We start from the raw sequence: 57,671 nt of genomic DNA, 5'->3' as shown, positions 1-57,671 counted from the left end.
GACGACGAGGCGACTGGGAGGCATGTTGTAGGCCAGGGAGAACAGCCTCGCCGTCTCGAAGGCGATCAGGGCCCCCATGCTGTGGCCGTAGAACACGTATTCGCCGCCCAGGTGCGGGCGCAGCACTGGGGCGAGCGCCCGCACCAGGGGACGGATGTCCGTGAACCGGGTCTCATGGGCTCTGCTCTCGCGGCCGGGCAGGCGCACGATGAGGGGGCGGGCGACGTCACGCAGTGACTGCGCCAGCCGCCAGTAGGCCGCCGCGCCGGCCCCCGCATGAGGGAAGACGACCAGCGTAGGCAGGGAAGCGGAGGCATCGACGGCGAGGAACCACCTGTCGTCGACCGTGCGTGCGGGATCTCGGCCCTGGGATGCGGCGGAGGCGGGGAACACGGGCTGCATGTCGGGCTACTCCGTCGCGAGCGTGCTGGCGCGGACGGTGAGCTGGTTGGTCTCGTACTGGGTACGGCACTGGCCGCGCTGCCGCTTCCCGGAGGTTGTCTTCGGCAGCGTCTTCGGGGACACCAGCACCACGTCGTGCGGGGCATAGGAGAGCTCCTGGGAAAGGGTCTCGCGTACTGTGTGGGCGAGTTTCACGGCGGGTTCTCCGACGAGGCTGGTCTCGGCCACGACGACCATGCTCTCGCTGGCCGGGAGCGAGAAGGCCATGACGTTGCCCAGCCTGATGCCCTTGATGCGCTCGGTGGTGAATTCGAAGTCTTCGGGGTAGAGGTTGCGGCCGGCCACGATGATCATGTCCTTCTGGCGTCCGCAGACGTAGAGGCGTCCGTCCGACTTGAAGCCGAGGTCTCCAGTGACGAGCCTCTGGGATCCGTCCAGCAGCGGGATGGGATGAGGGCTGCCGTCGGGTGTCCAGTACTGGTCGACCACACCCGGTCCGTGGACCCGGATCGAGCCGATGCGGCCGTCGGGCAAAGGCACACCGTTGTCGTCGGTGATGGTGACGTCGGTCTGGTCGATCGCGGTGCCGCAGTCGACGAAGGTCCGGCCAGGGTCGCCGTCGGGAACTGCGTCGGCCCTCCCCTCTTCGAGTGCGTTCCGGTCGACGGTGACGCTGCGGAACGTCTCGTCGTGGCGCCCCAGGGTGACCCCGAGGGTGGCCTCGGCAAGCCCGTAGGACGGGGACATGGCAGTGGAGGGCATCCCGTAGTCGACGGCGGAGGTGGTGAAGCGCTGCAGGGCCTCGGCGTCGATGGGTTCGGCGCCGTTCACGGCGAACCGGAGGGAGGACAGGTCGTAGCGGTTGCGGCGGAAGCTGAGGTAGCGGTGGGCCAGTCCATAGGCGAAGTTGGGTGCGACGGTGACCGCCGCCCGGTAGGTGGTCAGCGCTTCGAGCCAGGCTCCCGGGCGGGCGCTGAACGTCTGCGTGGCCATGATGCAGGCGTGGTAGCCGTGCACGATCGCGCCGGTGAGGAAGATGATGCCCATGTCGTGGAAAAGCGGGAGCCAGGACACGAACGCGTCACCCGGTCTGATCCCTCCCGCGGCGAAGCACTCGGCGGAGTTGGCGACGATCTGGCCCTGGGTGACGGCGACGGCGCGCGGCACGGCGGTCGTGCCGGAGGTGAACTGAAGCAGGGCCGTGTCACGGTCGCTGGGCAGCGGCAGCGGCTTTCCGGGGACGCTCACAGCCAAGGACGGGAAGTCGACGACGGGTACGGAGATCTTGTCGTGCAGCGCGGCGGCCGTGCGTGGGTCGGTCACCACCACCGAGCCGTGCGCTGCCGTCACCCTGCGCTGGGCCAGGTGGTGCAGGTCGATGGCATCTGCCGTTCGAGGCGTGGGCAGGATGGTGACCGCGGCGCCGGCCCGCCATATCCCGAACAGCGTGGTGATCAAGTCCAGGGAGGTGCGGCCGAGCACGCAGACGCGATGTCCCGGTCCGACGCCGTACGTGTGGTGGAGTGCGCCGGCGATGACCTCGGCGCGGGCGCGCAGCTCTCCCATCGAGATCGAGACGGGGCGCAGCTCGTCGTCCAGGAAGGTCAACGGACGGTCGTGAGGCTGGGCGGCCAGGCGCGCGACGATCGACTGCTCTGTCATGGGGTGGTCTCCTGTGTCAGTGGGCGAGCCAGTGCCGCAGTACGTCGAGGTCGTCCGGGACGGTCAGGGGCGCCGGGTGGCCCAGGAGCCCGGTGGTGAGGTCGTTGCCGATGTCGTGGAGAAGGTCGGACGCCCCGGACAGGCAGCCGAGGACGAGCCGGCCGGAGAAGAAGCCGGCGATGAACTCCAGACAGCGGCTTTGCGGGTCGGGGTTGGGCAGTACGCCGGGGTGATCGGGACTGAGCGAGAGTCCCAGTCGGTCCCACAATGCGTCTGAGTGACCGAGGTAGTTGAAGAGCACGGGGGCCGGGGTGACCTGGAGCGTGAGGTCACCCCCGTATACGGCAAGCAGCTCGTAGTGGTTGCCCGCGGCCGGAGCCTGCAGACGGGTCCGGCTCACTGTGGCCGCGGCCTCACTCAGCGGCACCGCGGGCATGGCCGGGACGTCGAAGGGCCAGCGGGTGGCGAGCCGACCGACGATACGCGCCGGGTTCAGGGCGTCGGATGGCACGTCGCGGCCGTGTGAGTCGACGTCGACGCGGACCGTTTTCCCGCCGCTGCGCCGGGCGATGGCACGAGTGATAGCGGCGAGCAGGGTGTCAGGGACGGTCTCGGTGGCGACGAGGGCGGCGCTGGCCTGTGCGTCGAGGGCGATGAGAGCGGGCTCGGCCGGCAGGAGGCCGTCCACCGCTGGAGGAGCGGGGGCGGGTTCCAGGCTCAGCCAGTGGGTGAGTTCGCCCCGGACCTGGGGACTGTCGGCTTGGGAGCGTACGAACTCGGCCCAGGCTGCGAGTGAGTCCGCGGGAGCGAGCAGGGCCTCGCCGGTCGCTTGCACTTGGCGGTAGGCGGAGACGAGATCCTCGCACAGGATCCGGCAGGAGTAGTTGTCGCAGATCAGCTGGTTGATCACGATGAGCAGCTGCTGGCGTCCCTGCTGCTGCAGTGCGGCGACGCGCAGGAGCGGAGCGGCTGAGATGTCGATGGACGACTGCAGGCGCCGGCTGACGTCCTTGATGCTTTGTGGGACCACCTCGGGGGCGACTCCGGTGAGGTCCACCCAGGTCAGCGGCGTCTCAAGCTGGTCCATCGGGGTGATGTGCCCGGTGTGGCCGCACTCCCCCGCGGCGAACGACAGACGCAGTGCTTCGTGGTGTCGCAGCAGGGTGCGCAGCGCCACTCTGAGGGCGGTGCGGTCCAGCGGTTCGGCCATGTCGAAGAGCAGGACGTAATTGTGCTCCTGCGGGTGCTTCCACTGCTCGAGCAGTACGTGCTGCCGGGGCAGCAGGACCGTTTCGCCCTCGTGGGGCGCACGGGTGTCGGGGGTGGCCGGGCGGGCGAGGGAGGCGAGTGCGGCCACGGTCTGGTTGGCGAAGAAGTCCCGTGGGGAGATCTCGAGTCCGGCAGCGGCGGCTTTGGCGATCACCTGCATGGCGAGGAGGGAGTCGCCTCCCAGGCGGGTGAACTCTGTCGTGAGGGGCACGGTTTCGATGCCCAGCACCTCGGTCCAGATCCGGCTGAGTGTGGATTGCGCGGCGTCGGTCCTGGCTGTGGTCGAGGAGACGGCGGGGGCGTCAGCCGGCGCCGCCAGGGGGCGGCGGGTGGTCGCTGCGGATGCGCGGGGCTCGGCACGGCGCAGGGCGGTCTCCTGCCAGGCGGAGTCCTCTTCGGCCAGGCGTGCCACGTGGTGCACGTAGAGCCGGAACATCTGGTCGATGTCGTCCGCGGCGAAGAGTTCGTCGATCGAGTCCCAGTTGAGGACGAGCTCTCCGTCGTATTCGAACACCTGGTGGTCGATGTGGACCTGAGGGGTGTGGACGATGCTCTCGACCATGGTTCCCAGGCCACCGACCGCTCGTCCGAAGTCAGCGCCCGCGGTGTCGAGGGCGCTGGTGAAGACCACCGGGATCGCCGCCCTCTCGGGGCCGTGCAGTCGCGCGAGCTCTCGGAGGACCCTGATGCCCGTGAACTCGTTGTGATCGAGGTCCCTGGCCAGCTGGGTCTGCAGCGCCCTGGCGCGTTCGGCGAAGGGCACCACCGGGTCGGTGGACACAGTCAGGAGGCTGGTTGCGGTGAAGTCACCGATGACGTCGGCTATCTGGGGGTGAAGCGGAAGGCGATTGTTCACCGTGACGTTCAGGGTGAACGGGTCCCCGTCGGACCAGGCGTTCAGCGTGTCGGTGTAGGCGGTGGCGAGGGCCGCGGAGGGGGTAATGCCGTGCTGGGCCGCCCGTTGCCGCAGGGCCTGCCAGGAGGCGGCGGGCAGCCGGTGGGTGTGTCGTACGAAGTGGGGCTCGTCGACGTCTGCGGGGTCGGCGGCCAGGGGGAGGCGCGGGGCCGGCGGCAGGTCGGCGGCTCGTGCCGTCCAGTAGTCGCGGGCGCGCTGGTAGCGGGGGCTGTGCTCCGCCTCGTCCATGGCCAGCTGGTAGTCGCGGAACGTCAGCTCGAGTTCCGGCCAGAGCCGGTCGGGATCGGCGTAGCGGGCGGCGAGTTCGGTGAGGAACACGGCGACCGTCCCGCCGTCCGCGATCAGCAGGTCGAGGCTGATGTGGAGCCGGCTGGCTCCGTTGAGCCTGCTGACCCGGATGTCGAACAGCTGGGGCTGCCCCGGGTCGAAGATCTTGGTGCTGCACTCGCGTCGGACGCGGGCGAGTTCGGCTTCCGCCTCGGCCTGGTCGAGGGAGCACAGGTCGGTCACCGCGACCTGGTAGGGCGCGGCCTGCTGCTGTACATGCCACTGGCCGTCGGCCCCGATGGCGGCACGCAGCATGTCGTGGCGTTGCACCATCGCCTCGACGGCTGCCGACAGACGTTCGGGATCGAGGTCGAGTGCGCTCAGCTCCACGTAGAAGGACGCTGCGACGTTGCCCAGTTCGAAGAAGCCGTTGCGTCCCAGAAGGTAGGCCTGCTGGAGGTCGGTGAGGCGGAAGGGGGTGAAGCGGTCTTCGGGGGCGGGTGTGATGAGGGCCGGCTCGGCCGGTGCGAGGCTGGTGCCGTGCTCCGACTGCCGCCCTCGTACGAGGGCGGCCAGGTCCGCGATCGTGGGGTGGGCGAACACCTCGGCGACGGTGACTTCGATGCCCGCTCTGCCTGCTGTCCTGACCAGATGCACGGCGAGCAGCGAGTCGCCCCCGATCCGGAAGAAGTCGTCGTGCACGGACACTCCCGTCAGGCCCAGGACCTGCTGCCAGGCGGTGGCCAGTGCCTGCTCGACGCCGTCCGCGGGCTGCGCGTCCTTCGGCGTTTGGGGGCGTGCGCGGAATCGGCCTGCGGTCTCGCGGAGGCGGGCCATGTCGACCTTGCCGTTCGCGGTGAGTGGGAGTGCGGACAGGACGAATACGTCGCTGGGCACCATGTAGGAGGGAAGCACGCCCCGGCTGTGCTGGATGAGCAAGGCCGGAAGGGCAGAGATCTGCCGTGCCCGCAACGGTGCGTTGGACACCATCCGGGCGCCGGCGGGCTCACCCAGGTCGAACGCGTAGGCGCGGATCGCCGCTTCGGCGTCATGCGGGCTCAGGGTGAAGACTGCGTCGAAGGTGCCGGGCGCCGCCTGCGGGCGGTAGAAGATCTCGCAGATGTATCCACGCCGGTCGGCCAGTTCAAGGAGGGACGCGGGGGTGGGACATCGGTCGCTCTCGGTCCGCGGCCACACGGTCTCACCGAACTCCGCGAGCGGCAGGGTGGCCGACACCGGGTCACCAAGGCGTGCGGCCCAAGCGCCGTCGCGCTGGAGGCGCTCATTGGGTACGCCGGTGAGGCATACCGTCGGGTGCCGGCGACCGAGGGTCTGTTCGAGTCGGGAAAGCGTACGCGTACTGTCGGTCCATTGCAGCGCCAGAGGAAGCTCCGGAGCGGCGCTCGCCTCGTTGTACACGATGACGTCGTAGCGGTAGTCGGCCATTTCGGTGTGCGCATTGCCAGGCCGTGGCAGGACCGTGGCCGGGGTGCCGAGTCGTGACCAGAACAGGTCGGGGTCCACGACCAGTTCGCTCTCGGTCAGCTCTCGCTGTTCCACCCGCCACAGCAGGTCACGGACCGCGTCCTGAGGTCCGGCCTGTGCGCGTTCGACCGCCACGTGGAAGGGGCGCAGATGACGCAGGTCCCGGACGTCGCCCACGTACACCACGCCTCCGGGACGGAGCGTGGAGAGTGCCGTGCGCACGGTGTTCAGCAGGTATTCGGCGGACGGGAAGTACTGGGCGACCGAGTTGATGACGACGCAGTCGAAGTGCTTGCGCGGTACGCCGGCGAGATCCGTTGCCTCGCGGTGCAACAGGGTCGCCTTGTGGGCGGTGCCGTCCTGTTCGAGGCGCAGGGCCAGGTCCTGGAGCGTGCGTGCGGACAGGTCGGTCCCGACGTATTCCACGCACTCGCCCAGCAGACGGGTGGCGATCAGACCGGCTCCGCATCCGATCTCCAGAACCCGGCGCGGGCGGTGGGCGAGGACACGGCGTGCCGTGATGTCGGCCCACTCGGCCATGTCCTGGTCGGAGATCATCCGGCCGGTGAAGCTGTCGGCCCATCCGGCGGTCTGCGCCGAAGTCCCGCTCCGGAGGGAGTCGAAGACCTGCTGCCAGTCGGCGACCTGCGCACGTTCCGCCTCGTCGGGTTCCGGAGAGGCTTCACCACCTGGGGTCACGAATGCCAGCAGCCGATTGGCGTCCGCGATGGCCACCGCCTGCTGTACCTCGGTGTGCCCGGTGAGGGTGTGCTCTATCTCTCCGAGCTCGATGCGGTACCCGTTCACCTTGACCTGGCCGTCGTCGCGACCGAGGAACTCGATGGTCCCGTCGGGGTGGTAACGGCCGCGGTCGCCGGTGTCGTAAAGACGCTCGCCCGTGTGCGGGTTCAGGACGAAGCGCTCGCTGGTGCGTTCGGCGTCTCGCCAGTAGCCCTGGGCGAGCCCGACACCGCCGATGAAGAGCCGGCCCGTCACCCAGTCCGGGCACGGCCGCATGTGGTCGTCCAGGACGTGGAAGGACTGATTGGCCAGTGGCTTGCCGTACGGGACGGACTTCCAGCCAGGGGCCGGTGTTCCGATGGGGTGCCAGATGGACCAGATGGAGGCCTCCGTCGCGCCGCCGAGGCTGATGATCTCGATGGGGTCCGCCTTCTGCGCTCGGATCCGGTCCGCCAGAGTCACCTCGATCCAGTCACCGGACATGAGGACCAGACGCAGGGGCCCCAGCGCGTCGTACGCGGGCTGGGCCTCGGCGTACGTGGTGTACATCTGCATGAGGGCGGGGACCGTGTTCCACATGGTCACCTGGTGCTGTGTGACCAGTTCCGCCCAGCGCTGCGGGTCCCGGCCGGCGTCCTGTTCGGGCAGGACCAGTGCCCCTCCGGCCGCGAAGACTCCGAAGAGGTCCCAGACGGACAGGTCGAAGCTGAGCGATGACAGGCCGAGGACCCGGTCGTCGGGTCCGGCACCGAATCGGGAGTTGATGTCCCAGCAGGTGTTGGCCGCTCCGCGGTGGTCGATCATCACGCCCTTGGGTTCCCCGGTGGATCCCGAGGTGAAGATGACGTAGGCGAGGTCCGTGGCGCTCTGCGCATCGTCCAGCGGGCCGTCCATCTCGTGCGACCAGCGGCTGGGGTCCGAGACGTCGAAGACAGTGAGGCCGGGGGGCCATTCCAGACGGTCGCGCACCGGCGTCTGGGTCAGCGCGATGTCGACCTCGCCGAGGGCGAGAAGCCGGTGGATCCGGTCGGGCGGGAGTGTCGCGTCGATGGGGAGGTAGGCGGCGCCCGAGTAGAGGATGGCCAGGGCGGCGACGGCCTGTTCCCAGCCCTTCTCCATCACGATGGCGACCAGTTGATTCGGACGGGCTCCGGCGCGGCGCAGGCCGCGGCCGATGCGGCAGGCCATCCGGTCGAGGGAACCGTAGCTGAGGGTCCGATCCGCGGTGATCACCGCCGGCTCGCTGCCACGGCGTTCAAGGGCCGTGCCCAGGCGGTGCAGCAGCGCATCCGGAGCGGCCGTCGCCGTCTGGTTGACGCGTCGGCGCTCCGCCAGTTGGCGGTCGGGCAGGTGTACGGTCGTCCGCTCGTCCCAGGCGGTGTCGCTGGTGGCCAGCCGCTGTACGAGGTCTTGGTAGGCCGTGAACATGTCGTCGAGGAGTCCGGGGGCGAACGCGTCGTCGACGGAGTCCCAGGTGATGTTCAACTCGCCACGGTACTCAAGCGTGAGACATTCCAGGGTCAGCTGGGGTGCCTGCGCCAGCGTGTAGTTGATACCGCGAAGCCACTCGGGATCGAAGTCGTCGCTGAATCCGGAGCCGACGAACGTCGAGAAGACCACGGGCGCGATCGCGGTCGCCGGACCCGTGCGCCGCGCGAGTTCGCGCATGACGCGGATTCCGCTGTGGTCGCTGTGGTCCAGGTCCTGCCACAGCTGTGTCTGCAGGGCGGCGACACGTTCGGCGAAGGACCTGTCGGCGTCGGAACGGACCTCCAGGAGCGTGAGCGTCGTGAAGTCTCCGATGACCTGTCTGACCTGCTCGTGTACGGGCTTGCGGTTGTTCACGGTCAGGTTGAGGGTGAAGTCGGGAGACTGCGACCAACGGGCCAGCACGTCGGAGTAGGCGCCGGCCAGGGCGGCCGATGGAGTCAGCCCGCGCGCAGCAGCGCGGTCCCTGAAGCTTTGCCACTGCGAGGCGGGCAGGGCGTGGTGCCGGCGGTGGAAGCGCGGCGAGTCCAGAGCGGCCAGCGGACCGGCCAGCGGCAGGAGGGGTGCCGCCGGCAGGCTGTCCAGTCGGTCGGCCCAGTAGGCACGCGCGTTCTGCTGCTTGTCCGCCTGTTCCGGCCCGGTGACGGCGCGTTGGTAGTCCCGGAAGGTGAGACCGGTGACCGGCCAGGGGCGCTCCGGGTCCTCGTAACGGCCGGCGAGCTCCTCGACGAGCACCGCGAACGAGGCTCCGTCACAGATGAGCAGGTCCATGCCAAAGCGCAGCAAGGTGCGCTGGGCATCGAGTCGCGTGGCATGCACGTCGAACAGGGGCCACGTGTGGACGTCGCGCCGCCGCGCGGTCGACACGGTCCGCAGTTCTTCAAGACGTTCTTGCTGGTCTCCCGCGGACAACGAGGAGAGGTCTTCTCGGACGATGGTGAAGGCCGGCACCTCGGGCAACACCTGCTGGCGTCCGTCGTCGAGGATGACCACGCGGAGCATGTCGTGGCTCACGATCGCGGCGCGGAGCACGCGCTCGAACCGATCGACGTCCAGGTCAGTGGTGTCCAGTTCTACGTAGAAGGAGGCATCCACGTTGCCGAGTTCGTGGCCGGAATCACGGCCGTGCAGGTATGCCTGCTGAACATCGGTGAGATCGAACGGCTCGCAGCTGCCCGCGGGGTCGGCCAGCGCCTCCAGTGTGGGACGACTGTCCGTGGTCGGCGTGGCGGCCTGAACGAGGAGCTCGGTGATCTCCGGAACACTGACGCCGGCGGTCAGGGTGGCCAGGGGTACCTGTACGTCGAAGGCGGCGTCGAGGACGGTGCTGATGAGGGTCGCCTGGAGCGACTCGACCTGCAGGGGTGTCTCCTCGGGCACATCATCCGTCGGCAGTCCGGTGACCGCCGAAAGCAGATCGATGAGACCGACGCTGATGTACGCCCGCCGGTCTTCCACCGGACCGCTCGACTCGATGCCCAGGGCCATCGTCTCGACGGCACGCTCGATCGAAGACTCCGAAGAATCGCCCATTTTCCATTCCCCCTTCGAGGCCGGGCCGACGGGCCGAACCTGCTGAATGAACGTCACCGGTGAGGTGTGAGACGACGCATGTGATCGGCGCTGCCGCATACGGCTGGTACCAGGGGCTGCTGCCAGGGCGCGAGTCTTTCCGTTGAACCCGGCTTTAAGTCAACCCTGTTCTGTGCCGGCCCGGCGGGCGGAGCGCATGCCGACCCCGGTGCGTGAAGAAAGAAGCGCCAAAGGGCTTGACTTTGGAGTCGACTCCAAACTTTACGCTCCTCCCATTAGCGCAACCTTCCCCATTGACTGGCAGGTGACCAAGGATGAACGAGTTCGCCGCCTCGACCGGCGGCAACATAACTGTCCCGCCCGAAGCCGATGTCGAGTCCCGCCGATACCGCGTGATATCCGGCTGTGTCGAGTGCGCCAGTGACCTGACCGCTCTGCGCCGTGTTCCCGGCGTACGCGACGTGCGCGTCCTGTCTGCGACGGGCACTCTCGTGGTCGAGGCGCCGGCCACGCTGGACGACAACGTGTTGCTGAGGACGGCGAACGCGTCAGGCCTGCTCCTCGAGCCCGCTCACGCCGGCGCCGGCTCCGGCGCCGACCAGGCGGCCGAGCAGACGACGAAGCGGACCCGCTGGTGGCTGCGCCCCGAGATGATCACGTTGGAGATCGCCGCCGCGCTCCTGGTGGTCCTCGAGATCCTCGGATGCTACGACCAGACGCAGTCGCTTTCGACGATCCTCGCGTACCTGTGTGTGGCGGTTGGCATCGTCTATCCCGCGCGCACGGCCCTGATGATGCTCAAGGCCAAGCGGGTGTCCATCAACGTCCTGCTCGTCGTGGCCGTAGCGGGGGCGCTGGCGCTGGGCAAGGTGGCCGAGGCCGCGTGTGTGGTGGTGATCTTCTCCCTCGGCGTCGTGCTGGAAAGCTACGTCGCCGACCGGGCGCGCAAGTCCATCCAGAAGCTGATGGACCTCAGCCCCGCCATGGCGGAACGGTTCGCCGTCGACGGCACCGTCGAGCAGGTCGAAGTCGCCCAGCTCCAGGTCGACGACATCGTGCTGGTCCGCCCCAGCTCCCGGCTGCCGACCGACGGCACCGTCGTCCAGGGTTCCTCCTGGATCGACGCGTCCGCGATCACGGGTGAGTCCATGCCGGTGGAGGTCGAACCCGGCGCGGAGGTGTACGGCGGGACCCTGAACGGGCACGCGGCGCTGCGGATCCAGGTCACCAAGCCCTTCGAGGACACGGTCCTGGCCCGGGTCATCAAGGAGGTGGAGGAGGCTCAGCAGAACCGGGGCCAGGCGCAGCGGTTCGCCGACAAGTTCGGCACGATCTACACGCCGATCATGATCGCCCTGGCGGTCCTCATGGCGGCGTTCGGCCCGCAGGTGTTCGACATCTCCTACACCGACGCTCTCTACCGTGCGCTGGTCGTGCTGATCGTGTCCTGCTCGTGCTCCCTGGTGCTGTCCGTCCCGGTCAGTGTGGTCTCGGCCGTGGCGCGGGCGGCCCGCGACGGAGTCCTGATCAAGGGCGGTGCTTATCTGGAGCAGCTGGCGAAGCTGCGCTCCGTGGCCTTCGACAAGACCGGCACCCTGACGCTGGGACGGCCCACGCTCCTCCAGGTCCACCCGCTGGGCGGCTACGGAGAGAGCGAGCTGCTGACGCTGACGGCTGCCGTGGAGGCCGGCGCCACCCATCCGATCGCCGAGGCGATCGTGCGTGCGGCGCGGGAGCGAGGGATCGTCGTCACCCCGGCCGACGATGTCGAGATCATCCCCGGTGTGGGGGCCCAGTCGGTTATCGACGGGGCGATGGTTGTGGTCGGCAGGGTCGGCGACCTGCGCGGCGACCTGGCCGCGCAGGCCGCTCTCGACGCTGTCGAGAACGCCGGTGGGACGCCCGTCGCCGTCAGCGTGGACGGCCGCCTCATCGGCCTGCTGGGTCTCGCGGACGAGCTTCGCCCGGAGGCGACCACCGCGTTGAAGTCGCTCCGCCGGGTCGGTGTCACGCACACGACGATGCTCACCGGTGACCGGGAGCGGGTCGCCACCGCGATCGCCAAGCGGGTGGGCATCGAGAGCGTCCGCGCTCAGCTCATGCCGGAGGAGAAGAGCACGGCCGTCGCCTCGATCAAGGCGTCCGGGGTCACCGCGATGGTCGGTGACGGCGTCAACGACGCCCCGGCACTGGCCACCGCCGACGTCGCGATCGTCATGGGCGCTGCCGGCACCGATGTGGCCCTCGAAATGGCCGACGTGGCGCTGATGGCCGATGACCTCAACAAGCTCCCCTACGCGGTCGCGCTGGCCCGACGGGCGAACCGGGTCATCGCGCAGAACATCGCCCTGTCTCTGGCCGTCATTCTGTTCCTCTTGGTCTTCGCGGTCGGTGGCAGGTTCACCCTCACCCAGGGCGTGCTGATCAACGAGGCCTGGGCCCTGGTGATCATCGCGAACGGACTGCGACTCCTGCGGCTCCACTCGGCCTTGAAGGCGGCGGGTTCCATCTCCACGTCGGTCCAGCCGACGCCGGCGGCCCAGTCGGGCCAGGCGGCCCGTACGGCCGATTCCGCAGCCGGATCCGCGTCCGGCGACGCCGACGCCTGCGGGTGTGGCCCCAGCTGTGGCACGCCCAGCTCGGCGGCCCCGCTCCCCCTGGTGAATGTGCTCAGTGTGACGAGCTCCTCCGGCTCGGATGACGGGTGCGGGTGCGGGCCCAGCTGCGAGACCCCGAAGGCGGAGACCGTCGTGCTGCCCGAGCCGGCCGGCCCCGCCGAGGGTTGCTCCGACGGTGGGTGCGGCTGCTCCCCGACGCCGGCGAACGGCACGATCACGTCGCAGCGCCGTACGTGATCGCCTCCTGACCAGGAGCCCGACTGCATTCCCCCGCCAGTCGGGCTCCTGCCCTTTCGTACGGAACGTTGACTTGAAGCCGGGTTCAACGAGAACACTCCCGTGGACGGCTGCCCCGACGAGGAGACAACCAGATGTCAGCTGATGCGATCCGCCAACGGGATGTAGTGCGTGAGGAGCATGACGACCCCTCACATGTCCGCGGATGGACCTTGGCTGTGGTGTGTGTCACCACTTTCATGCTGCTGCTCGACGTGACAGTCGTGAACGTCGGACTGCCCAGCCTGCGGGATTCCCTGCACGCGAGCTTCGCCGAACAGCAATGGGTGATCGCCGCCTACACGCTGACGATGGCGGCGTTCCTCCTTTCCAGCGGATCGCTGGCGGACCGGATCGGGCGCAAGCGCGTCTTCACGCTCGGGCTGGTGGTCTTCACCCTCTCCTCGCTGACTGCCGGTCTGTCCGTGAACCCGTTGATGCTCAGCGTTGCCCGCGGCATCCAGGGTGTCGGTGCCGCGATGCTCTTCTCGGTCGGCCTCGCGCTGATCGGGCAGGAGTTCCGCGGCGCGCGGGCACGGGGCACCGCTTTCGGGGTGTGGGGTGCTGTCGGCGGCCTGGCCTTCGCCTTCGGCCCGCTGATCGGCGGCTCGCTGACCACGTCGCTGGGCTGGCAGTGGATCTTTCTCGTCAACGTGCCGATCGGCGTCCTCGCCTTCCTTCCCACCGTGCGCCGGCTGCGCGAGTCCCGGGACCCCGATGCCCATGGAGTCGACCGGGCCGGGATGATCACCTTCGGGCTGGGCCTGGCTCTGCTGCTGTTCGGATTCATGGCCGGGAACTCGTTGGGCTGGGACTGCCCACCGGTCCTGTTCGGCTTCGGGTTCGGCGTGGCCCTGCTGGCGCTCTTCGCTGTCATCCAGCACAACAAGGGCCAAGCGGCCATGCTGGATCTTTCGTTGTTCCGGATCCGCTCGTTCAACGGCGTCGCCTGGGGGACCTTCCTCAACAATGCGGCGAGCCTGGCCGCGGTCTTCCTCCTCATCTCCTACATGCAGAACGTCCTGGGCTATACGGCGTGGGAAACGGGGCTCCGGTTCATGCCGCTGACCCTCACCCTGTTCGTGGTGGCCCTCCTGACCGGGCGATTGGGCAGCGCCGTCGCGCCGGGGCTGCTGCTCGGCACGGCCATCGCGCTGATCGCCGTCGGTCTGGGACTGGTCACCCTGGTGAAGCCCACCAGCGACTGGACCGCCCTGCTGCCGAGCCTGCTTGTGATGGGGATGGGCATGGGCATGTTCAATCCGCCGCGCGCGGCGGTCACCGTCGGCGTCGTGGGTCCGGCTCGGGCCGGCATGGCCTCCGGGGTGGGTCAGACCTTCCAGCAGGCCGGTGTGGCGCTCGGCGTGTCAGGCTTCGGCGCCCTGTTCCAGAGTTGTGTCGAGTCGGCGTTCACCCAGTCCGCCGCCGGCCGTCAGCTGGGTGATCAGGCCGACTCCGTCGCCCACGAGGTGGCCACCGGCGCGCTGAGCGACCTGGGCAAGCTGGTACCGCCGTCCATGGTCGACGCGGCGACCACCGCGGCCCGCGTCGCGTACGTGGACAGCCTGACCGAGGTGGTCCGCCTCTGCGCTCTGGTCGCGGCGATCGGCGCCGTGCTCGTCTTCACCCTCATCCGGCGCAGCGATCTGCACGAGAGCGCGCTGGGGGGCAGGTCCTAGCCGGACGGCGGGACAGCCACGCTCGTACAGCGGTGGCAGCCGGAGAGCGTCCGCTCCGGCTGCCACCGTTTTTCAGGCCGACTCCGCCGACTGCGGCTTCCATACGCCGGGGGCTGGGTCCGGGCACTCCTGACTGGGCAGTTGCCCCACCATCGCCGCCAACTCGTCGAAGAGAGCCGTGAGCCGGTCGACCTCGGTGCGGACTTCGTCCATGCGCCTGCGCAGGATCACGGCCGCGTCGCCACACGGGCAGGTGCCCGTGTCCCGGATGCTGAGCAGGTCACCAATGTCGCTCAGGCTCAGGCCGAGCCGCTGCGTACCCTGGATGAACTTCATGCGGTCTATCGCGTCGTCCCCGTAGCGGCGATAGCCCGCGCCGTTCCGCGGAGCCTTGGGCAGTAAGCCGAGCCGTTCGTAGTAGCGGATGGTGTCCGTGGTCGTCCCCGTTGCACGGGCCAGCCCAGCGACGGACATGCCGTTCTGCTTCGGCACCTTCGCCTCGATGTTCGTCAACGTCGGTTCTCCCCCTGTGAGTTCTGGTCGTATGAACAGCGCGGGGCCGACCGGGAGGGAGTCCTCCGGGCCGGCCCCGCTGTCTGACGTGGTCAGTAGCGATAGAGCTCGGGCTTGAACGGCCCTTGGACGTCCACACCGATGTAGTCGGCCTGCTCCTTGGTGAGTGTGGTCAACTCACCGCCGAGCGCCTCGAGGTGGATCGTGGCGACCTTCTCGTCCAGGTGCTTGGCGAGTCGGTGGACGCCTCTCTCGTAGTCCTCGTGCTTCGTGAACAACTCGACCTGGGCGATCACCTGGTTGGAGAAGCTGTTGGACATCACAAAGCTCGGATGGCCCGTGGCATTCCCGAGGTTGAGCAGACGGCCCTCGGACAGCACGATGACCGAGTGTCCGTCCGGGAAGACCCACTCGTCCACCTGCGGCTTGATCGGGTTCCTGCGGACGCCCGGGTAGCGGGCCAGTCCCGCCATGTCCAGCTCGTTGTCGAAGTGTCCGATGTTGCCGAGGACCGCCTGGTGCTTCATCTGCGCCATGTCCTCGGCCATGACCACGTCCTTGTTGCCCGTGGTCGTGATCACGATGTCGGCGATCGACAGCACGGACTGCAGCCGGGCCACCTGGTAGCCGTCCATCACCGCCTGCAGGGCACAGATGGGGTCGATCTCGGTGACGATGACGCGGGCGCCCTGGCCCGACAGCGACTCCGCGGCACCCTTGCCCACGTCACCGTAACCGCAGACCACGGCGACCTTGCCGCCGATCAGGACGTCGGTTCCGCGGTTGATGCCGTCGATGAGGGAGTGACGGATGCCGTACTTGTTGTCGAACTTCGACTTGGTCACGGAGTCGTTGACATTGATGGCCGGCCACAGCAGCTCGCCGCCCGCCGCCATCCGCTCCAGCCGCATGACACCCGTGGTGGTCTCCTCGGTCACCCCGAGAATCCGTGACCCGATCGCCGTCCACTTGTCCGGCGCGGCTGCGAGCGAGGTCCGGAGCAGGTCCAGTACGGTGGCCCACTCCTCGGAGTCGGTCTCCTGGGTCTCGGGAACGCGCCCGAGACGCTCGTACTCGGCGCCCTTGTGAACCAGCATCGTCGCGTCGCCGCCGTCGTCGAGGACCATGTTGGCACCCTGCCCGTCGGGCCAGGTCAACATCTTCTCGGTGCACCACCAGTACTCCTGGAGGGTCTCTCCCTTCCAGGCGAACACGGGTACGCCCGTCGGCGCCTCGGGGGTGCCGTCGGGCCCGACCACGACGGCGGCCGCCGCGTGGTCCTGGGTGGAGAAGATGTTGCAGGAGGCCCAGCGGACCTCGGCACCCAGGGCGACCAGGGTCTCGATGAGGACGGCCGTCTGGACGGTCATGTGCAGGGAGCCGGAGACACGGGCGCCCTGCAGGGGGCGGGTATCGGCGTACTCGGCTCGCAGGGCCATCAGGCCGGGCATCTCGTGCTCTGCGAGCTGGATCTCCTTGCGGCCGAACTCGGCCAGGGCCAGGTCGGCGACAGCGAAGTCGATCCCGTTGAGGGATTGCAGGCGGGCGTCGTCCGGCGCCTGCTCTGTGTGCGTGGTGGACACGATGGATCTCCGGTATTCGTCGAAGTCGGCGACGACCGCAGGGTGCGGTTCGGTCGCTCGGGGGCGGGTCGAAAGCCAGGGGCCGCTGCGGCCGGGGCGCAGGCGCTGCGGTGACGGCAGGCCCGGGCCCCGGCCGTGAGGCGGGCCGGCGGCCCAAGGGATCAACTGCCGGTTGTCGCCAGCAGAAGGCCGAATTCGGTCTCCGCGACGGCCAGCGCCTGGGCTTGGGTCAACACCAGACCCTGCCGTTGCGGATTCCCGGTCAAGTGGCGCTCGCCCAGTTCGGGTGCGGCGTGGAACTCGGTGTGCTGGCAGGCCTTGGCGATCGGACCGCTGCACTCGACAGTGGCGAGCACCACGACCGTGCCGGCCGGTTCGAAGTGCCAGCTACCGTCGGGTTCTCGTCTGACACTGATCTGCTGACCGGTGCCTGGGTCGTGGGAGACGATCGTGGCGGCGGTGCCGGCCATGAGCGGAATGCCGAGGGCATCGATCGCGCACATGGCGGTCAGCGGCGGCCCACCCTGGATGGTCACCCGGTGCGGGGAGGGCACGGCGGACAGCGGATAGGCGATCTCGACCCGGTCACAAGCGGAGTTGAGGTGCACGAGGTCCGCGTCGGCCAGTGCCCTGATGGCAGGGCCGGGGTCGAGTCCGTGCCGCAGAGTGAGCCGGCGCACCCACCCGACCCTCGGTCCGCGGCCCGTGTTGAGGAACTCCCTCAGGAGCTCTTGATGGACGGTGCGCAGGGCCGAGGACAGCTGCCCCTGGCTGTGCGCGATCCCCCCTCGCGCGACGGCGTCGATGCCCTGCGGGAGAAAGTCGCTGAAGCAGAGGTCGCCCTCGGGCACGGGAGTCTCCGGTCGCGCGCTCGGCCCGTGGTCAGGGAGCAAGCTCGGGCTCCCTCGATGCGGACGGAGCCGTCTTGGCGCGCCACCGGCGGGTGAAGTAGGAGATCGGCAGGATCACGAGGCTGACGCACACACCGATCAGCAGGACGGACCCGCCCCACTGAGTCCCCCCGAAGACCAGGAGCACCACGTTCACCGCGCACAGGACCACGGCCAAGGGTCTGGCATACCGGCCCAGGCGGAAGCTGCCGGGTCGGCCGGCCGGATGCTTGCGCATCATGAGGTAGGCGATGGGCAGGAGGACGAACACCGCCAGGTAACCGAAGTTGGCAGCGGCCACGACGTCGACCACGTTGGTGCCGAAGACGATCAGCAGCAGTCCGATGACCACCGCGTCCCAGGCGATGGAGCCGACCGGCGCTCCGCGCTTGTTGATCTTGCCGAAGGCGGAGGGAAGGTGGCCGTCCTGCGCCATCTGGTAGATGGTCCGGGACGAGCCGATGATGAAGGTCTCGGCTCCGAGGATGAGGACTGCGGTCAGACCGAGCTGTACGAAGATCTCGCCCGTGGAACCCAGCAGGACGTTGCCCGCGTGGGCGAAGACCTCGAAGGGGTCGGCCTGGATGCCGTCGACGCCCGAGAGTGCGAACATCGCGATCGGCACGGCGCCGAAGGCGACGAAACAGATGATGGCCGATGTCGACATCACCCGCTTCATGGTGCGTTCGGGCTGCCGGATCTCCGCGCACACCGTGGAAGCCATCTCGGCGGCGTAGGAGGACCAGGTGGCGACGAAGCTCCACTTCGCGATGAGTGCCAGCTGCGCCCAGAACCCGTCCTTGGCTCCGGTTTCCGCCGGCAGCACCGAGGGGAACGCCTGCGAGAGATCACTCGAGTGCGGGCGTGCCACCGGACACAGGACGACCACCAGGACGACGGCCACCGCGACGAGGGCCAGCACACCGTTGATCACCGTGGAGAGCTTCAGTCCCAGCGCGGTGATGAAGTAGAGGACCGCGGCGATCGCGAGCGCCAGTACGACGGGAGAGACTCCCGGCAGCCACTGGTCCCTGAGGAAGGTCGCGGCGAGGATCAGGTTGACCGCGATACCCGGGGTCCAGGCGAACCAGTAGCACCAGGCGGAGAGGGCGCCCATAGTGGGAGAGCCCTGCGCGCGGACGCGGTAGGCGAACTGGGCCGTGCCGCCGGCCCGTTCGGGGAAGCGGGAGGCGAGTTCGGCGATCAGCAGGCATTGTGCGCCACCCACCGCGGCCGTGACGATCCATACCCAGATCGACACGTTGCCGAGTTCCGCGGCCATCGCCCCCAGGGACACGACGACCATGAGTGAGCCCCCCGTGGCGACCAGGACCGCAGTCAGCCAGGACGAGGTGATGGGCAGGCCGCTGCGGCCCGGGAAAAGCGGTGTTTCCGCTCCTGTGATAGGTGCACCCGTTTTGGGCAGCACGGTTTCAGATCTGTCTCCGAGCAATTTGTTGCTCCAGCCGGACTGGACGGTAATGAAACCGTCAACTATTTGGCGGCGGTGATTCTGGAACAGGCACGGAAGAAAGCAGCGCGCTCACTCTGCACGGCAACAGCAACGAGTGATTCAAAGCATCGCGAAAACGATGACTCAACAAATCCGTGACACGTCACGGCGGCAGCGCTCGACGGTCCAGAAAGCTAGACCACGACGATCGGCTGCGCAACCATATCGCCACTTGGCTGGAACATGATGGCTGAAAACAATCGCGACGGATCGGCATACCGTCGGATCGCGAGGGGAATATGACGCTCCGGTTTCCTTAAATGAGAGGCAAAATCCCCTGCACAAGGGCCGTGGTAACACTGGACAGACACCTCTGGGCCGGCGCTTCAGCAGCAGGGGCGCCGGCCCGGGCGGGTGTCACACGCCCGACACCTGAGAGGGCCTCGGATCCAGCGCGCAGCAGTCGTCCTGGCCATCGACCTGGGAGTCGGTCGCCAGCGGGCCATCGGGGCCCATGTGCGGACAGTCGCACAGGGTCAGGCACTCGCAGTCCAGGGTCTGGTCGATGAGCCGAAGCAGGCCGTTCAGGGCTTCGATCTCGCGCTCGACCTCCGATCGGCGGACCGTGGCCACGTGGCGCCACACGCCACCGCCGACTCCGTTGCCCTGCAGCAGCGCGGAGATCTCCGTGAGGCTGAACCCGATCCTCTGACAGATCTTGATCGCCGACAGACGGTGCAGGACAGCGGGCGGATAGTGCCTGCGGCCGGCCAGCTTCACACCCTCAGGGATCAAGCCACATCGCTCGTAGTACCGCAAGGCCGAAGTGGCTATACCCGCCCTCCGCGAGACCTCGCTTATCGACAGCAACGCGTCGTCCATTGACTCCCCCGAGAGTGTTGACTTGAAGCTGACTTCAACGGCAACACTACCGTCCGAGAGATCAGCCATCCAGGCCTCAGCTCCAGACAGAAAGGGCAAAGCTGCCTTGCCCTGCTCACGGGCAAAGGGCGTTTCGTGCGACTTGCGCGGAGCGTTCACTTTCGCGGTAGCCAGCATATGGACATGATCTCTTGAGGCACTCTGCTAGGCCCTCGAAAGTGCGCACGGCAACGCATCGACAAGCGCTCTGTTTAAGAGCTCCCCGCGCTGGGGAGCAAAAGTGACTGCTCTGAGGGAGTGACGTGGCTAATCTTCTGAAGAAGGCCTACAACGCAACATGGGGCAAGTACGTCTTCGCCGGGATGTACGACAAGTTCCTGTCCCACGTGGAGAAGCACGGCCTGGCGGAGAAGCGGGCCCAGATGCTGGCACCGGCATACGGGCGCACGATCGAGCTGGGCACGGGTACCGGCCTCAACCTGCCGCACTACCCGGACGCGGTCGACGAGCTGATACTCACCGAGCCCTACCCGCCGATGGTGGCCAAGCTGGAGGAGAAGGTCCGCAACGACCCGCGGCGCATCCAGCTGACGGTGGCCGGCGCCGAGCGCCTGCCGTTCCCCGACGACAGCTTCGACACCGTCGCGGCGGCGATGATCCTCTGTACGGTGCCCGACCCCGACACCGCCCTGCGGGAGATCGAGCGGGTCCTCAAGCCCGGCGGCCAGTACCTGTTCCTGGAGCACGTGCGCAACCGCGACCCGAGGATCGCGCGCCGTCAGGACTTCGTGCAGCTCGGCTGGTACTGGTTCGGCAACGAGTGCCACTGCAACCGGCCGACGCTCGACACCCTGGCGCAGTCCTCGCTGGAGGTTGTCGACCTCGACGAGACCAAGATGCCGGGAGCGTGGGAGTTCATCGAGGCGATGGCCATCGGCCGTGCCGTCAAGATGCCCAACGGCGCCAAGAAGGCCGAGAAGGAGACCGCGAAGGTGAGCGTGGGCAAGGCCGGCAAGGACTCGGACTGCGGCTGCTGACACGCGAGCGGGGATGTCCCTCCTGGAGCCATGACCTCCCCTGGGTCAGAGCCCCTGTGTGTACCCCCGCTCTGGCCTGATGATGCGGCACTTCCTTGCATCAGGTCGGCCCGGCGGCAAGAACCGTCAAACGCAGTGCCCGGCGGACGCGGACCCCCATCCCGCGTCCGCCGCCTCCCTTGATCGCCTTCAGCCGGTTGAAAAGGACAACCCAAGTGACCTACATCATCGCTCAGCCCTGCGTCGACATTAAGGACCGGGCGTGCATCGAGGAGTGCCCCGTGGACTGCATCTACGAGGGGGAGAGGATGCTGTACATCCATCCCGACGAGTGCGTCGACTGCGGAGCGTGCGAGCCGGTCTGCCCGGTCGAGGCCATCTTCTACGAGGACGACGTGCCCGAGCAGTGGAAGGAATACGTCCAGGCGAACGAGGAGTTCTTCGTGACCCTCGGCTCGCCCGGCGGCGCCTCCCAGGTCGGCGTGGTCAGTGCGGACCCCCAGTGGATCAAGGACCTTCCTCCTCAAGGGGAGTGAGCGACACACCGTGACGCATCTCCTGACGGTCGCCGACGTCGCCGCCCGCTCCGGACTCAGCGCCAGTGCCGTGCGCTACTACCACCGCATGGGCCTCCTCACCGCACACGACAGAGCCCGCGGAAGCCATCGCCGCTTCGACGAAGCGGTTCTCGACCGCCTGCGCTTCATTCGGTCCGCTCAGCGGCTGGGCCTGAGCCTGGCTGAGATCACCGAGCTGCTGTCCGTACGCGACGGTGCACCAGGTCCCCTGACGGAGAGCCTGCTGCGCCGACACCTCGGCACGTTGGACACCGAGATGGCCCTGCTCCGAGAACTCCGCCAGGAGATGACCACGCTGCTGCGCCACGCAACCGACTCCGTGGACCTTCGCGTCCGCGGGCCGGGCTGACCGCGGCACTCAATCCCCGGCGCACTGGCAGCACCTGCCCGCCCGCCACGAAGACAAAGCCCGCCCGAGCACAGCCGGCCAAAGGCGGAATCATGCCCAAACGCGCCTCGCAGCCCAGCCTCGCCGTCGTCGTCCTCCTCCTCACCGCCGCTGCGGCCACCGCGATCCTCGCCGGCGCCGCGACGACCGCGGACGATGCCGTCGCCCGCATTCTCTTCACGATCGCCCTCGTCACCCTCGCCTGCTCCTGCATGCTCGTCCGGCGCCGCGACAGACGGGCGCGTCGATCACAGGGAGATCCCTCCCGCGCAGACCCTCCGAGCTGCGGCTGAGCAAACCAGCCGAGCAGGGAAAGCCGCAGATGACGGCACGTACGGCTCAATTTCCGGTGCCTGGATTTGACCTTCGAGACGACTTGAAGGTCTACCGTTTGTCTCGTGAGCACCATGCTGATCTCCCAGCTGGCCGAGCGCACCGGCGTGCGCGCCAGCACACTGCGGTTCTACGAGAAATTCGGTCTCCTCCAGGCGGAGCGGACCGCCAGCGGATACCGGATCTACGACGAAGATGCGGTGGAGCGGCTTTCCTTCATCACCACGGCCAAGCAGCTCGGCCTTCCCCTCGAGGAGATCGCAGACCTTCTGAAGGTCCGGGAAGGCGGAGACTGCGCCGACGTCAGGACAGAGCTGCGTTCCCGCCTGCAGTCGCGCATCGGCGACGCCGAAGAGCACATCGCCGGCCTGGGCACCTTCATCACCACTCTGCGCAGAGTGGTCGAGCATCTCGACGGACTCCCCTCTCGCGAAGGCCCGTGCGATCCCGCCTGCGACGTGCGCACGAGCGTGGAGCAGGGCGTGGCCGACAAGACCGAGAGCGGGACGGCACCCGCTGAGGACTCCGCACGCTGGCGTTCAGCCCCCGTAGCCTGCAGCCTGACAGCTTCCTCGCTCATGGAGCGGACCGAACGCTGGCATCTCGTACTGTCCGGGAGCACCGTCGAACCCATCGACGACGGGGTGCGTCTGACCCTGCCCGTCGAACGCGCCGGCGCCTTCACCGAGCTTGCAGTCGCCGAGCAGCAGTGCTGCCCCTTCTACGACTTCCGCATCCATCTCGACGGCGGTGCGATGCGGGTGGAGATCCGCTCGCCCGAGGAAGGCGCGACAATACTGGCCGAGCTGTTCGCGCCGACGCCCTGACCCACCGTACGCCTCAGAGAAGAGAATCGTCCCGCCATGCTGGTAGCCCGCTCCGTCGTCCTGTTCGTCGTCGCCGCCCTCTTCGAGATCGGCGGTGCCTGGCTGGTGTGGCAGGGCATCCGGGAGAACAAAGGCGCGGTCTGGGTCGGTCTGGGCATCGTCGCCCTGGGTATCTACGGCTTTGTGGCCACCCTCCAGCCCGACGCGAACTTCGGCCGCATCCTCGCCGCGTACGGCGGTGTGTTCGTAGCCGGCTCCCTGGCCTGGGGAATGATCGCCGACGGGTACCGCCCCGACCGCTGGGACATGGGCGGGGCCGTCATCTGCCTCGTCGGCATGGCGGTCATCATGTACGCACCCCGGCACCATTGATCCTCCGCGCTCGGGAATGGCGCCCCCAGGCCCTCCGCGACCAGCGAGTGGTTGACGCTGGACACCGGTTCCCCCGATTTCTCCGTAGCCGTACGGGATCCTGACGCCGCCGCCACGACGTCCCAGAGCGGACCGGGTAACTGCGGGCAATCATGGTGCGCTCAACGTGACGGGCGCGCGAGAATCGCGAAGTGATCAGGAATCTGCTGCAAGAGCCACTGCCCCGTGCGCAAGGGATCCAGGACGACCAGGGGGAAGCGGTTGGCGACGCTTACCGTCGCTTGTCTGCCGCCGCCGCGGCCGACGATCGTCCCTTGATCGTCGGATCGGCGAAGGAACTGGTCGAGAGCGTCGCCCGGGTAGCGCTCGTTTCCTACGGCCGTGTCGTAGCTGATGGCGACGACTACACGAAGGTGCAGGCGGCGGCGCACAAGGTCATCGAGCATGTCATCGGGCCGGCGGTTCCTGGAAACCACCCCCTGCGCCAGATACCCGAGTACGCCAGGAAGATGGCGGCTCAGCTGCGCGAGCTGCGCAATGCCTACGGAACGGGCCATGGTCGCGCCGTCGTCCACAACATCACGGACGAAGTGGTCGACACATCGGTCCACGCGGCACTCCTGTGGGTGCGCTGGGCCATGGCCCGGCTCAAGAGTGTGCTCCTCGGTACGGTTGCCCCTCTGGTGAATGACCTGCAGAACGGCTCCGTTTTTTACAGTGGTGACCTTGCGGTCCGCCTGGAGGCGGCCAACATCCCAGGGCTCGAGCAACCGGAACAACATCGTCTTGGCGTCGCTGTCGGACAACAGGCGGTCAATGAGACCTTCACCGTCCGCATTGACGGCATTCGCGCCTGCGCGCTTCACCCCGACAGGTGGCCGGACTCCTACCGGGAGGGAGTGGTGCATGGGTTGTTCATCAACGCGGATGGCCAAGCCCACGCGTACGCTCCTGCCAGTGCTGACTGCGCAGCCGAGCTTCTCCAGCACCACTCCGCGCCCGCTCGCGTCCTCGCTGATCTTTCCACCGTGCTGGCGGCAGCCTCCTGGTCGCTGATGTTCCAGCAGAGTCACGCAGAGATCATCGATGCCGTGAAGACCGCGTCGGCCAAAATGCCGAACGAGGCGACAGAGATCTGGTCCGAGATCATCGCGGACCTCGAGTCCCGCGCGCCCCACGGCGAACGCTGAGACGAGGCGTGGCCCGGCCCGACCGACCACGACCCTTCACCTCTCCATGGAACACGCCCACCAGTGGCATCGGCACCGGTCGCCTACGTTTGAACAGGAGCCCTGTGTGATCAACGAAACAGACGGCCCCGGCCCGTCCATCGACGCGAAACCGACGCGCTATGGCGACACCACATTCCGGTCCCGGCTCGAAGCCGACTGGGCCGCGACCCTCGACGGCAACGACATCGCATGGCAGTACGAGCCTGAGACCATCGCCCTGGACTCCGGCGCTCTCTACCTCCCGGACTTCTGGCTTCCCGAGCTCGGCACATGGATCGAGGTCAAGGGTCCGGGTATACCGCGTACAGAGAAGACCAAGGAGCTGGCCCGTACTCGCGCTTGCCAATGCGAGGGCACCTGCGGTTGCCGGTGGCCCGGCGGCGAGTTCGTCCTCATCGGCAGGCCGGCTCTGCCTACTGAGTGGAATGAGAGCGGCCACCGGCCACGATGGGGTTACGCGAACTGGGAAACTCCCTTCGGACCATCGACGTACTTCGTGAACTGCCCGGCGTGCACCCGGGCACAGTGGACCACTCTCCGGCGGCCTTGGCGCTGCCGCGCCTGCCGCACCACGCTCGAAAAGGAACAGCTGTACAGGCCTGCCGACCGGTTCGTCAGGTTCGTCGAGAGCACGGGCGCCGGGCTCTTCGCCATGCCCGACCTCGGCGGCCCGTTCACCAATGCGGAGCTGGGTCTCGTCCAGGAACGCGACGAGGACATCCCATAGGCAGGCTTCTCGCGAGCGTTACCCGTAGGAAGTCGCCGCCGACGCTCGACGATGGCTCTGGCCTCGCGACGGCCCGCACTTCGCCGGCCACCGCTGTAATCCCGCCGGTCATGAGGCTCGCACAGAGCTCACCGCGCGCGCGTCCAGCCACGCACCGGAGCGCGGCCAGTCGGGCGCCACGTTTCATGGCCGTTCTTCAGAGCAGGTGCTGGTTGGGCGCCTGGGCGGATTCGGCGAGTTCCGGAAGCTCCAAGACAGTGATGCCGGCATCCTCGAGGAGCTCAGTGCCGTCGGCGCCGAGCACGAACGTATCGGGCTCCCGCCAAGCGGTGACGACGCGACGGATCCCGGCGTAGCGGATGAGCCGGGCACACGGCTGGGGCCGAGAGGCCCTCTTGGCGCAGGGTTCGAGGGAGCTGTAGATCGTGGCGTTGCCCAGCCGCGGGTCGCCGGCCGGGAGCTTGGCGAGCGCGGCCTCCTCGGCGTGGTCGAGCGGGTCGTGCTCGCGAGAGTAGCCGCGGGCGAGCTCGGTGCCGTCGGCGGCAACGATAACCGCGCCGACGGAAAACGCGGTCGTCGAGGGCGGGCACAGGGTGGCGAGCTGGCAGGCGAGCGCGAGCCACGCCCGGTCAGCGGCGTTGGGCTCGCGGTCGGCGCCTGGCGCGCTCGCAGGGGGAGGGATGGTGCTCATCGGGGCTCCGTCGAGATGTCCTTGGGGGCGTAACGCAGGAGTACCACATCGCCGATCTGCCGGGTCTCCAGGAGTCGAAGGCGGCTAGTGGGGCCTCCGAGGTAGTGGGCGGGGCCGAGCATGCGGACGGCGTCGGGCTGGCCGACGAGGAGCGGGGCGATGACGAGGTGGAGCTCGTCGGCGAGTGCTTGCTCGAGGAGTTGGGTGTGGATGGTGCCGCCGCCCTCGACCATGAGGCGGTGGATCCCGTGGGCCCCACCGAGTACGTCCAACGCGACGGGCCAGGTGTGCTCGGTGGGGACGACGACGATCTCGGCCAGGTCACCGAGCGCCGCCCGCGCCTTCCTACCGGCTTCCTGGCCGACGGCGAGTACGAGCTTCTCTCCTCCGTGATGCCAGAACCTCCAGTTCGGGTCCAGGTCCCCGGTGCCGGTGATCGTGACCTTCAACGGGTACTCCGGCCGGCCGGCGGCGACCCGGGCCGCGCGGCGCTCCTCGGAGTTCACGAGGAGGCGGGGGTTGTCGGCGCGGAGGGTGCCGGCGCCGACGAGGATCGCGTCAACGGAGGCGCGGACGGAGTCGACGCGGTCGAAGTCCTCCTTGTTGGACAGCATGAGCCGGTCTTCACCGGGGCGGGTGTCGAGGAAGCCGTCGATGGAGACCGCAGCGGACAGAAGAACGTAAGGGCGAGACACGGAGAACTCCAAGGGTGAGCAGATCAAGCAGGGTGTAGCACGATGCGGTCGAGCGCGGCCCGGAACTCGGCAACGCCTTCGTCACCCGCCGCAGGGGCAAGCGCCAGGTCCAGCCGACCCAGCTGGCCGATGATCCGGGCGGACCCGGTCTCGGCCGCGATCCCAACAGCCTGCGTACCGATCCTGGCTGCCAGCGTCATGTTCCCGGTGCCCGCGTGGGCACGCGCTGCCCGGGCCAGGTAGACCCCTCGGTCGCGCCGATACATCGCCGGCAGCGCCGCGATCGCGCTGTCGAAGCCGACGGCGGCCCGCTCGTAGTCCCCGAGTGCGGCAAGGGAACGGGCACGGGCAGTCCTGATGTACGCCTCATCGAGCCACGAGCCCCAGACTCCGTCGACGTCCGCACGGCCCAGCAGGGTGAGGGCGGTCTCGTATGCGCGATGGGCTTCGGTGCCTTCGCCGAGTATCGCGTGCGCGTGCGCCTCGTGGAGGACGGCGATGACTTCGAGCCGGCTGCCCGGCCGGGCTGTGCGCCGGGCGGCAGCGGCGAGGCCCAGGCCGTCGGCGGGATGGCCGGTATCAACAGCGAGCTGGGCCTTGCGAGCGAGGATGTACGTGGTGAGATCGGTGTCGCCGGTGATATGGGAGGCGTCGAGCGCCTTCGCCGTATGGCCGTATGCGGCGCGATCGTCACCGATGTCCTGGGCGAACCAGCCGGCCAGCTCCTCGTACCGCGTCTCCAGGGCCAGAAGGTCGGCCGCGTCAGCACCGCGGGCTGCCCGACGCCGCGCGGCAAGCGCGACAAGCTGCTGCTCCAGCGCGGGCAGCACGTGCCGGGGGCCCATGAGGTTGTCGGCTTGGATCATCACACGGCGAAGGCGTGCGAAGTGCTCGACGGGGGATCCCATGTCGGCGACCTCGGTCGCGGTCGCCACTGTCGGGCCCGGGAGCGCGGTAGCTGCAAGGCCGGCGAGCCCGGAGGCGAGAACGACACGACGAGGAACGGGCACGAAGAGGATCCTTCCGTGGATTCGGGCAGGGACGACGACCGTGTCCGTGTCGTCGTCGACTGAGCCTGCCTGCCCGAACGCCCCGAAGGCCAGGACCTCTGGGGCGCTGGCTCCATGACTCCACGCATTGGCCCCATGGACCTGTGTCACGGTTCTGGACACGGAGGCGGGATGCACCTGGGGCTGTGCCCCCTCGGCCCAGTCCCAGAGGCGAACCAACGCCCCGGCAGCGTCGAGGGCCTCGTCGAGCGCAACTGCGGCTTGGCGGGGGACGGGGCGTTCGGCACGCTCGAACCGCCCCAGATGGGAGCGGTCGATCAGGGCCTTGCGGGCAAGTGCCTGCTGCGACAGGCCGCGAGCTTCCCGGAACTGGCGTAATTCGTAGCCCCATCGGTGCCACGGGCTGGCGTCCGGCGTCAGCTCACTCGGCTGCTGCCCCATGCCTCCCCCTCGTGAACTCCTGCCCGCCTTGCGGGTGCTTTCGACGGCTCCGCCTGCAGCTGGATGGGGCCAGAGGGGCCAGCGCACGGGGCTCCATGCGAAGTCTCCCGGCGAGGCTGCCCGGCCGTTTTCATCGTCGGTACGAGCTGATCACACCGTATCCGAACGACGCATGCCGAGGCCCTCATTCGCTCATTGCGGAGAAGCGGGCGGCCGGTTCGCGCGCTGCGACGCGACAACCGGGCGCTTCCCCTCAAGGGCTGAGGTACGACCCGTGAGAAGGCGATCATGGAACGAATCGGAAGTCTGGGCAGCGTGATCGACGCCCTCGAGCATCGGACGAGTCTCACACTGCCCGCGGATGAGCTGGCGCCGAGTCGCGCCCGCTCCTTCACTCGCGCGGCCCTGATTGCCTGGGGAGTCGAAGACCTCCTGGACGAAACCGTGCTGATCGTCAGCGAGCTCACGACAAACGCCGAGCAGCACGGTCGCCTGCCTGCCGAACCTGACAACTGGCCGAGTGCGGCGGACAGGAACGTTGACGAGATCACGCTGACGCTCGCCTTTCAGGCTGACGTCGTGGGGATCGAGGTGGAGGACAACTCCCCGGAGCCCCCCGTCCCGCGGATCGCCTCCCTCTACTCGACCGGCGGACGTGGCCTGCTCCTCGTATCCGCCCTGGCTGACGTCTGGACCGCCTGTCCCAAGAAGGACGGCAGCGGCAAGCGGGTGCTCGCCTTCGTGAAGCGCCCCGAGAGCTCCATCGCCCCCTGATCCACTCCACCGGAGATACCTCATGTCCACCCTGCTCCCGCCCTCGCCCTTGCCTCTGAAGGCGCTGCTGCTCGACCTCGACGGCGTGCTCCTCGACACCCGCCCGGTGATGGAGTGCGCATGGCAGCAAGTCCTGAACGAGCACGGTCTCGACGTACCGTTCGAGGAGTACGAGCGCCACCTCGGCCGACCGTTCGGCGACATCATGGAGCGTCTCGGGTTCGCCGAGTCCGAGCGGCTTCACCGTACGTATGACGCGGCGTCGATCGCGGCGGCCTACCGTGCGCGCGAGTTCGACGGTATCGCGGAGGTTCTTCACGCCTTCGTCGCCGCCGGCTGGCTCCTCGGCATCGTCACGTCCAAGCCCCTTGACCGGGCCACCCCCCTCTTGGCCCGCCTCGGCTGCCCGTTCTCCACGGTGCGTACGCCGAACGGTGGTGGGCGCGGCAAGCCCTCGCCGGACCCGGTTCTCCTCGCCTTGATCGACCTGGGTGTCGACCCCGCCGACGCCGCGTACGTGGGCGACATGGCGGTCGACCAGGAAGCCGCCCGCCGCGCCGGAGTTCCGTACGTCCACGCGGCCTGGGGGTACGGCTGCCCGGGTGCCCCCTCCCCCGTGGTTGCCGAGTCCCCGAAGGACCTGCTGAGGCTCCTTTCCCCGGGCCCCTTCCTCGAAGGGGGTCTGTTGTGACCACGCCCTCTCGCCATGTCCATGGTCTGGCGCGGGCCGACATCGACGGACAGCCCGCGTGGGCACTGGTCGGTGAAGCCTCGTTCGCGACTCTGGCATCCGACGGGATCACCACGAGCGAGCTGGAGACTCTGCCCCTGGACACCCAGGAGCACGAAGCCCTGGTCGAGCGTGTCCTGGACGCACTCCAGTGGTACGGGGCCTATCTCAGGACGACGCCGGGCGGGGCCGGGTGGCTGTACGTGCAGCACGTACCGGTCCGGCGCCTGGTGGCTCACGTCGTACGCAAGCTGATGGCCCTCAGCGCCTGGGAGCCGTTCAGGAAGGCGCCCGGCCCGCTGAAGATCGCTCCGCACGAGGGACTCGTCGGGCTGCGCGAGAGCAGTTCCCGGGAGTACCGCGCCTACACCGTCACGTGGTCCGGCATCGCGTATCTACTCGGGGCAACCGCGTTGTACAACCCGTTCCGTACGGCGCAGCTGCACGACCTGCAGCCGTCGCGCGTCAAAGCCGCGGTGCCGAGCCCTTCCCCGTCGGCGCTGCCGCGCACCGGCGTCGTCGCGCTCTCGTGGTCTTCCCGCCATGCGGCCACTCTGCTGCCGGTACTCGAAGACCTGGCAGGTGGTGGCCGGACGAGTCTCCTCGTCGATCTCGCCACGGACCCGGCGCAATGCTGCGACACCCCAGCCGTCGAGGGCATTCGGCTCGTTACGCCTCCCGCTGGCCTCTTCGCTCTGTCCGGAGCCGTGGGGCGCCTGCAGCTGTGGGACGACGAGCACGTCGTCCAGGTGAAGGAACACGTCGTCCGGCTCTCGCGTCTGGTCCGTCTCCTGGCCGTGCTGCTGGAGACAAGCGGGGGATGTACCCAGCCGTCGTGGCGCTCCGTGGTCCGTCTGGAGACGTGGCTGAGCGGTGTCATGCAGGCATCTCGCCCACACACGCTGCTCGTAAGCAACGACACCAGCCCCGTCGGCGCACTCGCCGTCCACCTGGCCGACCTCAAAGACGTGAACACGGTCCACGTACAACACGGGGCCTGGACTGCGGAGTCGGTCGCGTGGCCCGCGCTGCACAGCCGGGACATCGTCGTCATGGGCGATCGCGATGCCCCGCTCGCCAAGGCGTGGGCGCGGCACCCGGACGCCGAGGTCCACGTGCTGGGGCAGCCCCGCTTCGACGTCCTCGCCGGCTTCGGGCGAGAAGCCCAAAGGCAGTACCTCGAGAAGCTGCTGGTCCCCGGATCCGGGCGGAGCCCCGACCGGATCATGGTCTGGGCCTGCCAGCCCTTCGGTCCCGACCGGCTCAAAGCCCACGCCGACCTCCTCCTGGACGGGATGTGGAAGGCCGAGGGCGAATGGGGACTGGTCATTGCCCCGCACCCGGCGCAGAGCCCGGATGTCTTCGCCTCGCTCATGCCGCGGGACGGAAGGCCGCTCGTGGCCCTCGCCGATCCACAGGTAGGTGCCCGGGGTTGTCTCGCCGGCGCCGACGTCGTGGCAAGCGCCTATTCGACGTGCGGCATCGAAGCTGCCCTCTTGGGCGTGCCTGTCCTGGAGATCGGCACCGCCGACGATCGCACGCTCGGGCTCACGGCCCACGGCCTCGCGCGACGCTGCAGCACGGCTGAGGACGTCGCCAACGGGCTGTCCGCACTCCTCAATCCGCTTACGGCCGCCGAGCCCGCGTCGACTGACGCGGTGTGCCGCTGGGGCGGCGACAGCGCCGCTCTCGTCGCGCGACTCATCGTCCGTCGCGCGTCCGGAAATCAGCTCGACCACGTCCACAACGAAGGAGTTTCCGCCCTATGACATCCCTGACCGCCGACAGCATCGCCGAACTCTTCGTCGGTGCCGTCACCCTGGCCAAGTCTGGTGAGAGCGTGAGCCCGCGTGGCATGGCCACTCGTGAGGTCCTCGACGTTCGCATGCGGCTGACCCGGCCGCGGGCCCGCCTGCTGTACGCGCCGCCGGCCAGGATCCTGAACCCCGCGTTCGCAGTGGCCGAGACCGTCTGGATCCTCTCCGGCTCCGACGAGCCCTGGATCTTCGACTACAACACAAAGCTCCGACAGTACGCGGACGACGGGGTCCTGCGCGGCGCCTACGGACCGCGGATGCGGAAGTGGGCGGGCACGGTGGACCAGCTGGCCCGCGTCGTGGAGATCCTCAAGCAGGACCCGGATTCCCGCCGGGCCCTGATCCAGCTCTACGACCCGGCCCGGGACGCGGCGGGGCACAAGGACGTGCCCTGCACGCTGGGCTTCCGCTTCTACCTGCGTGACGGCCGCCTGCACATGTCGACGACGATGCGCGGCCAGGACGTGTGGATCGGCATGCCGTACGACCTGTTCTTCTACACGGTCCTGCACGAGCTGGTGGCCGGGTGGATCGGCGCCGAGCTGGGCGACTTCCACCACCACGTCGGGTCGCTGCACATCTACGAGAACCACCTCGACCAAGCGGAGGAGTTGACCTCGATCGTCGCGAGCCCCGACATGCCGGACCTCACCACGTCCTGGGAGGGGTTCGACAACCTCCTCCATCAGGTCAGGGGGCGGGACGTGACCGGGCACGCCGGGTGGGACACCATGTCCGAGACCCTGCGCAGCTACCAGCTCTGGAAGGGCGACCAGCGGGAGCAGGCGACTGACCTGGCCGGCAAGATCGATGGACCGCTCGGCCAGGCCATGACCGCCTGGTACGACGAGCTGAACCGTCGCTCCACGACCTCGTCCGTGCGCACCTCTGCCGGTGCGCGGTGACGGCGGCCGTGGACCAGGCGCCCTCGGTCATTCTCGGCCTGTGCTCGTACACCCACGACTCCGCCGCCGCGCTGCTCGTCGACGGGCAGCTCATCGGCTTCGTCGAGGAGGAGCGGCTGTCCCAGAAGAAGCACACCAAGGACTACCCGCGCCACGCCGTCGAGTGGCTGCTCGGCGAGGCCGGGCTGTCCGCCACCGACATCGACGCCGTGGCCTACAACTTCCAACCCGCCCGCTACCTGGTCGAATCCCCGGCCGCGCTGCGTCTGGGGCTCTCACCGAACACGCGTGACCGGGCGGTGCCGCGAGCCCGGGGCTTCGCCAAGGTGGCGATGCGCACCCAGATCCGTGTCCGCGACATCAGCCGACGGTTCCCCGCCGCACGCGTCTCCCCCGTCCTGCACCACCGGGCCCACCAGCTGGCCGCCTTCGCCGCCTCCGGGTGGAACGAGTCCGCTGTACTCGTCGTCGACAGCCTCGGCGAGCGGCAGACCACGACCATCGCCCGCGGCCACGACGCGCTCCGTCCACGCACCCGCACCCTGGAGGCGATCAACGATCCCGCCTCCCTCGGGTACGTGTACGGCGCGGTCACCGAGCACCTCGGGTGGCGCCGCGGTGACGAGGAAGGCACCGTGATGGCGCTCGCCGCGCTCGGCGACCCCGCGCGATTCCGGAAACTCTTCACCCGGGCCATCCGCGTCACCCCCACCGGCTTCGCCATCGACCCGCTCTACTTTCCCCCGCGTGTGCTGACTTCGGGCTACCCGAGGACCACCCGGCGCTTCATCGAAGAGACCTGCCCCGAACGCCACCCCAGCGAACCGCTGCGCGACGTGCACCGGGACCTGGCCGCGGCCCTCCAGGAGCGCACCGAGCAGGTGATGCTGCACCTGGCCCGCCGAGCGCGGACCGTCACCGGCTCCCGCCGCCTGTGCGTCGGAGGCGGCGTCGCCACGAACTGCGTGAGCATCGGCCGCATCATCGAGGCCGGCGTGTTCGACGAGGTCTTCGTGCCGCCCGCCCCGGGCGACGCCGGCACCGCGATCGGCGCGGCCATCGCCGTACACCACGATGGCCACGCCCGACAGCCCGTATCCGACGTCACCCGGGCCTGCTACCTCGGCCCGTCCTTCGAGGGAACCGCCCTCGACCTCACACCGTGGCCCGGCCTCCAGGAGAAGGCGCTGGGCGGCCAAGCCGCCGAGTTCCTCGCCGAACAGCTCGCCAACGGTCTGATCGTCGGGCTCTTCCAAGGACGGGTCGAGGCCGGCCCCCGCGCCCTGGGCAACCGCTCGATCCTCGCCTCCCCGAGGGAGCCGGGCGTCATCGAGCGGCTGAACGCCACGGTGAAGTTCCGGGAGTCGTTCCGTCCCTTCGCCCCCATGGTGCTGGCCGAGCGCGCCGCGGAGTTCTTCACCCTCAACCAGGAGGCGCCGTACATGTCGATGGCGTCCGGGGTCACCGGCAAGGCGCGCGAGCTGGTGCCGGCCATCGTGCACGCGAACGGAACCTCCCGCCTGCAGACCGTCACGCGCTCGCAGAACCCGTTCATGCACGAGGTCCTCAGCGCCTTTGCCCGGCGCACGGGCGTGCCGGTGCTGATCAACACCTCGCTGAACGTGAAGGGGAAGCCGATCTGCGGGACACCGGAGATGGCGATCGATTGCCTGGCCAACTCGGGGCTGGACGCCCTGCTGCTGGAAGGGCGGTGGATCACCAAGTGAGGATCGGGTACAGCTTCTGGGGTTTCCTTGGCAGCGGGATCACGGACACACCGGACGGGGGGCGCAGCCACCGCCGCCCCTTGATCGACGCTCTCATCGACCGCGGCCACGAGATCGTCTGCTTGCAGGCCAACCGCGACCTGATCGAGGCCGGCGACGACCTGGACAACGCCTACACCTTCGACAGCGGCAGCCCGGACATCGACGCTCTGTTCCTGGAGTGGCGCTGGGCGATCGAGGGACGCAACACGACCCCGTGCGGTGCCGAAGGCCACACCTGCGACCTGCATCGCCAGGCCGAACTGGTCACCCGGTACACCGTGCGCAGGAAGACGCCGACCGTGATCTGGGACAAGGACCGCAAGCTCCGGACGGAGAGCGTATGGCGGCGCGTTCCCCAAGCCACCGTCTGCGAGGCCGCCCTCGAACCGACGCCTGGGGCTCACCGCCTGCTCTTCCCCGCCGACGACCGCCTGCTCGCCGGGGCGGACCCGGTCGCGCTCGCCAAGAGGCCCCGTGACCTAGTCCTCGGGTACGTCGGCAACCAGTACGACCGCGACGAGCACTTCGACCGCTTCTTCGCGCCGGCCGCCGCGCGCTTCGATCACCTGGTCGGAGGCAAGTGGACCAGGACCGGCCGTTGGCCCCACGTCCGGTTCCTCGGCAGGCTCCCCTTCGAGGCGGTCCACGGTGTGTACGGCAGGTCGCTGGCGACCGTGCTCATGTTGCCGGAGCGGTACGCCGCCGTCGGGCAGATGACGCAGCGGATCTTCGAGGCCGTGCTCGCTGGCTGCCTCCCGCTCGCCCCTGCCGACATCGTGCACGCCGACCGCTTCGTACCCGAGGAGCTGATCGTCCGCTCTGGCGGCGAGGTGATCGAGCGGCTGAGCCACCTCCAGCGGATCGCCGGCACCCAGCAGCACGCGGACCTGATCGCGGCCTGCCTGGACCGCCTGGACCTGTTCCGCCTGAGCCGACAGGTCGACGCGCTGGAAGCGGTCCTGGACACGGCCGTCGAGCCCGTCGTCGCGCTGGAACGCGGAGCGGCCTGATGCAGCTGAGCAGCCAGGCCACCTCGTCTGGATCATCCGAACGTGCCCAGGCGGCCGGTCCGACCGGGCACCCAAGCACCTCTACGCTGGAGCACCATGAAGAAGGTCGCCATCGTCGGCTGCGGAGGCAGCGGCAAGTCGTACCTGGCACGCGAGCTGGGCAGGATCCTCGACGCCCCGGTGACGCACCTGGACGCCGCGTTCTACGACGACGAGTGGAACGAGCTGCCCATGGAGGAGTTCGCCGACCTGCAGCGGGAGCTGGTCGCCCAGCCGAGGTGGGTGATCGACGGGAACTACAACTCCACGTTGCAGATCCGGCTCGAAGCCTGCGACACCGTGGTCCTGATGGACGTCTCGACCGTGGCCGCACTGTACGGGATGTTCTCCCGGCAGATCCGGCACGGGGCCGGGCACAAGGGCAACGGCGTGCACAACCGCATCCACTGGGGCGTGATCAAGTACGTGGCGACGTACCGCCGCAAGATGCGCCCGCGGGTCATGGCCAAGATCGGCGAGTTCGCCTCTGGCCGTGCCGACGTGGTGCTGCTGTCCAGCCGGCGGCAGACGCGCCGCTGGCTGCGAAAGGTCGCCGCCGAGCACCGCTGAGCCTGCCGCTCCCCCAAGGGGAGCGTGCGGCATGAGCGGCATCAACCCCTTCCTGGACCCCACGCGGCAGGCGGAGCTGTACGGCCACGCCTCTCGGCTGGCCGGCCGGTCCAGCGCGCTGATGCGGGCGAAGACCTCCGGGCGCCCTGTACCGGACACGATCGTCGGGCTGGTGCGCGACCACCACGAGCGACCGGATCGCCTCGGCCTGGTCCTGGACCTCGGCTGCGGTCGCGGAATGAGCAGCCTGACCCTCGCCAAGGAACTCCGTCCCCGGCGCGTTATCGGCCTCGACGCCGCGTCGGCCCTGCTTGAGCAAGCTCGCCTGCGAGCCCGGCAACTGCGCGGCCTCTCGGTGATCTTCCGCCAGGGCGACTTCCACCGTCTCCCCGTGTCCGCCGGGTCATGTGATGTCGTCGTCGCGGCGTTCTGCCTGTATCACTCGCCGCGCCCGCAGTCAGCGGTCGCGGAGATCGGCCGGGCGCTCGCTCCCGGCGGTCTGGCCGTGTTCGTCACGAAGGGCCTCGACAGCTACCGGGAGATGGACCAGCTGGTCGCTGCCGCCGGCCTCGACCCGCGGGCCGAGCAGCACGAGAGCCTGTACGTCTCGGCGCACAGCGGCAACCTCGCCGACCTGGCCGCCGTGTCACTCGACGTACTCGCCGTGGAGCACGAAGAGCACAGCTTCATCTTCGACGGCCACGACCACGTCGCCGAGTACCTCGCCACCAACCCGAAGTACGACCTCGCCCCAGGCCTCTACGGCAAACGCGGACGCGCTCGCGGCGACCCTGCACGAGCTCCTGCCGGACCGGCCCATCACCACCACGTCCCTCGTCACCTTCGTGCTCGCCCAGTCACGGGGAGGACGGAAATGAGGCCCCGGTATTTCACCAAGCGCTACGAGGCTCCTGGCCTGGTGGCCGCGGCAGCCCGCCATCACGCCTGGCTCGCCGAGCACGCACGTCCGCTGCGGCTGCCGACGCTGACGGTTGTCGGGCCGACGAGTCTTACGTACGAGTGGGTCGACGGCCGCCCCGCCCGGCCCGAGGATCTGCTGGCCCTGGCCACGCTGCTGGGCGACGCCCACGGAGCCGCCTGGACCACCGACCTCCGACCGTCCTCCCTGAACACGCCGCACCGATTCCGGGACGGCATCGCCTTCGGCGACTACCTCGGTCCCCGGCAGACCGCCCTGCGAAGACGACTGGAGCAGGGATACCTGCCGGACCGGGGCGCCCTCCACGCGATGCTGACCCTGCTGGAGAAGACCGCCGAGGGGCCGACCGCCTTCTACAAGGACAGCAACCCACGGAACTTCATCCTCACCGAGGCCCTCGACGTCTACACGGTCGACACCGACGACCTCACGCTGGCGCCGATGGGGTACGACCTGGCGAAGCTGATCGCGACGCTTGCCCTGACGTACGGGCCTCTGCCTACCCCAGCCATCGACTCCGCCCTACGCGCCTACAACGAGGCAGCCGAGCGCCACGACCCCCGACTCGCCACCACAGATCGCGACCGGCTCGACGACTTCCTCTCCCTGCACGCCGTCCTGACCGCTCCGTACGCCGGGCGCAACGGCTACCGCTACAGCTGGCCGCACCGACCCCGCCCTCGAGGATCCACATGATCACCACCGAACTCGTCTTCGTCCGCCACGGCGAAGCCCAGTGCAACATCGACGGACTGGTCGGCGGCCCACGCACTTGCACCGGGCTGACCAACCGCGGATACGCCCAGGTTGAACGGCTCGCGTTCCGACTGGCCGCCGAGCACCGCGACAAGCCCTTCGACGCGCTGTACGCCGGCCCGCGCATCCGCCTGCGCCAGACCGCCGAGATCATCAGCCAGGCCCTCCGAATCCGCATGTCCACCGACGGCCGCCTCGAGGGCCCCGTCCACGGCGCCGCCGACGGTCTGCCCTGGGCCGAAGTGAAGACCGCCGCCGACGGAGGGCCGCACGCTCATCCCGACAAGCCCTGGGCCACCGGATCCGACACCTGGAACGGATACCTGGAGCGGGCTGGCCGCTTCCTGCACGAGCTCATCGACCGGCACGAAGGCGAGCGCGTTCTGTTCGCCGCGCACGGCGAGACCGTGATCGCCGCGCACACCCAGCTCCTGGGGATCCCTCCCGGCTCTTCGGCCGGATTCACGGTCTCCCACGGCTCCATCACTCGCTGGCAGCGCCACCTCAACCGCCTCGGGCAGAGAAGGTGGATGCTCGACCGCCACAACGACACCGAGCACCTGGTCGCCTTATCGCAGGAGGCCGCCTCGTGATCACGATCTACGACGACCCGCGCCTGAAACTGGCCCGAGGCGCGCTCGGAGCGGTCCGTGTCGTGCACGATCCGGCTCTCCCGCCCCGCGTCCTGCGCCTGGTCAACGCCGACGGCAACGAGTTCTTCGCCAAGCAGCACAGCGAACGCGACCGGTACGCCCGCGAGCTGCACGCCTATCTCGCCTGGGGGACCCACCTGATCGGCCACGTCCCCCACGTGGTCGGCCGACAGGACGCAACATGCACCCTGCTTCTCACCGCTGTCCCCGGCGTACGGGCGGACACGGTCACACCGGGGTCCCCCGAGGAGGAGCAGGCCCACTACGAGGCCGGACGCGTGCTGGGCAAGCTGCACCACTCCAGTGCGGTGCCGCGTACCGGCGCCGTCGGCACGGAACTCGCCCAACGGCTGCGCGACTGGATCGCCCGCGCAGACCGGGCCGGCCTCATCTCCAAGGTCGAACGCGACCGCCTGAACCACAACGCGGACGTCCTGGCGAACACGCTCATGGACAGCGCCGTATGCCACCTCGACTACCAGCCGCGGAACTGGCTCCTCGGCGACGCCTTCGGGCTGTGCGACTTCGAGCACATGCGGCGCGACGCCCGCATCCGCGACTTCGCCCGGCTCGAGTTCCGCCGATGGCAGGCCGTCCCGAACCTCCGAACGGCGTTCTTCGCCGGATACGGACAGCCGCTGAACGACACCGAGCAGCGGCTGTTGGAGTCCTTCGGCGCGATCGAAGCCGTCACCGCCCTGGTGCGTGGACACGAGCAGGACGACCTCGCCCTCAAGACCCACGGCCGCACCGTGCTGGCCCGCCTCACCTAAGCCGCCTCCTCCCCCGATTCATGGAGATTCCCGTGCCGCAGCATCCATCCCACTTGACCACCGCTGCCCCCCGCAGGGCGGTCGTGACGGGCGCCGCCGGCTTCATCGGCTCCCACCTCGCGCACGCCCTCGTCCAGGCCGGCGCCATTGTCGTCGGCGTCGACCGACGCGACCCGGCCACCGACCCGGTGGCCGCTGCCAACCTCGCCGTCCTGCAGGGGCTCCCGGGGTACATGCACGTCACCGCCGATCTCCTCAGCTGCGCGATCGAGCCACTTCTCGTGGACGCGAACGCCGTCTTCCACCTGGCGGGCATCCCCGGGGTGCGCCCGTCGTGGGGCCCGAAGTTCACCGATTACGTGGCCTCCAACGTCCTCGCCACCCACCGCGTCATGGACGCCGTCTCCCGGATGGGCGTTCCCCGGCTCGTAGTGGCCTCCTCCTCCAGCGTCTACGGCCCCACCGACGGCGGTGCGAGCGTCGAGACCGATCGGCCCCAGCCGGCATCCCCTTATGCGGTCACGAAGCTCGCCGAGGAGCAGCTCTGCCTCGCGCACTCCACCCAGGCCCACTGCCCCACCAGCGTCGTCGCCTTGCGGTACTTCACCGTCTACGGTCCTCGACAGCGCCCCGACATGTTCACGCACCGCGCCCTCACAGCCGCCTTGGCCGGTCGACCGCTGCGGCTGTACGGGGACGGGCACCAGCGCCGGGACTTCACGTACATCGACGACGCGGTCTCCGCCACCATCGCCGCGGCCACCATCCCGACGGCCAGCGGGGTGATCAACGTCGGGGGCGGTTCGAGCGCCTCCCTGCTCGAAGTGATCAACATCGCGAACAGCCTCGCCGGGCGCGAGATCCAGATTCACCAGGAGCACTTGCGCAGCGGCGATGTACTCACCACTCGCGCCAACCCCGGCCGCGCCCACGAGGTCCTCGGCTGGCGGCCCCAGATCGACCTCCACACCGGCATGCGAGCCCACATGCAGGCGCTGGCCGCCGGTTCCGCCGCTTACGGCCACGCGGCATAACGGGCTGCCCGCACTTCACACCCACGCTCGCCACTCACCGACAGGAGCACCCCGTGGCTGCCACCGCTTCACCACACACCCCCGCACGCCGACTCATAGCGGTCATCCCCTGCCGCTGGGGCGCCTCCCGGTTTCCCGGAAAGCCCCTGGCTCAGCTCGGGGACAAGCCGCTCTTCTGGCACGTCCACCAACGTTGCATGGAGGCCAAGCGCCTTGACGGCGTGGTGGTCGCCACCGATGACGAGCGCATCGAGGAGGCGTGCCGCCAACTGGGCATCGAGTGCATGCGCACGGGAGACCACCCCACCGGGACCGACCGCGTCGCGGAGTGCGCGCAGCGCCTGCACGCCGACGCATACATCAACGTGCAGGGCGACGAACCTTTCATCTCCCCCGCCGCGATCGATGCGGTCTCCGAAGCCCTGGAGCGCCTGGCGCCGGGCACACTCGCGGTGAACGCGTACACGGAGTTGAAGGACGCTGGCGCGGTCCTGGACCACAACGTCGTGGAGGTCGTCGTCGATGCAGATCGCAACGCCCTGATGTTCTCCCGCCAGCCCATCCCCTATCCGCGGGGCGACCGCCCGAGATACCTGCGGCAGCTCGGGCTCTACGGCCTCACTGGAACGGCCCTCGGGCTGTTCCGACAACTCCCGCACGGGCCGCTGGAGCGAACCGAGGGCGTGGAAATGCTGCGCTTCGTCGAACACGGGCACCGCGTACAGATGCTCTCCGTCGTGGACGACGGGCTCGCGGTCGACACGCCAGAGGATCTTGCCAGGGCCAGCCGGTTCCTCCGTTCTCGGCAGCTTCCATGACTGACCCGGCTCCCGTCGCGGCAGTTATTGCACTGTGCCGCCCACACGCCAAGGAGTCCTATGACCGAGATGACCTCCACCGCCGCCTACTGGGAGCCATTGTGGGCCCAGGGCCGGCGGTACCGACAACTCGACGACGCCGAGACACGGCTACTGGACAGGCACCTCGGACCCGGTCGCGGACGCGCCGCCCTCGACGTCGGGAGCGGCGACGGGGCCCTGGCCCGCCACCTCCATGGTCTCGGCTACCGCACCACGGGCATCGACTGCTCGCCCAGCGCCGTCGCCCTCGCCGCTTCCCGAAGCTCGGGGCCCGGGCTCGGGCCGGTGTGGCAGTGTCTGGACATCACCACCGGCGACCTCACGGCCCTGCCGAATCCGGCGTACGCGGTCATCACCTGCCGCCTGGTGTACCGGTGGATGGACGACAAACCGGCGTTCCTCGACCGCATCCGGCGACTCCTCGCACCCGGCGGAACCTTCTGGGTGGTCACCGAGATCGCCGGCCGCCGCCAGCACAGTCACCGCCCCCAGGACCTGGGCATCACGCACTCGGAAGCCGAGACGCTCTCGGCCGGGTGGTCCCGCGTCCATACGGCCGATCTCGATGTCCTCCGCTGCTACGCCCTCCGTCCCTGACCGCCTCAACCTGCTGGAGACGCTGAATGACGAACGCCGAGCAGCACAACAAAGAAGTCTGGACGACCTACGGCGCACACCAGCTGGCTCGCGATGTCGAGCTGCCGGAACTGGACAGGTGGGCATGGGACATCCCCGGCGCCGGGCCCGGAGTCGAGGTATTCGGCGGCCTGAAAGGGTTACGCGCGCTCGACCTCGGCAGCGGCCTCGGTCGGCACGCAGCCTTCCTGGCTTCCCTGGGCGCCAAGGTCACCGCCCTCGAAGCCGCACCCACCCAGCACCAGCGCGCCCTCGCCCGGTACCCCGCCACGCCGGGCCTCCGACTGATGTGCGCGGATGCCGTCGCCCACCTGCAACGCGCCGACCCCTATGACCTGATCTACTCCATCGGCGGCGTCCCCTTCATGGAACCGGACCGACTCCTGCCCGCACTGTCCAATGCCCTCCGGCCCGGAGGCCGCCTGCTGTTCAGCGCGCTGCACACCAACTCGGCCGGCGCCGGCCCCTCGTCCACCGTCGCCCCGCGCCCGGAGATCCTGCGACTGCCCGGCACCACCGAGGACCACACCGTCCACATGTGGGTCCTCGAACCCCAGCTATGGGAGGACCTCCTCGTCGCACACGGGCTCACCGTGGAGACGGTCTCGACCATCGACTCCCGCAAGGCCGGACAGCCGCTGTCGTACCGGCTGTACACGGCCCGCCGACCCGTCCGGGAAGGGGAACCCCTCAGGCCGCTTCCCAAAGGCCGGCGTCCAGGATCCGGGCAGCCTTGGTGATGCTGCCCGGCATCAGGTGCCGGTAGGTGCGGTACGTCTCCTCGATGGACTTGTGGCCCATCCACTCCGCGACGTCGGTGATGGGTATGCCGCCGCCGAGAGCGTTCGAGGCGAAGTAGTGCCGGAAGCCGTACATCCCGACCCCCTCCTCCGGTGGGAGGTCCGCGAAGAGCTGCTTCACTCGCCGCCGCTCCATGCCTTCGGTGAAATAGCCGCCCGGGCCGCGCAGCAGGTAGCCGTCCTTCGTGGTGCCGTACTTTTCCGCATAGCGCTCGATCGCCTCCCGCACCGACCGCGGCAGAGGCACCTCTCGGAACTCCCCCACCTTGCGGTGCTTCAGCTTCGCCGGCTTGAGCGTGTTGGAATGGATCTGCTCGCGCACCCGGTAGACGTCCTGCGCCACCACGTTGTTGACGTTCACCGCCCGCGCCTCGCCATTACGCAGGCCGCATCCCGCCATCATGACGATCTCCAGCGCCAGGTCCTCGTCGGCGACAAGCAGCGCCTTCTTCACGTAGGCAAGCGACGGGATGGCCACCTGCTCACGCACGTATTCCGGTTCCTGAACCCCCTTCACCGGGTCATCCGCCATGGCCCCCTTGGCATACGCGTCTCGAAGAATCGTCTTCAGGGCCCGGAATATGTTTACCTGATTTCCCCGGCCGACTCCGTCGCTCTCCATCTCGTCCAGGAACCGCTCGACCACCATCGGCGTGACCGAGTTCAGCTTCCGCGATCCCAGGCGCGGGACGATGTGGACGTTGATCGAGCTGTCGACGTGCCAGCCGGTGGAGTAGTCCGTCATCCGGCGCTGCCGCGGCCGCCACTGCTTCGCGTACTCCTCGACCGTCAGCTGCCCCAGCTCGCGGCGGGCCGCCGCCACAGACGGCGCCGTGGTCTTCTTCTCCGCGTACAGTTGCGTGAGGCGCTCGATCGCGTCGTCCTGCGTGTCGTATCCGGACTCCTCGCGCTGCTTGCCGAGCGCGTCGCGGAAACGGATCGAGTACGGGTGAGGGCAGCGGGTGGGCCTCGCGCAGCCGCAGTCCTTGAAGAAGGACCCCATGCCGCGGGCGAGCTGTCGGGCCATGTCGCGAACCATCCGATCCAGCCCAAGAATCATGCTCAGGCGCCGTACTGCAGGTCGAAGGTCAGCAAGCGGGACACCACGCGGACGCATGCTGACTGTTTGCTGACCCGAGGGGGGCACATGATGCCCCTGACCTGCGGCAACGCCAAATAGTCAGATCTTGGACTTGAACATGGTGCGCAGCATGTTGGACTCCTGGAAGACGGCTCCCTGCCTGCTTTGTGCAGGTCAAGGGCGTCCTCGACCTTACACCGACACCCCCGTCCGATGTTTGTGAGGAACATCGCTCCGGTCGAGCTGGACGGCTTCCCACCTGGGGTTTCGCGCCGCACCGGCGCCTGCTGGGACGACCGCCCCGGAACGCGCGGCGACTCATGCTGACGGGATGCCGGCTTGCCTAACGGTGCGTCACAGGCGCCGTGGCCGTTGCCGCCGACGACCGCGGACAGGCCGTCGTCGCCGAGGTGGCGTTGTCGTCGCCCGAGTCGGCCGGGTCGATCGTCACGACCATGGGGAGTTCCCCGCAGCCGTTCGCGCAGGGGTGCGCCGACCTCGAACAGGAGTTGGGCTCGCTGAAGACCTGGAGGTCGAGCCGGTGGTCCGGCGCTCATCGGCCTGCCCCCGGCCCTGATCATCACTGCAGAGGCCGACGTCCTGCGCGACGAGGGCGAGGCATACGCCGCCCACCTCCGCACCGCAGGCGTAGCCGTGACTGCCGTCCGCGTCCAGGGCGTCGTCCACGACTTCGTGATGCTCGATGCTCTGCGCCCCACCCGCGGGGCCCAGACCGCCATCACCCCGGCCACCGACGCCCTCCGCACCGCGCTCCACCCGGCCTGACCCGCTGCGAGAAGCACAGTCCGCGCTCCCAGACGCGGAACGATGTGGACGTCGATCGAGCTGTCGGCATGCTCGCCCTGGGGGTGAGCCGTCACCCTGCGCTGCCGCGGCCGCCACTGCTTCGCGTACTCCTCGACCGTCAGGCGTCAAACGTGCGTAGACGCGTGGCGAACACCCGTCAGAGGGATCACTCCTGACGCCTCCACGCACAGTCAGGGAAGCGGCAGGCCAGCGGCCCGCTCCCACGGGCTTGAGGATCACGGCGCGCTCGACACGAAACGTCGCGACCTGCGTTCGGTCAGGGTTTCACTCGGCACACCGACCCAAATGAGGAGTTTATCCGTTTATAGCCCCTATCGTGCAGGGGTCAATTGCCGTGAGGGGGGCGAACAACGCGCCCTCACACGGCGTGGATTGGGGTGTCGATGAGCGGAATCAGCCGCAGGGACGCGGCGCGTCTGGGGCTCGGGATCGGACTGGGCGCGGCCGCCGCGACCCTCGCCGGATGCGGGAGCGGCGAGAAGACCGGCCGGCCGGCCGCCGGCCCCGGGCGCCACCCGGACCGGCCGGGGGCCCCCGGAAAGAAATCCACCGTGCGGTTGATCGGCGACGGATCGACCTCGTACACGGGTAAGCAGCCGGGGCAGCCGGGCACGCCCGAGCGACTCGAACCCGGTCAGCAGCCACCGCAGTTCGTGATCTTCTCCTGGGACGGCGCGGGCGAGGTCGGCAACGGCCTCTTCCCCCGCTTCCTCGACCTCGCCCGCCAGCACGGCGCCCACATGACGTTCTTCCTGTCGGGCGTGTATCTGCTGCCCGAGTCGAAGAAACGCCTGTACCGCCCGCCGAACAACCCCGTCGGCGCCTCCGACATCGGCTACCTCACCGATGACCACCTGAAGCAGACCCTGAAGTACGTGCATCAGGCATGGCTCGACGGGCACGAGATCGGCACCCACTTCAACGGGCACTTCTGCGGCGGCAGCGGCTCGGTCGCCAACTGGACTCCGGAGCAGTGGCGCAGCGAAATCGAGCAGGCCCGCGCGTTCGTCAAGTCCTGGCGCACCAACACCGGCTGGCACGACCACCCGTCGCTGCCCTTCGACTACGACACCGAGCTGATCGGCGGTCGCACCCCGTGCCTGCTCGGCCAGGACAGCCTCCTGCCCGTCGCCCGGGAACTGGGCTGGCGTTACGACGCGTCCTCGCCCGGCGGTCTGCAGCGCTGGCCCGAGAAGAAACTGGGCGTCTGGGACCTGCCGCTGCAGGGCATCCCGTTCCCCGGCCACCGTTTCGAGGTCCTGTCGATGGACTACAACATCCTCGCCAACCAGTCCCAGAACTCCACGCGCGCGCCCTCCTACAACTACCCGGCCTGGCGCGAACAGGCCACGCAGTCCTACCTGGCCGGTTTCCAGCGGGCCTACGAGACCAATCGGGCTCCCTTCTTCGTGGGCAACCACTTCGAGGAGTGGAACGGCGGCATCTACATGGACGCCGTCGAAACCGCCCTGAAGCAGATGGCCGACAAGAAGGACGTACGGCTCACGTCCTTCCGTCAGTTCGTCGATTGGCTCGACGCCCAGGACCCGGCCATCCTCGCCAAACTGCAGGGACTTGAGGTCGGCGAGCGGCCGCCCGGCGGCTGGTCCAGGTACCTGCGTCCCGCCAAGCCCGAGCCGGTCACCGCCGGACGACCGGCCACCTGAAAGCCCGCGGTTCGCCGACAGCACCAGCGACGGATTCACCCCCCGGCCTGGCGGCCGGCCGGCCCTGTCTATGCTCACGCCCATGGCACTTGAATGGGAACAGATCATCGTCGACTCCTCCGACCCCATCGCCCTCGGGCGCTGGTGGGCCGAGGCTCTCGGCTGGGTCGTGGTCGACGAATCCGAGGAGATCATCGAGATCCGGCCCGAGCCGGACCGGATGCCCGGCCTGCTCTTCGTGCCTGTCCCCGAGGGCAAGACGTCGAAGAACCGGCTCCACCCCGACTTCCGCCCCGACGACCAGGAGGCCGAGGTCGCCCGGCTGCTCTCCCTCGGTGCCCGGCGCGCCGACACCGTGCAGGAGGAGCAGCACTGGGTGACCCTCCTCGACCCGGAGGGCAACGAATTCTGTGTCCTGGGGGACCGGAAGAGCTGAGCGGGCCGGGCAGCCGTTCGGGCGGAGGTGCCGGACGGTTTCGCCCGCCCGCAGCTGGCCCAGCCGCTGCTCACCGGCCCGGCCGGCCGCGTGGCTGGGGAAGAAGCCGCCGGTGCGGACGGTGGGACCGGATCACGCGCGGGCCGTGAGCCCGACGAAGAGGGCCGCAACCGTGGCGGCTCCCACGACAGCGGCACCCGCTTCAGGTGCGTACAGAGCCAGGACGGTGACCAGCACACCGACCAGCGTGCCGCAGGACGACCACGGTGACGAGCGGGTCACCTCAGTCGGAGGTGTGTCGTCGATCGGCGGTCGTCCGCGTCCGGAGCCGCCGGCCGGTCGGTGCGTGGTTGTTTCGCCTCGGGGCCTGCGGGTAGCCGCACGACACGCCGCCGGAGCGCCGAAGCTCCCTTTTGGCGGGCTGACGGCGAAACCGCCGTTCCCCGCACCAAGGTGAACGGCTCCAGAGGCATGCCGGAGCCACGTACCTCGTTGCAGCACGTGCGAAAGTCGGGTTCTTTACGCCTTCCACACCACCGCAGTGCCGCGACGTTTAGGGAAGTCATCATGAAGGCAGCGGTATACGAAGGACCGCGAACGGTCACAGTGAAGGACGTACCGGACGCGAAGATCGAACACCCGTGCGACATCATCGTCAAGATCACCGCCACCAACATCTGCGGTTCGGACCTGCACATGTACGAGGGCCGCACCTCGTTCGAGTCCGGCCGCGCGATGGGGCACGAGAACATGGGCCAGGTGGTGGAGGTCGGCTCGGCCGTCCGCAAGGTCCAGGTCGGCGAGTACGTGGTCCTGCCCTTCAACATCGCCTGCGGTTTCTGCAAGCAGTGCGAGCAGGGTCTGACCAACTACTGCCTGACCATGCAGCCGGACCCCGCCCTCGCGGGAGCCGCCTACGGCTTCGCCGACATGGGCCCCTACCAGGGCGGCCAGGCGGAGCTGCTGCGCGTGCCCTACGGCGACTTCAACGCGCTGCGTCTGGGCGAGGACGCCGCCGAGCGGCAGACCGACTACGTGATGCTGGCCGACATCTTCCCCACCGGCTATCACGCCACCGAGATGGCGCACGTCAAGCCGGGCGACCAGACCATCGTCTTCGGGGCCGGTCCCGTCGGGCTGATGGCTGCCTACTCCGCTCTCCTCAAGGGCGCCGGCCGCGTCTGGGTGGCCGACCACCAGCCCGACCGGCTGCTCAAGGCCGAGGAGATCGGGGCCATCCCGATCAACACCGCCGAGCAGAACCCGGCGGAGGTCGTCAAGGAGGCCACCCTTGGTCTGGGCGCCGACAACGGCTGCGAATGCGTCGGCTACCAGGCCCACGACCCCCAGGGACACGAGGACGCCAGCCTCACCCTCAACGGCCTGATCGACTCGGTCAGGTTCACGGGCGACATCGGCGTGGTGGGCGTGTTCCTGCCGCAGGACCCCGGCGGCGCGGAGGCCCAGGGCAAGCTGGAGGCCCAGGGCAAGGTGCCGATCGACTTCGGCATGATGTGGTTCAAGGGCCAGTGCATGGGCACGGGGCAGGCGCCGGTGAAGAAGTACAACCGGGCGCTGCGGGATCTGATCGCCGGCGGGAAGGCGAAGCCGAGCTTCGTCGTCTCCCACGAGCTCAGCCTGGACGAGGCCCCCACCGCCTACGAGCACTTCGACGCCCGTGACGAGGGCTGGACCAAGGTGGTCCTGCATCCGAACGGACACGGGAACGGCCACAAGCGGTAGGAGGCCCGGGGCCGCCGTAACCCCTGGCTCCCCTGGCCCGGTCCGGGGGACGGGTGGCGATCTGCCCGTCCCCCGGAGACGCGCCACAGTGCGGATGGGTCGCCGGGACCTCCGGGGTGTCCTCAGCCGGCGCTGGTGCCCAGTAGGCCCTCGCGCAGGCGCTGCACGGTGCGTGCGAGCAGCCGCGAGACGTGCATCTGCGAGCAGCCCAGCCGTTCACCGATCTGAGCCTGCGTCAGTTCCTCGACGAACCGCAGATGGATGATCCGGCGGTCGCGCTCGTCGAGGTCGGCGATGAGCGGGGCCAGCGAGTGGAAGTCCTCCACCAGCGCCATGGCGGGGTCCTCGCTGCCGATGAAGTCGGCCAGCGAGGCGTCGCCGTCCTCGTCCTCGCTGCTGAGGGCGGCGTCCAGGGACGAGGAGTTGTAGCCGTTGGAGGCCAGCCGCGCCTCGGTGACCTCGTCCTCGGTGAGGCTCATCAGGTCGGCCAGCTCCTTGACCGTCGGCGCCCGGCCGAGGCGGGTGCTGAGTTCCTCGGTCGCCTTGGCCAGCTCCACCCGCGCCTCCTGGAGCCGGCGGGGTACGTGCACCGCCCAGGAGGTGTCCCGGAAGAACCGCTTGATCTCGCCGACGATGTAGGGGACGGCGAAGGTGGTGAACTCGACCTCCCGCGACAGCTCGAACCGGTCGATCGCCTTGATCAGGCCGATCATGCCGACCTGGACGATGTCCTCCATCTCGTCGGCGCGGTGGCGGAACCGCCCGGCGGCGTAGCGGACCAGACTCATGTTCATCTCGATGAGCGTGTTGCGGACGTACTGGTACTCGTGCGTCCCCTCCTCCAGCGTCGCGAGCTCCTGGAAGAAGACCTTCGACAGGGCCCTCGCGTCCTTGGGCGCGACCGCCATCGTGTCCGGGATCTGCGGCAGCGTCCCCACTGCGGACTCGACTCCCGTGGTCGACATCGTGGTGACCGTCACACCTTTCCCCTTTCACGTGTGTTCCTCATCGGGATGCGTGCCCCTGAGGCTGCTCGCCTACCCGGAGTCCTCACGTCCACACCCGCCGACTCCTCTCGTGTTCTCGGTCGGTTCCCTTCTCCTGGTGTATGGGCAGACGGAACCTCAACTGGTCGTCCGAAGGAGAGTCATGACACGGGATCCCTCGATGAGGGCCGTCGGCTGGGCGCGGTCGCTGCCGATAGGCAGCAGCGTGAAGACGGCCCGAGACTGGACGCGTGAGCACCTGGCGGCGCTCGGCTGGGACCGTATCGCCCCCGGCGTGGCGGACTCCGTCGTGCTGACGGTCTCCGAACTCGTCACCAACGCCCACGTGCACGCCCACAGCGACGCGCAGCTGATCCTCACCTGGGACGAGGAGTGCCTGCACGTCACCGTGCACGACGCCTCGCCGCTGGCTCCCGAGCAGCGCAGCCCGGACGACGGCGCGTTGGGCGGACGCGGACTGCTCCTGGTCGACGCGCTCGCCGACGACGTGCGGACCCGCCCCTGTCCGCGGGGCAAGGACGTGACGGCCTGTTTCCGCTTGGCCGCCCCCGGCCGTCCCGGGGGTCGGTGAGATGCCGGTGGGTCAGCGCACTCGCAGGTCCCGTGGGTCGGCCGCGTCGGCTTACTGCGGCAGGAGGGAGAGGCGGGCGCGGACCCGCTTCCCCTCCGGGGCGGGCTCCACGGTCAGGCTGTCGCAGATGGCGACGACGATCTCGACTCCGTGCTGACCGATGCGGCGGGGGTCGTGTCCGCGGGGCACGGGGGCGGCGGCCTCCTGGTCGAAGACCGAGATCTCCAGGACGTCGCGGCCCAGTTCGAGGAGGAGCCGGCAGGGGCCGGCCGTGTGCCGGATCGCGTTGGTGACCAGTTCGCTGACCACCAGCTGCGCGAGCTCGACGCGCTCCTCACCGACCGGTCCGGGCAGCACGGTCGGGGCGGCCGCGAGGAACTCGGCCGTGAAGGCGCGGGCGGAGGCTATCGCGCCGCCGCGGGAGGCGTCGTCGTAGACGGCACCGGCGGACAGCAGGGGCTCCGGGACCGCGCGCTCCGCGGTGATCGCGTCCGTCATGACGCTGGTACTCCCCTCGTCCTGGGTCGGCGGCTGGGCTCCTCGTACCCGCCTTTCCCCTGTTCATGGTTCCCACACCGCCCGCAACGCGGATCACACCTGCCGACAGCGCGTCAAGGGGACCCCTGAACCGGTCGACGCGAACCGTGCCGGGCCGGTGAGCGGTCGCCGTGGGCCCGACATCTCGGAAAAGATATGGTTGGCGGGTGCGCAAGACGCGGCCGGCGGGGCCCACGTCCAAGGGCGCGTGCGGCATCCCGGCAGGTGTCCGGACGGGCTCCACGTGGCGCAGGGTCGTGCATCCGTCGTCGACGAGCAGCAGGTGGCAGAGGTCGCGGCGTGCAGGTCGCGAGGCTGGTACGGAGGGTCGGCAGGCATGAACGGCAACCCCGCACCGCCGTCACGGGAACGGCAGCGGACGGCCGCGTCCGCCCGGGAGCTCGTCGAACTGCTGGAAGTGCTGTGGGAGCGCGGCCGGGACATGGTGTCGTCGACACCCGTATCGGCGAGCCAGTTGCGCGTGCTGTACAGCCTGGACCGCGAGGAGGGCATCAGCCTGCGTGCCTTGGGCGAGCTGCTCGGCTCCGCCCCGCCTTCGGTGAGCCGCATGTGCGACCGGCTGGAGGCGCTGGGCTTCGTGCGGCGGCTGCCCAGCCCCGTGAGCCGTCGGCAGCTGGAGCTGTATCTGACCGTGCACGGCAAGGCGTACCTGCGGGACCTCAGGGTCCAGCGCGAGGAGGCCCTGCTCGAGGTCATCGCGGACATGTCGCCGACGAGCCGCAAGGCGCTGCTGCGGGGCCTCACCGGGTTCCACGAGGCCGTGGGAGGGAGCGGACCGGGCGCCTCGTCACCCGCCCGCACGCCGCTGAAGGGCGTCGGTTCGGCCTGATCCTCGCGCGACCGCCGACTCCCGCCTGGCGCACGACGCATGTCCTCATGGCCGTACCTGGTCGTCGACGGCGTCGGCGGCCGCGGCCAGCGCGTCCGCCAAGCCGTCGTGCGGCGGGATGGTCGTCGTCACCCCGGTGATCTCCAGGATGCGGAGCACGGCCGGGGTCGGCGCGGCGAGATACAGGTCGCCGCCGGTCTCCCGCGCCCGGTTGACCGCCCTGATCAGGACGTTCAGCCCCGAGGAGTCCATGAAACCGAGGGCGGACAGGTCCAGCACGAGACGGTGCCGGCCCTGGCCGAGCTGTTCCGTCAGCAGGTCGTGCAGCCGGCCGGCCGTCTCCATGTCCAGCTCACCCGCCACGGTCAGCACCGCCGTGCGGTCGTCGCGGATCTCGACGTCGACATCCAGGTTCGGTTCTCGCTCGGACATAGGGCCTGCTTTCCAATGGGGTGGGATGGGCCGGTCTTGGGGCGGACGGACGGAGTCAGGACACCTTGACACCGACCACGCACGTGTCGTCGTCGGTGTCCGACTTGCTGCGCGCAAGCAGCTGGTCCAGCAGGCGTTCGAGGCTGTCGGACGGCTGCCGGGCGACGGTGAGCAGGTGGGCGACGGAATCCTGGACGGCGGTGTCCCGGCGCTCGACGAGCCCGTCGGTGTACATCAGCACCGTGTCGCCGGGTTCGAGCCGCAGCTCCGTCTCCTCGTACTCGGCCTCCGCGAGGGCTCCCAGCAGCAGCCCGCGCAGGAGCGGCAGGTCGAACGCCTCGTCCCCGCGGACCAGCACCGGCGGGAGGTGTCCCGCGCGGGCCCAGCGCAGCGTCCGGCTTGCGGGGTCGTAGATGCCGCACACGGCGGTTGCCGTCACCTGGGCGGTGAGGTGGTGGGCGACGCCGTTGAGCCAGGACAGCAGTTGCCCCGGGCCGGCGCCCGTGACGGCGAGGCCGCGGAGGGCGTTGCGCAGCACCACCATGCCGGTGGCGGCCTCCACTCCGTGGCCGGCGACGTCTCCGACGCACAGGAGCACCTTCTTGGACGGCAGCACGACCGCGTCGTACCAGTCGCCGCCGACCAGGGACTCCGACTCGGCGGGACGATAGCGCACGGCGACGTCGAGTCCCGGCGCGTCGAGCGGCGGCATGGCCGGCGGCATGATGGCGTGCTGGAGCTGGAGGGTGAGCCGGTTGCGTTCCTCGGCCGCCTCCTCCGTCGCCGCCAGCCGGTCGCGGGTGGCCGTGAGCGCGACCTCGGTCCAGTGCTGCGCCGAGATGTCCTGGTAGGCGCCCCGGACGGCCTGGATACCGCCGTCGGTGCCCAGGGCGGGTTCGGCGGTCACCCGGATGTGCCGCGTGACGCCGTCGCGGCGGAGCATGCGGAAGGCGGTGGAGCCCACCCGCCGCCGGCCCAGCACCTGCTGGAGGAAGCGGCGGATGGTGTCGGCGTCGTCGGGGTGGGCGTGGGCGGCGAGGTCGCGCAGGGCGACCGGCGGCTCCGTCTTGCTACGGCCGAAGAGCTCGTACAGCTGGCCGTGCCAGGTGATGTCGCCGGTGACGACGTCCTCCTCGAAGGCGCCGACCCGGCCGAGGCGCTGGGCGTGCTGGAGGAGGCTGGCGAGGCGTGCCGACTCGTCCTCGACGCGCCAGATGAGCAGGACGCAGGCCCCGTAACGGCTGATGCTGATGTCGGCGAGCGAGGCGAGGGGCACCTCGTCCACCAGGGCGGTGAGCCGGACCCGGCGGGCCCGGAACGGCTCCCCCGTGGCGTAGACCCGCTCGATCCGTTCGAAGAGTTCGCTGCCGCCCGCCGCCGCCGGGTACGCCTCCAGGAGCAGGGCGCCGTCGACGGAGCCGCGGGGCCGTCCGGCCGGATCCTGGAAGTGCGCGTTGGCGTGCCGGATGCGGAAGTCGACGAGCTTCCCCGCCTCGTCCATGTGGGGGGTGAGGACGAGGGCGGGGTCGTAGAGCCCGTCCGAGAGTTCGGCCAGCGCCGGCGCCCCGTCCCCGCCGGGAACGGGGAAGCCGCCGGGGACGGGGAAGCCCCCGGGGGACGCCTCGGGCAACGCCTCAAGGGTGTGGGCGCAGAGCTCGGCGAGGGCCTCGATCTGGCGCTCCACGGCCTGCGGCAGGGGGTCGAGTGGACGGGCCCAGCAGATCTCCAGGACGCCGTGGATGCGGCCGCCGGTCCCGGCGGGGACGACGACCCGGCCGCCGTCGGGGTGGTGCGCGCGGCCGATCGAGGGGATGCCCGCGGCCGCCAGCGAGGCGTACCGGACGGTGCGGCGCTCGATGAGCGCCTGGCGGGCGGCGGTCGTCACCCCCGGCGGCACGTAGTGCCAGCGGGCCGCCTCGTCGGGGCCGAAGCCGGCGTGGCCGCGCAGGCTCAACGCGGTGTCGGGGCCGGTGGTCCAGATCGCCACGGCGACGGCGCCCAGGGGTTCGAGGGCGTGCCGGAGCAGCGATTCGGCGACGGCCTGGGTGTCGCCGGCGCTGAGCGCCGCGCTCTCCGCCGTGCGCAGCCGCACGGCGACCGAGGCGGCGGGGGCGGTGGCGGCGGGCTCGCCGACGGCCGTCCTCACGAACTCGTCCGCCGCCTCGGCCATCCGGTCCCGGGCCGCCTGGTTGATGATGTCCGCGGCCAGCTCCAGCCGGGAGAGTCCGGCGCGTTCGGCGAGCTCCGCGAGCTGGCGGGCCGCCTGGGCGGGGCCGCAGCCCAGGCGCTCGACGATGACCCCCTTGGCGAGTTCGATCAGGGCGCGGCCCTCGGCCGCCGCGTGCGCGGCGCGCACCTCGCCGCGCAGCCGTTCCACCGTGGCGGCCAGTCGGCCGTCGGCGGGGTACGGGGCGGCGGTTCCGGGGGCCGGGGGCGCGGCCGCGGCTGCCTCGGCGGGGCCGGCGGACGGGTCTCCGCCCACGAAGCGGGGGCCGCTCACCTCGGCGACTCCTCGGTCGGGGCGGCCCCGGGACCGCCGTGCGGACGGGGCCGGGTTGCGCCGGTCCGGCGCTCCGGGGCCGGGCGGGGAGCGCGGGGCGGTCCCGCGGGGCCGGTCACGAGGCCGCCCCGCCGTCGAGCCAGCGGCTGACGCAGGCGATGAGTTCGTCGGCGTCGACGGGCTTGGTGACATAGTCGCTCGCCCCGGACGCGAGGCTCTTCTCCCGGTCGCCGGGCATGGCCTTCGCGGTGACGGCGATCACGGGCAGGTCCGCGTACTGCGGCAGCTCCCTGATCCGCGCGGTCGCCGTGTAGCCGTCCATCTCCGGCATCATCACGTCCATCAGGACGAGGGACACGGCCGGGTTCGCCAGGAGCGTCTCGACCCCCTTCCGCCCGTTCTCGGCGCGCAGCACGGTGATGCCGTGCAGTTCCAGGATGCCGCTGAGGGCGTACAGGTTGCGGGCGTCGTCGTCGACGACGAGGACGGTCGTGCCGTGCAGCGTGGTGTCGATGGCCTGGGGTGCGGGCGCCCAGTGGTCGCCGCGTACCAGGGGCACGACGTCGCCGGGCTGCTCCGCGGACAGGTGGAGGGTGATCCGCTCGCGCAGCTCGTCGAGGCTGGAGAGGAGTTCCAGGGGGCGGCGGCGGGCGAGGTCCTGGAGGGCGCGCTCCTCGTCGGCGGGGAGCCGGCGGTTGTTGTGGGCGAGGACGGGGACGGTGCGCAGCGCCTCGTCACCGTCCATGGCGTCCAGGAAGCGCAGGGCGTCGCCGTCCGCCATGTCGACGTCGAGCACGACGCAGTGGAACGGCTGGGTGGCGAGCGCGGAGGCGGCCTCCTGGGGGCCGACGGCCGCGATCAGTTCGATGTCCGCCCGGCCCGTGTGTCCGCCGTCGGCCGCGAGTTGAGTGACCGCGTTCTCGGTGACGACGGCGAGGAGCCCGCGCGGGCGCTCCTCGATCACGAGGAGGCGCCGGGTCGGCCGGGAGGCAGGGGCGCCGGGCAGCGCGATCGCGTCACCCCGGGCCGGGGCCGGGACGGTGGGCACCGCCGCCGGGTCTGCCGAGGAGGAGGAGGAGGGGTCGGGCTGCTCGGTGAAGTCGGGGCGGGTGACGGGGAGGTAGAGGGTGAAGGTGCTGCCCTCGCCGGGCACGCTCGTGACGGTGAGTGCGCCGCCGAGCAGATACGCGATCTCACAGCTGATGGAGAGGCCGAGGCCGGTGCCGCCGTACTTGCGGTTGGTCGTCCCGTCCGCCTGCTGGAAGGCGCCGAAGATGGCCTCCAGGTTCTCGGGGGCGATGCCGATCCCGGTGTCGGTGACGCGGAAGGCGACGACGGGGCCGCCGCGGTGCACGGACACGGGCAGCTCGCCGTCCGAGGCCGGTTCGATGCGCAGTTCGACGCTGCCGTGCTCGGTGAACTTGACGGCGTTCGACAGCAGGTTGCGCAGCACCTGCCGGAGCCGCGTGTCGTCGGTGACGAGGTCGACGGGGACGCCGGCGGCCGTGGAGACCGCGAAGGCGAGGCTCTTCTGCGAGGTGAGGGGGCGGAACGTGGCCTCGACGTAGTCGAGGAGCCTGCGCATGGGCACGCGCTCCGGGTTGAGGTCCATCTTCCCGGCCTCCACCTTGGAGAGGTCGAGGATGTCGTTGATCAGCTGGAGCAGGTCGGATCCGGCCGAGTGGATGATGCCGGCGTACTCGACCTGCTTGGCGGTGAGGTTGCGGGTCGGGTTCTGGGCCAGCAGCTGGGCCAGGATCAGCAGGCTGTTGAGCGGGGTGCGCAGTTCGTGGCTCATGTTGGCCAGGAACTCCGACTTGTACGTGGAGGCCATGGCGAGCTGCTGGGCGCGGTCCTCCAGCTCCTGCCGGGCCTGCTCGATCTGAAGGTTCTTGGCCTCGATGTCGCGGTTCTGTGTGGCGAGCAGGGCCGCCTTCTCCTCCAACTCGGCGTTGGAGCGCTGGAGTTCCTCCTGCCGCGCCTGGAGCTCCTCGGTGCGCGAGCGGAGTTCGCCGGCCAGGCGCTGGGACTCGTCCAGGAGTTCGTCGGTGCGGGCGTTGGCGACGATGGTGCTCAGGTTGACGCCGACGGTCTCCATGAGCTGTTCCAGGAAGTCCCGGTGCACGGAGGTGAACGGGCTGAAGGACATCAGCTCGATGACGCCCAGCACCTGCTCCTCGACGACGACCGGCAGCACCACGAGGCTGCCCCGGGACGTGCTGCCGAGACCCGAGGAGATCGTGACGTAGTCGGCGGGGACGTTCTCGGCGACGATGGTGCGGCGGCTGCGGGCGGCCTGTCCGACGAGCGACTCGCCCAGTCGGAAGCGGACCCGGTCCCGGTCGCCGGCGGGGCGTCCGTAGGATCCGACGAGGCCCAGCTCGACGCCGTCGGCGCCCTCCTCGGCGAGGTAGAACGCGCCGTACTGGGCGGCCACGAGCGGGGTCAGCTCGTCCATGACGAGTTCGGCGACGACGGCCAGGTCACGGTGACCCTGCATCAGCGCGGACATCCGGGCCAGACTGGACTTGAGCCAGTCCTGCTCCTGGTTGGCCCGCGTCGTCTCGCGCAGCGAGCCGACCATGGCGTTGATGTTGTCCTTGAGCTCGGCCACCTCGCCCGACGCCTCGACGGTGATCGAGCGGGTGAGGTCGCCCTCGGCGACGGCGCTCGCGACCTCGGCGATGGCGCGAACCTGGCGGGTGAGGTTGCCCGCCAGCTCGTTGACGTTCTCGGTCAGCCGCTTCCAGGTGCCGGAAACCCCCTCGACCTCGGCCTGGCCGCCGAGCCGGCCCTCGCTGCCGACCTCGCGGGCCACCCGGGTCACCTCGGCCGCGAACGAGGAGAGCTGGTCGACCATGGTGTTGATGGTCGTCTTCAGCTCCAGGATCTCGCCCTGCGCGTCCACGTCGATCTTCTTCGACAGGTCGCCGTTGGCGACGGCGGTGGTGACCTGGGCGATGTTCCGGACCTGTCCGGTCAGGTTGTTCGCCATGGAGTTGACGTTGTCGGTGAGGTCCTTCCAGGTGCCGGCCACGTTCGGCACCCTGGCCTGGCCGCCGAGCCGGCCCTCGGTGCCGACCTCGCGGGCGACCCGGGTCACCTCGTCGGCGAAGGCCGACAGCTGGTCGACCATGGTGTTGATCGTCGTCTTCAGCTCCAGGATCTCGCCCCGGGCGTCCACGTCGACCTTCTTCGACAGGTCGCCGCCCGCGACGGCGGAGGCGACGTGGGCGATCGCCCGCACCTGGGCGGTGAGGTTCCCCGCCATCGAATTGACGGAGTCGGTCAGGTCGCGCCAGGTGCCGGAGACGCCCTTCACGTCGGCCTGTCCGCCGAGGATGCCCTCGGTGCCCACGTCACGGGCCATGCGCGTGACCTCGTCGGCGAAGGCCGACAACTGGTCGACCATCGTGTTGATGGTGTTCTTCAGCTCCAGGATCTCGCCGCGCGCGTCCACGTCGATCTTCTGGGAGAGGTCGCCCTTGGCGACGGCCGTCGCCACATGGGCGATGTCACGGACCTGGGTGGTGAGGTTGCCGGCCATCGCGTTCACGGAGTCGGTGAGGTCGGCCCAGGTCCCGGAGACACCGGGCACGGCGGCCTGTCCGCCGAGCGTCCCTTCCGTCCCGACCTCGCGCGCCACCCGCGTCACCTCGGAGGTGAACAGGGAAAGCTGATCGACCATGCCGTTGAACACCCGGGAGATCTCGCCCATCAGCCCGTCCACCTCGTCCGGCAGACGGGTGCCGAAGTCGCCGTCCCGCACGGCCGTGAGCCCGGCCAGCAGTTGACGGAGTTCGGGCTCGACCACCGCGGCCGGTCCGAGCTGCTCCCGGCCGGAGGATTCCCTGGTCGTCGTCTCAGACATGCACCGTCCTCGTTCCCCACCAAGCTTGCGCGGCACGGGCCGCGCGGCCCGTGCCGCGCGCCGGACGTCCGCTCCCCCGGGACGGCTCCGGCTG

At 69.4% G+C, this 57,671-nt stretch carries 44 protein-coding genes and 2 pseudogenes (1 of these 46 only partly in view); 30 read left to right on the top strand and 16 right to left on the bottom strand.

What is annotated here, in order from left to right; genetic code table 11:
* The 3 genes in view from ACWEJX_RS01095 to ACWEJX_RS01085 are tightly spaced (at most 16 nt apart) and all read right to left on the bottom strand, a layout consistent with a single transcriptional unit that may run on beyond the window.
* Positions 1–402 carry the 5' portion of a thioesterase II family protein gene (locus ACWEJX_RS01095; protein WP_451605443.1) on the bottom strand. Its footprint begins 390 nt before the window's first position, so the window shows 402 of its 792 coding nt (coding positions 1–402); its start codon is at positions 400–402; its stop codon lies off the left edge, out of view.
* 6 nt (positions 403–408) lie between these two features.
* Positions 409–2,064 (bottom strand): AMP-binding protein, encoded by a 1,656-nt coding sequence (locus tag ACWEJX_RS01090; protein ID WP_451605442.1) that lies wholly within the window; start codon positions 2,062–2,064, stop codon positions 409–411.
* Positions 2,065–2,080: 16 nt separating this feature from the next.
* Complete coding sequence (locus tag ACWEJX_RS01085) at positions 2,081–9,763, bottom strand: amino acid adenylation domain-containing protein (protein WP_451605441.1); 7,683 nt, start codon at positions 9,761–9,763, stop codon at positions 2,081–2,083.
* A 314-nt stretch (positions 9,764–10,077) separates the two neighbouring features.
* On the opposite strand from ACWEJX_RS01085, the gene ACWEJX_RS01080 reads away from it, so the two are divergent.
* Together ACWEJX_RS01080 and ACWEJX_RS01075 are read left to right on the top strand one after the other, a co-directional pair.
* On the top strand, positions 10,078–12,618 hold the full coding sequence (locus ACWEJX_RS01080; protein ID WP_451605440.1) for a heavy metal translocating P-type ATPase: 2,541 nt from the start codon (positions 10,078–10,080) through the stop codon (positions 12,616–12,618).
* 134 nt (positions 12,619–12,752) lie between these two features.
* Positions 12,753–14,336, top strand: coding sequence for an MFS transporter (locus ACWEJX_RS01075; RefSeq protein WP_451605439.1), 1,584 nt, complete (start codon positions 12,753–12,755; stop codon positions 14,334–14,336).
* 72 nt (positions 14,337–14,408) lie between these two features.
* Here the strand turns inward: ACWEJX_RS01075 and ACWEJX_RS01070 are convergent, their stop codons facing one another.
* From ACWEJX_RS01070 to ACWEJX_RS01050, 5 genes are all read right to left on the bottom strand, one after another.
* Positions 14,409–14,849 carry a MerR family transcriptional regulator gene (locus tag ACWEJX_RS01070; protein ID WP_451605438.1) on the bottom strand — a complete coding sequence of 147 codons (441 nt, stop codon included), beginning with the start codon at positions 14,847–14,849 and terminating at the stop codon, positions 14,409–14,411.
* A gap of 92 nt (positions 14,850–14,941) precedes the next feature.
* On the bottom strand, positions 14,942–16,390 hold the full coding sequence (gene ahcY, locus ACWEJX_RS01065) for an adenosylhomocysteinase (protein WP_451605459.1): 1,449 nt from the start codon (positions 16,388–16,390) through the stop codon (positions 14,942–14,944).
* A gap of 203 nt (positions 16,391–16,593) precedes the next feature.
* A complete protein-coding gene (gene merB / locus ACWEJX_RS01060) occupies positions 16,594–17,283 on the bottom strand; it encodes an organomercurial lyase (RefSeq protein WP_451605437.1) in 690 nt (229 codons plus the stop codon).
* 31 nt (positions 17,284–17,314) lie between these two features.
* The gene (locus tag ACWEJX_RS01055) at positions 17,315–18,751 is read right to left on the bottom strand and encodes an APC family permease (protein WP_451605436.1); all 1,437 of its coding nucleotides are present in this window, start codon (positions 18,749–18,751) and stop codon (positions 17,315–17,317) included.
* 441 nt (positions 18,752–19,192) lie between these two features.
* A complete protein-coding gene (locus tag ACWEJX_RS01050) occupies positions 19,193–19,834 on the bottom strand; it encodes a MerR family transcriptional regulator (protein ID WP_451605435.1) in 642 nt (213 codons plus the stop codon).
* 125 nt (positions 19,835–19,959) lie between these two features.
* Between ACWEJX_RS01050 and ACWEJX_RS01045 the strand changes: the two genes are divergently transcribed.
* The 8 genes from ACWEJX_RS01045 to ACWEJX_RS01010 all read left to right on the top strand — a co-directional run bounded on the left by ACWEJX_RS01045 (position 19,960) and on the right by ACWEJX_RS01010 (position 25,151).
* Positions 19,960–20,694 carry a class I SAM-dependent methyltransferase gene (locus ACWEJX_RS01045; RefSeq protein ID WP_451605434.1) on the top strand — a complete coding sequence of 245 codons (735 nt, stop codon included), beginning with the start codon at positions 19,960–19,962 and terminating at the stop codon, positions 20,692–20,694.
* Positions 20,695–20,909: 215 nt separating this feature from the next.
* On the top strand, positions 20,910–21,230 hold the full coding sequence (fdxA, locus tag ACWEJX_RS01040) for a ferredoxin (RefSeq protein ID WP_451605433.1): 321 nt from the start codon (positions 20,910–20,912) through the stop codon (positions 21,228–21,230).
* A 10-nt stretch (positions 21,231–21,240) separates the two neighbouring features.
* Complete coding sequence (locus ACWEJX_RS01035; protein ID WP_451605432.1) at positions 21,241–21,621, top strand: MerR family DNA-binding protein; 381 nt, start codon at positions 21,241–21,243, stop codon at positions 21,619–21,621.
* 92 nt (positions 21,622–21,713) lie between these two features.
* On the top strand, positions 21,714–21,953 hold the full coding sequence (locus tag ACWEJX_RS01030; RefSeq protein WP_451605431.1) for a hypothetical protein: 240 nt from the start codon (positions 21,714–21,716) through the stop codon (positions 21,951–21,953).
* Positions 21,954–22,067: 114 nt separating this feature from the next.
* Positions 22,068–22,820 (top strand): MerR family transcriptional regulator, encoded by a 753-nt coding sequence (locus tag ACWEJX_RS01025; RefSeq protein ID WP_451605458.1) that lies wholly within the window; start codon positions 22,068–22,070, stop codon positions 22,818–22,820.
* Positions 22,821–22,856: 36 nt separating this feature from the next.
* Complete coding sequence (locus tag ACWEJX_RS01020) at positions 22,857–23,192, top strand: YnfA family protein (protein WP_451605430.1); 336 nt, start codon at positions 22,857–22,859, stop codon at positions 23,190–23,192.
* A 191-nt stretch (positions 23,193–23,383) separates the two neighbouring features.
* On the top strand, positions 23,384–24,382 hold the full coding sequence (locus tag ACWEJX_RS01015) for an abortive infection family protein (RefSeq protein WP_451605429.1): 999 nt from the start codon (positions 23,384–23,386) through the stop codon (positions 24,380–24,382).
* A gap of 106 nt (positions 24,383–24,488) precedes the next feature.
* Positions 24,489–25,151, top strand: coding sequence for a hypothetical protein (locus ACWEJX_RS01010; protein WP_451605428.1), 663 nt, complete (start codon positions 24,489–24,491; stop codon positions 25,149–25,151).
* Between the two features lie 196 nt (positions 25,152–25,347).
* Here ACWEJX_RS01010 and ACWEJX_RS01005 read toward each other — a convergent pair.
* A pseudogene (locus ACWEJX_RS01005) lies at positions 25,348–26,537 on the bottom strand (dihydrofolate reductase family protein).
* A gap of 23 nt (positions 26,538–26,560) precedes the next feature.
* The gene (locus tag ACWEJX_RS01000; RefSeq protein WP_451605427.1) at positions 26,561–27,988 is read right to left on the bottom strand and encodes a helix-turn-helix domain-containing protein; all 1,428 of its coding nucleotides are present in this window, start codon (positions 27,986–27,988) and stop codon (positions 26,561–26,563) included.
* Positions 27,989–28,276: 288 nt separating this feature from the next.
* Between ACWEJX_RS01000 and ACWEJX_RS00995 the strand changes: the two genes are divergently transcribed.
* From ACWEJX_RS00995 to ACWEJX_RS00930, 14 genes are all read left to right on the top strand, one after another.
* On the top strand, positions 28,277–28,762 hold the full coding sequence (locus ACWEJX_RS00995) for an ATP-binding protein (protein WP_451605426.1): 486 nt from the start codon (positions 28,277–28,279) through the stop codon (positions 28,760–28,762).
* A gap of 22 nt (positions 28,763–28,784) precedes the next feature.
* Positions 28,785–29,453: an HAD family hydrolase gene (locus ACWEJX_RS00990; RefSeq protein WP_451605425.1), complete on the top strand. Its 669-nt coding sequence runs from the start codon at positions 28,785–28,787 to the stop codon at positions 29,451–29,453.
* On the top strand, positions 29,450–31,261 hold the full coding sequence (locus ACWEJX_RS00985) for a hypothetical protein (protein ID WP_451605424.1): 1,812 nt from the start codon (positions 29,450–29,452) through the stop codon (positions 31,259–31,261). Before ACWEJX_RS00990 ends, ACWEJX_RS00985 begins: the two co-directional genes overlap by 4 nt.
* Positions 31,258–32,214, top strand: a complete 957-nt coding sequence (locus tag ACWEJX_RS00980) for a thymidylate synthase (RefSeq protein WP_451605423.1) — start codon at positions 31,258–31,260, stop codon at positions 32,212–32,214. The genes ACWEJX_RS00985 and ACWEJX_RS00980 overlap by 4 nt, the downstream gene beginning before the upstream one ends.
* An 8-nt stretch (positions 32,215–32,222) precedes the next feature.
* Complete coding sequence (locus ACWEJX_RS00975) at positions 32,223–33,941, top strand: carbamoyltransferase family protein (RefSeq protein WP_451605422.1); 1,719 nt, start codon at positions 32,223–32,225, stop codon at positions 33,939–33,941.
* Positions 33,942–34,021: 80 nt separating this feature from the next.
* Entirely contained in the window at positions 34,022–34,993 is a 972-nt protein-coding gene (locus ACWEJX_RS00970) for a glycosyltransferase family protein (protein ID WP_451605421.1), read from the top strand.
* Positions 34,994–35,089: 96 nt separating this feature from the next.
* Positions 35,090–35,602, top strand: a complete 513-nt coding sequence (locus ACWEJX_RS00965; RefSeq protein ID WP_451605420.1) for a topology modulation protein — start codon at positions 35,090–35,092, stop codon at positions 35,600–35,602.
* A gap of 31 nt (positions 35,603–35,633) precedes the next feature.
* Positions 35,634–37,238 (top strand): class I SAM-dependent methyltransferase, encoded by a 1,605-nt coding sequence (locus ACWEJX_RS00960; protein ID WP_451605419.1) that lies wholly within the window; start codon positions 35,634–35,636, stop codon positions 37,236–37,238.
* Positions 37,235–37,891, top strand: coding sequence for a histidine phosphatase family protein (locus tag ACWEJX_RS00955; RefSeq protein ID WP_451605418.1), 657 nt, complete (start codon positions 37,235–37,237; stop codon positions 37,889–37,891). Before ACWEJX_RS00960 ends, ACWEJX_RS00955 begins: the two co-directional genes overlap by 4 nt.
* A complete protein-coding gene (locus ACWEJX_RS00950) occupies positions 37,888–38,724 on the top strand; it encodes a phosphotransferase (RefSeq protein WP_451605417.1) in 837 nt (278 codons plus the stop codon). Before ACWEJX_RS00955 ends, ACWEJX_RS00950 begins: the two co-directional genes overlap by 4 nt.
* Positions 38,725–38,777: 53 nt before the next feature.
* Positions 38,778–39,758, top strand: coding sequence for an NAD-dependent epimerase/dehydratase family protein (locus ACWEJX_RS00945; protein ID WP_451605416.1), 981 nt, complete (start codon positions 38,778–38,780; stop codon positions 39,756–39,758).
* Positions 39,759–39,811: 53 nt separating this feature from the next.
* Positions 39,812–40,576 (top strand): 3-deoxy-manno-octulosonate cytidylyltransferase, encoded by a 765-nt coding sequence (locus tag ACWEJX_RS00940; protein WP_451605415.1) that lies wholly within the window; start codon positions 39,812–39,814, stop codon positions 40,574–40,576.
* Positions 40,577–40,636: 60 nt separating this feature from the next.
* A complete protein-coding gene (locus ACWEJX_RS00935) occupies positions 40,637–41,215 on the top strand; it encodes a class I SAM-dependent methyltransferase (RefSeq protein WP_451605414.1) in 579 nt (192 codons plus the stop codon).
* A gap of 26 nt (positions 41,216–41,241) precedes the next feature.
* Complete coding sequence (locus ACWEJX_RS00930; RefSeq protein WP_451605413.1) at positions 41,242–41,994, top strand: class I SAM-dependent methyltransferase; 753 nt, start codon at positions 41,242–41,244, stop codon at positions 41,992–41,994.
* Here the strand turns inward: ACWEJX_RS00930 and ACWEJX_RS00925 are convergent.
* Complete coding sequence (locus ACWEJX_RS00925) at positions 41,945–43,057, bottom strand: tyrosine-type recombinase/integrase (protein WP_451605457.1); 1,113 nt, start codon at positions 43,055–43,057, stop codon at positions 41,945–41,947. The two genes, ACWEJX_RS00930 and ACWEJX_RS00925, sit on opposite strands and share 50 nt — an antisense overlap.
* Before the next feature lie 630 nt (positions 43,058–43,687).
* Between ACWEJX_RS00925 and ACWEJX_RS00920 the strand changes: the two are divergent.
* The 4 genes and pseudogenes from ACWEJX_RS00920 to ACWEJX_RS00905 form a co-directional block, all read left to right on the top strand.
* Positions 43,688–43,921 (top strand): annotated as a pseudogene (locus ACWEJX_RS00920) (alpha/beta hydrolase fold domain-containing protein); the annotation flags it as partial.
* Positions 43,922–44,346: 425 nt separating this feature from the next.
* The gene (locus ACWEJX_RS00915) at positions 44,347–45,630 is read left to right on the top strand and encodes a hypothetical protein (protein WP_451605412.1); all 1,284 of its coding nucleotides are present in this window, start codon (positions 44,347–44,349) and stop codon (positions 45,628–45,630) included.
* An 82-nt stretch (positions 45,631–45,712) separates the two neighbouring features.
* Positions 45,713–46,066, top strand: a complete 354-nt coding sequence (locus ACWEJX_RS00910) for a VOC family protein (protein ID WP_451605411.1) — start codon at positions 45,713–45,715, stop codon at positions 46,064–46,066.
* A 567-nt stretch (positions 46,067–46,633) separates the two neighbouring features.
* A complete protein-coding gene (locus ACWEJX_RS00905; protein ID WP_451605410.1) occupies positions 46,634–47,809 on the top strand; it encodes a glutathione-independent formaldehyde dehydrogenase in 1,176 nt (391 codons plus the stop codon).
* Between the two features lie 122 nt (positions 47,810–47,931).
* Here the strand turns inward: ACWEJX_RS00905 and ACWEJX_RS00900 are convergent, their stop codons facing one another.
* Complete coding sequence (locus ACWEJX_RS00900; protein WP_451605409.1) at positions 47,932–48,789, bottom strand: RNA polymerase sigma factor SigF; 858 nt, start codon at positions 48,787–48,789, stop codon at positions 47,932–47,934.
* Between the two features lie 169 nt (positions 48,790–48,958).
* Here ACWEJX_RS00900 and ACWEJX_RS00895 point away from each other — a divergent pair, with 169 nt between their 5' ends.
* A complete protein-coding gene (locus tag ACWEJX_RS00895; RefSeq protein WP_451605408.1) occupies positions 48,959–49,387 on the top strand; it encodes an ATP-binding protein in 429 nt (142 codons plus the stop codon).
* Between the two features lie 51 nt (positions 49,388–49,438).
* Here ACWEJX_RS00895 and ACWEJX_RS00890 read toward each other — a convergent pair whose 3' ends face one another.
* Positions 49,439–49,885 (bottom strand): ATP-binding protein, encoded by a 447-nt coding sequence (locus ACWEJX_RS00890; protein WP_451605407.1) that lies wholly within the window; start codon positions 49,883–49,885, stop codon positions 49,439–49,441.
* A gap of 376 nt (positions 49,886–50,261) precedes the next feature.
* Between ACWEJX_RS00890 and ACWEJX_RS00885 the strand changes: the two genes are divergently transcribed.
* The gene (locus ACWEJX_RS00885) at positions 50,262–50,774 is read left to right on the top strand and encodes a MarR family winged helix-turn-helix transcriptional regulator (protein ID WP_451605406.1); all 513 of its coding nucleotides are present in this window, start codon (positions 50,262–50,264) and stop codon (positions 50,772–50,774) included.
* Positions 50,775–50,819: 45 nt separating this feature from the next.
* On the opposite strand, the gene ACWEJX_RS00880 is transcribed toward ACWEJX_RS00885, so the two are convergent.
* From ACWEJX_RS00880 to ACWEJX_RS00870, 3 genes are all read right to left on the bottom strand, one after another.
* Positions 50,820–51,206 carry an STAS domain-containing protein gene (locus ACWEJX_RS00880; protein WP_451605405.1) on the bottom strand — a complete coding sequence of 129 codons (387 nt, stop codon included), beginning with the start codon at positions 51,204–51,206 and terminating at the stop codon, positions 50,820–50,822.
* Positions 51,207–51,261: 55 nt separating this feature from the next.
* The gene (locus ACWEJX_RS00875) at positions 51,262–53,706 is read right to left on the bottom strand and encodes a SpoIIE family protein phosphatase (protein ID WP_451605404.1); all 2,445 of its coding nucleotides are present in this window, start codon (positions 53,704–53,706) and stop codon (positions 51,262–51,264) included.
* Between the two features lie 115 nt (positions 53,707–53,821).
* Positions 53,822–57,577: a HAMP domain-containing protein gene (locus tag ACWEJX_RS00870; protein ID WP_451605403.1), complete on the bottom strand. Its 3,756-nt coding sequence runs from the start codon at positions 57,575–57,577 to the stop codon at positions 53,822–53,824.
* Between the last annotated feature and the right edge of the window lie 94 nt (positions 57,578–57,671).

The organism is Streptomyces sp. NPDC004788, assembly GCF_053601115.1.
Note: the sequence above shows the minus strand (reverse complement) of the source record. Positions and strands in the feature narration are given on the sequence as shown.

What these genes read in the sequence shown, in the direction of transcription:
- ACWEJX_RS00905 (WP_451605410.1), top strand. Translation starts at nt 46,634, where the DNA reads ATGAAGGCAGCGGTATACGAAGGACCGCGAACGGTCACAGTGAAGGAC.
- ACWEJX_RS01050 (WP_451605435.1), bottom strand. Translation starts at nt 19,834, where the DNA reads ATGCTGGCTACCGCGAAAGTGAACGCTCCGCGCAAGTCGCACGAAACG.
- ACWEJX_RS00885 (WP_451605406.1), top strand. Translation starts at nt 50,262, where the DNA reads ATGAACGGCAACCCCGCACCGCCGTCACGGGAACGGCAGCGGACGGCC.
- ACWEJX_RS01020 (WP_451605430.1), top strand. Translation starts at nt 22,857, where the DNA reads ATGCTGGTAGCCCGCTCCGTCGTCCTGTTCGTCGTCGCCGCCCTCTTC.
- ACWEJX_RS00910 (WP_451605411.1), top strand. Translation starts at nt 45,713, where the DNA reads ATGGCACTTGAATGGGAACAGATCATCGTCGACTCCTCCGACCCCATC.
- ACWEJX_RS00980 (WP_451605423.1), top strand. Translation starts at nt 31,258, where the DNA reads ATGACATCCCTGACCGCCGACAGCATCGCCGAACTCTTCGTCGGTGCC.
- ACWEJX_RS00925 (WP_451605457.1), bottom strand. Translation starts at nt 43,057, where the DNA reads ATGGGGTCCTTCTTCAAGGACTGCGGCTGCGCGAGGCCCACCCGCTGC.
- ACWEJX_RS00935 (WP_451605414.1), top strand. Translation starts at nt 40,637, where the DNA reads ATGACCGAGATGACCTCCACCGCCGCCTACTGGGAGCCATTGTGGGCC.
- ACWEJX_RS00960 (WP_451605419.1), top strand. Translation starts at nt 35,634, where the DNA reads ATGAGCGGCATCAACCCCTTCCTGGACCCCACGCGGCAGGCGGAGCTG.
- ACWEJX_RS00955 (WP_451605418.1), top strand. Translation starts at nt 37,235, where the DNA reads ATGATCACCACCGAACTCGTCTTCGTCCGCCACGGCGAAGCCCAGTGC.
- ACWEJX_RS00930 (WP_451605413.1), top strand. Translation starts at nt 41,242, where the DNA reads ATGACGAACGCCGAGCAGCACAACAAAGAAGTCTGGACGACCTACGGC.
- ACWEJX_RS01025 (WP_451605458.1), top strand. Translation starts at nt 22,068, where the DNA reads ATGCTGATCTCCCAGCTGGCCGAGCGCACCGGCGTGCGCGCCAGCACA.
- ACWEJX_RS00895 (WP_451605408.1), top strand. Translation starts at nt 48,959, where the DNA reads ATGACACGGGATCCCTCGATGAGGGCCGTCGGCTGGGCGCGGTCGCTG.
- ACWEJX_RS01075 (WP_451605439.1), top strand. Translation starts at nt 12,753, where the DNA reads ATGTCAGCTGATGCGATCCGCCAACGGGATGTAGTGCGTGAGGAGCAT.
- ACWEJX_RS01085 (WP_451605441.1), bottom strand. Translation starts at nt 9,763, where the DNA reads ATGGGCGATTCTTCGGAGTCTTCGATCGAGCGTGCCGTCGAGACGATG.
- ACWEJX_RS00990 (WP_451605425.1), top strand. Translation starts at nt 28,785, where the DNA reads ATGTCCACCCTGCTCCCGCCCTCGCCCTTGCCTCTGAAGGCGCTGCTG.
- ACWEJX_RS00880 (WP_451605405.1), bottom strand. Translation starts at nt 51,206, where the DNA reads ATGTCCGAGCGAGAACCGAACCTGGATGTCGACGTCGAGATCCGCGAC.
- ACWEJX_RS00965 (WP_451605420.1), top strand. Translation starts at nt 35,090, where the DNA reads ATGAAGAAGGTCGCCATCGTCGGCTGCGGAGGCAGCGGCAAGTCGTAC.
- ACWEJX_RS01090 (WP_451605442.1), bottom strand. Translation starts at nt 2,064, where the DNA reads ATGACAGAGCAGTCGATCGTCGCGCGCCTGGCCGCCCAGCCTCACGAC.
- ACWEJX_RS00915 (WP_451605412.1), top strand. Translation starts at nt 44,347, where the DNA reads ATGAGCGGAATCAGCCGCAGGGACGCGGCGCGTCTGGGGCTCGGGATC.
- ACWEJX_RS00870 (WP_451605403.1), bottom strand. Translation starts at nt 57,577, where the DNA reads ATGTCTGAGACGACGACCAGGGAATCCTCCGGCCGGGAGCAGCTCGGA.
- ACWEJX_RS00890 (WP_451605407.1), bottom strand. Translation starts at nt 49,885, where the DNA reads ATGACGGACGCGATCACCGCGGAGCGCGCGGTCCCGGAGCCCCTGCTG.
- ACWEJX_RS00995 (WP_451605426.1), top strand. Translation starts at nt 28,277, where the DNA reads ATGGAACGAATCGGAAGTCTGGGCAGCGTGATCGACGCCCTCGAGCAT.
- ACWEJX_RS01000 (WP_451605427.1), bottom strand. Translation starts at nt 27,988, where the DNA reads ATGGGGCAGCAGCCGAGTGAGCTGACGCCGGACGCCAGCCCGTGGCAC.
- ACWEJX_RS01080 (WP_451605440.1), top strand. Translation starts at nt 10,078, where the DNA reads ATGAACGAGTTCGCCGCCTCGACCGGCGGCAACATAACTGTCCCGCCC.
- ACWEJX_RS01030 (WP_451605431.1), top strand. Translation starts at nt 21,714, where the DNA reads ATGCCCAAACGCGCCTCGCAGCCCAGCCTCGCCGTCGTCGTCCTCCTC.